At 38.3% G+C, this 57,671-nt stretch carries 44 protein-coding genes (1 of these 44 running past the window's edge); 30 read left to right on the forward strand and 14 right to left on the reverse strand.

Going from position 1 to position 57,671, the window contains the following annotated elements; genetic code table 11:
• Positions 1 to 678, forward strand: a 678-nt coding sequence (locus MM239_RS08490) for an IS256 family transposase (RefSeq protein ID WP_241347775.1), incomplete at its 5' end; no start/stop codon positions are given.
• A gap of 181 nt (positions 679 to 859) precedes the next feature.
• Here the strand turns inward: MM239_RS08490 and MM239_RS08495 are convergent.
• The 3 genes from MM239_RS08495 to MM239_RS08505 are packed head-to-tail and all read right to left on the reverse strand — an operon-like array spanning position 860 to position 2,927.
• Complete coding sequence (locus MM239_RS08495; RefSeq protein WP_241347776.1) at positions 860 to 2,269, reverse strand: MATE family efflux transporter; 1,410 nt, start codon at positions 2,267 to 2,269, stop codon at positions 860 to 862.
• Positions 2,262 to 2,672 carry an SRPBCC family protein gene (locus tag MM239_RS08500; protein WP_241347777.1) on the reverse strand — a complete coding sequence of 137 codons (411 nt, stop codon included), beginning with the start codon at positions 2,670 to 2,672 and terminating at the stop codon, positions 2,262 to 2,264. Before MM239_RS08500 ends, MM239_RS08495 begins: the two co-directional genes overlap by 8 nt.
• A gap of 36 nt (positions 2,673 to 2,708) precedes the next feature.
• Positions 2,709 to 2,927, reverse strand: coding sequence for a hypothetical protein (locus MM239_RS08505; protein WP_241347778.1), 219 nt, complete (start codon positions 2,925 to 2,927; stop codon positions 2,709 to 2,711).
• Positions 2,928 to 3,111: 184 nt separating this feature from the next.
• On the opposite strand from MM239_RS08505, the gene MM239_RS08510 reads away from it, so the two are divergent.
• Complete coding sequence (locus tag MM239_RS08510) at positions 3,112 to 4,089, forward strand: GlxA family transcriptional regulator (protein ID WP_241347779.1); 978 nt, start codon at positions 3,112 to 3,114, stop codon at positions 4,087 to 4,089.
• 90 nt (positions 4,090 to 4,179) lie between these two features.
• Positions 4,180 to 5,052 carry an SRPBCC family protein gene (locus MM239_RS08515; protein ID WP_241347780.1) on the forward strand — a complete coding sequence of 291 codons (873 nt, stop codon included), beginning with the start codon at positions 4,180 to 4,182 and terminating at the stop codon, positions 5,050 to 5,052.
• A 25-nt stretch (positions 5,053 to 5,077) separates the two neighbouring features.
• Here MM239_RS08515 and MM239_RS08520 read toward each other — a convergent pair whose 3' ends face one another.
• Positions 5,078 to 9,115, reverse strand: a complete 4,038-nt coding sequence (locus MM239_RS08520) for a hybrid sensor histidine kinase/response regulator transcription factor (RefSeq protein ID WP_241347781.1) — start codon at positions 9,113 to 9,115, stop codon at positions 5,078 to 5,080.
• 282 nt (positions 9,116 to 9,397) lie between these two features.
• On the opposite strand from MM239_RS08520, the gene MM239_RS08525 reads away from it, so the two are divergent.
• From MM239_RS08525 to MM239_RS08545, 5 genes are all read left to right on the forward strand, one after another.
• Positions 9,398 to 12,457, forward strand: a complete 3,060-nt coding sequence (locus MM239_RS08525; protein ID WP_241347782.1) for a SusC/RagA family TonB-linked outer membrane protein — start codon at positions 9,398 to 9,400, stop codon at positions 12,455 to 12,457.
• Positions 12,458 to 12,478: 21 nt separating this feature from the next.
• The gene (locus tag MM239_RS08530) at positions 12,479 to 14,008 is read left to right on the forward strand and encodes a RagB/SusD family nutrient uptake outer membrane protein (RefSeq protein ID WP_241347783.1); all 1,530 of its coding nucleotides are present in this window, start codon (positions 12,479 to 12,481) and stop codon (positions 14,006 to 14,008) included.
• A gap of 222 nt (positions 14,009 to 14,230) precedes the next feature.
• Positions 14,231 to 15,301 (forward strand): family 43 glycosylhydrolase, encoded by a 1,071-nt coding sequence (locus MM239_RS08535; RefSeq protein ID WP_241347784.1) that lies wholly within the window; start codon positions 14,231 to 14,233, stop codon positions 15,299 to 15,301.
• Positions 15,302 to 15,308: 7 nt separating this feature from the next.
• A complete protein-coding gene (locus tag MM239_RS08540; RefSeq protein ID WP_241347785.1) occupies positions 15,309 to 17,330 on the forward strand; it encodes a hypothetical protein in 2,022 nt (673 codons plus the stop codon).
• A gap of 120 nt (positions 17,331 to 17,450) precedes the next feature.
• Positions 17,451 to 17,636 (forward strand): hypothetical protein, encoded by a 186-nt coding sequence (locus MM239_RS08545; RefSeq protein WP_241347786.1) that lies wholly within the window; start codon positions 17,451 to 17,453, stop codon positions 17,634 to 17,636.
• 44 nt (positions 17,637 to 17,680) lie between these two features.
• On the opposite strand, the gene MM239_RS08550 is transcribed toward MM239_RS08545, so the two are convergent.
• The gene (locus MM239_RS08550) at positions 17,681 to 18,688 is read right to left on the reverse strand and encodes an LLM class flavin-dependent oxidoreductase (RefSeq protein WP_241347787.1); all 1,008 of its coding nucleotides are present in this window, start codon (positions 18,686 to 18,688) and stop codon (positions 17,681 to 17,683) included.
• 239 nt (positions 18,689 to 18,927) lie between these two features.
• On the opposite strand from MM239_RS08550, the gene MM239_RS08555 reads away from it, so the two are divergent.
• The gene (locus tag MM239_RS08555; RefSeq protein ID WP_241347788.1) at positions 18,928 to 19,557 is read left to right on the forward strand and encodes an alpha-ketoglutarate-dependent dioxygenase AlkB family protein; all 630 of its coding nucleotides are present in this window, start codon (positions 18,928 to 18,930) and stop codon (positions 19,555 to 19,557) included.
• Between the two features lie 349 nt (positions 19,558 to 19,906).
• On the opposite strand, the gene MM239_RS08560 is transcribed toward MM239_RS08555, so the two are convergent.
• Genes MM239_RS08560 through MM239_RS08575 form a run of 4 tightly spaced genes read right to left on the reverse strand, consistent with a single transcriptional unit; the run spans position 19,907 to position 21,744 of the window.
• Positions 19,907 to 20,554, reverse strand: a complete 648-nt coding sequence (locus MM239_RS08560) for a YdeI/OmpD-associated family protein (protein ID WP_241347789.1) — start codon at positions 20,552 to 20,554, stop codon at positions 19,907 to 19,909.
• On the reverse strand, positions 20,551 to 20,940 hold the full coding sequence (locus tag MM239_RS08565) for a DoxX family protein (protein ID WP_241347790.1): 390 nt from the start codon (positions 20,938 to 20,940) through the stop codon (positions 20,551 to 20,553). The genes MM239_RS08560 and MM239_RS08565 overlap by 4 nt, the downstream gene beginning before the upstream one ends.
• 11 nt (positions 20,941 to 20,951) lie before the next feature.
• A complete protein-coding gene (locus tag MM239_RS08570) occupies positions 20,952 to 21,416 on the reverse strand; it encodes an SRPBCC domain-containing protein (RefSeq protein WP_241347791.1) in 465 nt (154 codons plus the stop codon).
• 1 nt (position 21,417) lies between these two features.
• Positions 21,418 to 21,744, reverse strand: a complete 327-nt coding sequence (locus tag MM239_RS08575) for an ArsR/SmtB family transcription factor (RefSeq protein WP_241347792.1) — start codon at positions 21,742 to 21,744, stop codon at positions 21,418 to 21,420.
• A gap of 149 nt (positions 21,745 to 21,893) precedes the next feature.
• Between MM239_RS08575 and MM239_RS08580 the strand changes: the two genes are divergently transcribed.
• The 17 genes from MM239_RS08580 (at position 21,894) to MM239_RS08660 (ending at position 46,388) form a co-directional block, all read left to right on the forward strand.
• Positions 21,894 to 22,925: a LacI family DNA-binding transcriptional regulator gene (locus MM239_RS08580; protein ID WP_241347793.1), complete on the forward strand. Its 1,032-nt coding sequence runs from the start codon at positions 21,894 to 21,896 to the stop codon at positions 22,923 to 22,925.
• Between the two features lie 275 nt (positions 22,926 to 23,200).
• Positions 23,201 to 24,175, forward strand: coding sequence for a class II fructose-bisphosphate aldolase (locus MM239_RS08585; protein WP_241347794.1), 975 nt, complete (start codon positions 23,201 to 23,203; stop codon positions 24,173 to 24,175).
• On the forward strand, positions 24,172 to 25,059 hold the full coding sequence (iolB, locus tag MM239_RS08590; protein ID WP_241347795.1) for a 5-deoxy-glucuronate isomerase: 888 nt from the start codon (positions 24,172 to 24,174) through the stop codon (positions 25,057 to 25,059). Before MM239_RS08585 ends, iolB begins: the two co-directional genes overlap by 4 nt.
• Positions 25,052 to 26,080, forward strand: a complete 1,029-nt coding sequence (gene iolC, locus MM239_RS08595; RefSeq protein WP_241347796.1) for a 5-dehydro-2-deoxygluconokinase — start codon at positions 25,052 to 25,054, stop codon at positions 26,078 to 26,080. The genes iolB and iolC overlap by 8 nt, the downstream gene beginning before the upstream one ends.
• Positions 26,081 to 26,098: 18 nt before the next feature.
• Positions 26,099 to 27,964, forward strand: a complete 1,866-nt coding sequence (gene iolD, locus MM239_RS08600) for a 3D-(3,5/4)-trihydroxycyclohexane-1,2-dione acylhydrolase (decyclizing) (protein WP_241347797.1) — start codon at positions 26,099 to 26,101, stop codon at positions 27,962 to 27,964.
• 59 nt (positions 27,965 to 28,023) lie between these two features.
• Positions 28,024 to 29,607, forward strand: a complete 1,584-nt coding sequence (locus MM239_RS08605; protein WP_241347798.1) for a solute:sodium symporter family transporter — start codon at positions 28,024 to 28,026, stop codon at positions 29,605 to 29,607.
• A gap of 16 nt (positions 29,608 to 29,623) precedes the next feature.
• Positions 29,624 to 31,099, forward strand: a complete 1,476-nt coding sequence (locus tag MM239_RS08610) for a CoA-acylating methylmalonate-semialdehyde dehydrogenase (protein WP_241347799.1) — start codon at positions 29,624 to 29,626, stop codon at positions 31,097 to 31,099.
• 5 nt (positions 31,100 to 31,104) lie between these two features.
• Positions 31,105 to 32,010, forward strand: a complete 906-nt coding sequence (locus MM239_RS08615; RefSeq protein WP_241347800.1) for a sugar phosphate isomerase/epimerase family protein — start codon at positions 31,105 to 31,107, stop codon at positions 32,008 to 32,010.
• 196 nt (positions 32,011 to 32,206) lie between these two features.
• A complete protein-coding gene (gene iolG / locus MM239_RS08620) occupies positions 32,207 to 33,238 on the forward strand; it encodes an inositol 2-dehydrogenase (protein ID WP_241347801.1) in 1,032 nt (343 codons plus the stop codon).
• A 409-nt stretch (positions 33,239 to 33,647) separates the two neighbouring features.
• A complete protein-coding gene (locus MM239_RS08625; protein ID WP_241347802.1) occupies positions 33,648 to 36,770 on the forward strand; it encodes a SusC/RagA family TonB-linked outer membrane protein in 3,123 nt (1,040 codons plus the stop codon).
• A gap of 12 nt (positions 36,771 to 36,782) precedes the next feature.
• Complete coding sequence (locus tag MM239_RS08630; RefSeq protein ID WP_241347803.1) at positions 36,783 to 38,393, forward strand: RagB/SusD family nutrient uptake outer membrane protein; 1,611 nt, start codon at positions 36,783 to 36,785, stop codon at positions 38,391 to 38,393.
• A 100-nt stretch (positions 38,394 to 38,493) separates the two neighbouring features.
• Positions 38,494 to 39,492: a purple acid phosphatase family protein gene (locus MM239_RS08635; RefSeq protein WP_241347804.1), complete on the forward strand. Its 999-nt coding sequence runs from the start codon at positions 38,494 to 38,496 to the stop codon at positions 39,490 to 39,492.
• 93 nt (positions 39,493 to 39,585) lie between these two features.
• The gene (locus tag MM239_RS08640) at positions 39,586 to 41,370 is read left to right on the forward strand and encodes a hypothetical protein (protein WP_241347805.1); all 1,785 of its coding nucleotides are present in this window, start codon (positions 39,586 to 39,588) and stop codon (positions 41,368 to 41,370) included.
• A gap of 11 nt (positions 41,371 to 41,381) precedes the next feature.
• Positions 41,382 to 42,677, forward strand: coding sequence for a DUF4861 family protein (locus MM239_RS08645; protein WP_241347806.1), 1,296 nt, complete (start codon positions 41,382 to 41,384; stop codon positions 42,675 to 42,677).
• 10 nt (positions 42,678 to 42,687) lie between these two features.
• Entirely contained in the window at positions 42,688 to 44,031 is a 1,344-nt protein-coding gene (locus MM239_RS08650) for a glycoside hydrolase family 88/105 protein (protein ID WP_241347807.1), read from the forward strand.
• A gap of 170 nt (positions 44,032 to 44,201) precedes the next feature.
• On the forward strand, positions 44,202 to 45,443 hold the full coding sequence (locus MM239_RS08655; protein WP_241347808.1) for an MFS transporter: 1,242 nt from the start codon (positions 44,202 to 44,204) through the stop codon (positions 45,441 to 45,443).
• A 120-nt stretch (positions 45,444 to 45,563) separates the two neighbouring features.
• Complete coding sequence (locus tag MM239_RS08660) at positions 45,564 to 46,388, forward strand: endonuclease/exonuclease/phosphatase family protein (RefSeq protein ID WP_241347809.1); 825 nt, start codon at positions 45,564 to 45,566, stop codon at positions 46,386 to 46,388.
• A 294-nt stretch (positions 46,389 to 46,682) separates the two neighbouring features.
• On the opposite strand, the gene MM239_RS08665 is transcribed toward MM239_RS08660, so the two are convergent.
• The 5 genes from MM239_RS08665 to MM239_RS08685 all read right to left on the reverse strand — a co-directional run bounded on the left by MM239_RS08665 (position 46,683) and on the right by MM239_RS08685 (position 53,241).
• Positions 46,683 to 47,117 carry a hypothetical protein gene (locus tag MM239_RS08665; RefSeq protein ID WP_241297271.1) on the reverse strand — a complete coding sequence of 145 codons (435 nt, stop codon included), beginning with the start codon at positions 47,115 to 47,117 and terminating at the stop codon, positions 46,683 to 46,685.
• Between the two features lie 275 nt (positions 47,118 to 47,392).
• The gene (locus MM239_RS08670; protein WP_241347810.1) at positions 47,393 to 48,700 is read right to left on the reverse strand and encodes a mechanosensitive ion channel family protein; all 1,308 of its coding nucleotides are present in this window, start codon (positions 48,698 to 48,700) and stop codon (positions 47,393 to 47,395) included.
• Positions 48,701 to 48,788: 88 nt separating this feature from the next.
• Positions 48,789 to 49,976 carry a class I SAM-dependent rRNA methyltransferase gene (locus MM239_RS08675; RefSeq protein WP_241347811.1) on the reverse strand — a complete coding sequence of 396 codons (1,188 nt, stop codon included), beginning with the start codon at positions 49,974 to 49,976 and terminating at the stop codon, positions 48,789 to 48,791.
• Positions 49,976 to 51,358 (reverse strand): sodium:solute symporter family protein, encoded by a 1,383-nt coding sequence (locus MM239_RS08680; protein ID WP_241347812.1) that lies wholly within the window; start codon positions 51,356 to 51,358, stop codon positions 49,976 to 49,978. Before MM239_RS08680 ends, MM239_RS08675 begins: the two co-directional genes overlap by 1 nt.
• A gap of 269 nt (positions 51,359 to 51,627) precedes the next feature.
• Positions 51,628 to 53,241: an ABC-F family ATP-binding cassette domain-containing protein gene (locus MM239_RS08685; RefSeq protein ID WP_241347813.1), complete on the reverse strand. Its 1,614-nt coding sequence runs from the start codon at positions 53,239 to 53,241 to the stop codon at positions 51,628 to 51,630.
• Between the two features lie 439 nt (positions 53,242 to 53,680).
• Between MM239_RS08685 and MM239_RS08690 the strand changes: the two genes are divergently transcribed.
• From MM239_RS08690 to MM239_RS08705, 4 genes are all read left to right on the forward strand, one after another.
• Positions 53,681 to 54,262: a Crp/Fnr family transcriptional regulator gene (locus MM239_RS08690; RefSeq protein ID WP_241347814.1), complete on the forward strand. Its 582-nt coding sequence runs from the start codon at positions 53,681 to 53,683 to the stop codon at positions 54,260 to 54,262.
• 99 nt (positions 54,263 to 54,361) lie between these two features.
• On the forward strand, positions 54,362 to 55,639 hold the full coding sequence (locus MM239_RS08695; protein WP_241347815.1) for a helix-turn-helix domain-containing protein: 1,278 nt from the start codon (positions 54,362 to 54,364) through the stop codon (positions 55,637 to 55,639).
• Between the two features lie 771 nt (positions 55,640 to 56,410).
• Positions 56,411 to 57,358 carry a PorP/SprF family type IX secretion system membrane protein gene (locus MM239_RS08700; RefSeq protein ID WP_241347816.1) on the forward strand — a complete coding sequence of 316 codons (948 nt, stop codon included), beginning with the start codon at positions 56,411 to 56,413 and terminating at the stop codon, positions 57,356 to 57,358.
• Positions 57,359 to 57,558: 200 nt separating this feature from the next.
• Positions 57,559 to 57,671, forward strand: part of the annotated coding region (locus MM239_RS08705; protein ID WP_241347817.1) for a PKD-like domain-containing protein (this coding region is incomplete at its 3' end). The annotated region continues 13,796 nt past the right edge of the window; 113 of its 13,909 annotated nt are in view.

Consider the following 57,671-nt stretch of genomic DNA (forward strand, 5'->3'; position numbering starts at 1 on the left):
ACCAACAGCGCCTTCTATACGGTATATTCGGTGGATTGGGAAGGAAACAGGGACGTGCTGGGGCTTTATATCAATTCTGGTGGTGAAGGGGCTAAGAAATGGGGCTTGGTGATGGAAGACCTGAAAGTAAGAGGAGTAAGTGATATTCTGGTAGTTTGTACGGATGATTTGCAGGGTTTTTCCGATCAGATTCAGGAGGCTTTTCCTAGTTCAATTGTCCAGAAGTGTATAGTCCACCAAATGCGGAATTCACTAAAATATGTGGATGAAACTGATAAGAAAGCCGTAATTAAGGACCTGCGTCAAGTCTATACTTCCACCACCGAAGAGAGTGCGAAAACAGCGCTATCAGCTTTTGAAGCAGCTTGGGAGAAGAAGTACAAGTACATCGTCAAACAATGGAGGGAAAACTGGACTGAACTGATGGCTTTCCTTGATTTTCCATTACCTATGAGAAAAATGATCTATACGACCAATCCGGTAGAGGCACTCCATAGAATCATGAGAAAATTGATAAAAAGCAAAGCCGCATGGACATCGGAAACAGCACTGTTAAAACAGCTCTATTTATCGATTAGCCGAAATGAAAAATCATGGAGAAGAAAAGCTCACGGCTGGACTTCCATCCAGCGAGAAATCATGGAACTATACCCAGAGAGGGTACCGCAAAAAAACTAAATTTTCAGCCTACTGTCTTAGTTGCCTTAAGGCAACTAAGACAGTAGGCTGAAAGAAAGATTTAACCTTAGACACAGTTTAATGAACTATCCCCCAAATTCTTTATCCATTTTTATAAATGCAAATTTCATGACTTGTTAAACCTTGGAATAGATAAAGTCTTTGTTTCTAAAAAAAAAAACTAAACTTTCACTGTTTTCCATTTGCCACGGCTGAATAGCCACAGTGTAAATAACCCGACAGATGTTTCTGAGAAGAATATCGCCCAGAATACACCTGAGTGTCCCCAGTTCAGTTGAATTGAAAGGAGGTAGGCGAGTGGGATTTGAATCAGCCAGAAGAATACTACATTGATTTTTGTAGGCGTGATGGTGTCCCCTGAGCCATTGAATGCTTGTACAGAGACCATCCACCAACCATATACGAAGAACGAATAGGAGAGAATTCTAAGCCACTCTGAACCAATCTCAATTACAGATGTATCAGCTGTAAATATTGCCATCAATGATTTTGAGTAAATAAAGTAAAATATAGAGACAAAGACCAGAAAGATCATGTTGTAGCCTCCAGTTTTCCAGATGGCAGCTTCTGCGCGGTCTGGGTTAGAAGCACCGAGATTTTGTCCGACCAAAGTTGCCGCGGCATTGGAAAGACCCCATGCAGGCATCATGGTGAACAGCAAAACGCGCAAGGAGATAGTCGCCCCAGCTACAGCCTCGCTACTGATATCTGCCAGAATTCTCATGATAAAGATCCATGCACTCATGGCTATGATCATTTGACCAATACCGCCTAAAGATGTTTGGAATATGTTTTTCAATACTTTGCTGTCCCAAACTAAGTGAGCTCTTAGTACCTTGATGTGCTTACCACCATTGAAGAGAACCCAAAGTTGGATGATTACTCCGATACTACGTCCGATCGTGGTAGCAATAGCAGCTCCTTCGACTCCCATAGCGGGTATTGGCCCCCAGCCAAATATCAATAATGGATCAAGTAGCATGTTGATACCATTGGATATCCAAAGGACTCGCATGGCAATAGCTGCATCACCAGCCCCCCTAAAGATCGAATTGATAACAAAAAGTAACATGATAACCATGTTAGTCCCCAGCATCCACTGGGTATAGCCAAATCCGTATGTGATAGCCCACTCATCTGCACCCATGAGTGAGAGCATTTCTTTGGAATAAAAAATCCCAAGAATCATGAACGGCAGGGAAGCCAATATAGCCAAAATGATAGACTGGACGGCCGAAATGGCGGCTTGATCTTTTTGCTTTTCTCCTGTTCTTCTAGCGATAATCGCTGTCACAGCAGTAGCCAATCCCATGCCTATGGAATAAAGCAAGAAGAGATAAGTTTCTGTCAATCCTACTGTAGCTACAGCTGAAGATCCAAGTTTTCCTACAAAGAAAATGTCAACGACTGCAAAGGTTGATTCCATGAGTAATTCCAAAATCATCGGAACTGCCAACAGAAAGATGGCCTTTTTCATGTCTATTTGTGTGTAATCCTCCTCAGAACCTTTGATGGCGAGTAAAAGGTGATACCAAAGCCCACCCTTTTTCTTTTCTAGTTGTTCATTCATTTTGATGTATCGCTTCGCAGTGCATTTTTAGACTAAAAAGAAACATTGCCCAATTGTAACTACACCACCTTAAATAATCTGTTTTTGCTTTCCAGTCTGAGTGCTTTAAAAGAATCATTGTGGTGTTTCCCTTTTCTGAAAGTTCAAATATCACACGTGTACCTTTCCATTCAGCATCCGAAAATATGCATTCCCATTCAATCTTCCTATTATTTTGGAGCGCTATAATTTTCATTTTGGTGAGGTATTCTTCATCAAAGTCAAACTCATTGATGTACCCAACTTCATGCTTCACTTTGAGCTTTTTTGTCCAAATAGCACCCAAACCTTCTTGTGTGGTAAGTGTATTGTAAACTGTATGAATGGGTGCTTTGATGTAGTTTATTTGCTCTATACTTTCCATAAAATTTAAATCTAAATGCGTATCGAGTTCTTTTAATTACGAATCTTCCAATACCCTAATCACAATACTTAGTGATGAAGCAATTTCTGCTAAAGTGTGAGATTCTATCAAAGATTGATTCTCCACCCTCAAAATGCGGTCACAATCTTCTAGGTCGAAATTAACTATGTAAGTTGGAAATCTCTTTGCTATAGTAACCTCTAAAGACTTTGCTTGTCCTAAACTGTAAATGTTTGTAGCAAATACCTCTACCATAATTGAATCTTTAAAGTAACTGTAAAGATTACAAAGCTAAGGTTTAATTAATTATCTTGTACTGGTAAATACGACAATGTAAAAGGTTGATTGCGACAGTTATGTAGGTCAATTTTGCCATGTGATTCATTATAAACGTTGTCAAACCGGCTATTTTGAAAAGGATAATAAAGTCAGAGAATTTATGAAACATATATCAATTTTGCTTCTCAATCAAGTAAACCTGGGTAGCATGGAAAATGCTAGACTTGGACTACTTGAAGCCAATGAATACCTGAAATCATTAGGTAAAGCACCACTATTCGATGTACAGCTCATTGGAATGTCGGAAGTAGTGCAGCTCAATGGAGGGAAGTTTAGCCTGAAGCCAGATCAGACCATTAATCAAGTGAAGCATACGGATTTGATCATCGTTCCACCCGTACAATTTGATATTCGATCAGGAATAGCGTCTAATCAAGATTTTATACCATGGATTCGTTATCATTTCTGTAAAGGAACAGAAGTGGTTTCATTATGTCTTGGCGCATTTATTCTAGGAAGCACAGGCTTATTGGATGGAAAAAAATGTGTGACACACTGGAAAGCTGCTGATCAGTTTCAGAAACTATTTCCAAATGCAATTTATCAAGGTAGTGAATTGATAACAGATGATCATGGTGTTTACACAGGTGGGGGGGCATTTTCATCCGCTAATCTAATTCTTTATCTCATTGAGAAGTTTATCAATCGAGATGCTGCAATTTATTGCTCAAAAATTTTTCAAATAGACATAGGAAGAATTTCTCAATCAGAGTTTATCATTTTTGTGGGTCAAAAAGAACATGGTGATGAACCTATCATACAAATTCAGGAATTTGTAGAAAGAAACTTTCAAGAAAAGATTAGTGTGGATGCACTTTCAGATAAATTCAATTTGGTCAGAAGGACGCTTGAGAGGAGATTCAAATTTGCCACAGGCAATACCTTGCTTGAATATCTTCAGAAGGTTAGGGTAGAAGCAGCGAAGAGGCATTTAGAGAAATCTAAGAGGACAATCAACGAGGTAATGTATGATGTGGGATATTCCGATACCAAGGCGTTTAGGGATGTTTTTAAGAAATATACAGGGATCACTCCTGTTGCTTATAAACAAAAATACGGACTTGTTGAAGCCGTATAGGATGTCGCATCTGACCTTTTGTTTTGTCGTTTTTACACGATGTCTTAAGTATCTATTTATCCTAAATTTGATTTGAAAACTACAAGAAATATGAAAAACCCAATAGAAGTTCGCACAGCGATAAAGAGTAACCTAGAGCAAGTTTGGAATGCTTGGATTGATCCAAAACACATTGTCAATTGGAATTTTGCTAGTGATACCTGGCATTGCCCCGCTGCACAGCTTGAGCTTAAGAAAGGAGGTCGATTCACTTATACTATGGCTGCAAAGGATGGTAGTATGGCATTTGATTTTAGTGGTGTGTTTGAACAAGTCCAAGAAATGAAGATCTTGACATTTAAGCTTGATGATGGTAGAGCGGTAGAAGTGGAGTTTCAGCAAGATGGAGAAGAGGTTTTATTGATTGAGCGATTTGAACCCGAGCAACTGAATGATGTCGATTTACAGAAGTCAGGTTGGCAGGCGATAGTTGATAATTTCAGAATATATGTTCAAGGCTTATCAGAGGATGAGAAGGTCGAAATTTCAATTGAAACCCAAATTGATGCACCAAAGTCTACTGTTTTTGAGGTTATGCTGGCTGATAAGACTTATAGAGAGTGGGTAAGCGCATTTCATCCAGGATCTTATTTCATAGGAAGCTGGGATAAAGTAGGAGGTGAGCTGCTGTTTGTTGGGCCAAATGAGCAAGGGGAAGATTCAGGTATGATAGCTGAAGTATTGGAGTATGCTTATGGAGAAAAAGTAACCTTAATCTATACTGGGTTATTTAGCAAAGGAAAAAGGATATTTGAAGGTAAAGCTGTAGACACATGGAAGGGCGGCAAAGAGTCATATGCGTTAATTGAAATGAATGGCATTACCCACTTAACTGTCAAGTCAGAAATTCCTTCAGCATATGCAGCATCATTTGAGCAATCTTGGGAACAAGCTCTTGATATATTGAAGAGACTTTGTGAGTAGAATGTGTTTTGAAAAACATATCCTTTTACTTCTGATAATCTTTAGGCAACTCACCAAATTGTTTCTGGAAGCACTTTGCGAAATAACTTGGTGAGTTGAATCCTACTTTTACACATACTTCAGCAATGCTAAGAGAGCCAGAACTAAGTAATTCTGCGGCTTTTTTGAGTCTTACAAGTCGAATGTATTCGTTTGGTGTGAGTTTAGAAACTCCTTTGATTTTACGTAGTAGGCTAGATTGACTCATGTGGACTTTTTCAGCAAGCTCGTTTACACCAAACTGTTCATTTGATATTTCATCGGCTATGATCTGGTTGATTTCATGTAAAAATTTTTCATCAGCTTTGGTGTGAGCTATACTTACCGACAATACCTGTGGAGATTTGGCGAAATTATCCCTGACTTGATCCCTATATTTCAAGAGGTTTTTTACCTGAAGTATCAAGTATTCAACAGAAAAGGGCTTTTCAATATATACATCAGCACCGACTTCCAAGCCTTCTAACTTTGATTGGATGTTGTTTTTGGCTGTAAGAAGTATAATAGGGATATGAGAATAAAGCAAATCAGATTTCAATTTTCTACTGAACATGATGCCATCCATCACGGGCATCATGATGTCTGAAATGATGAGATCCACTTGCTGAACCGCTAAAAGTTGTAAGGCATCTTTGCCATTATTAGCTTTGAGTATTCGGAAGTCATTTTTGAGGTTTGATTCAATGAAAGTTTGCAACTCTCTGTTATCTTCCACCAATAAGATTACCGGGCTTTCAGAATTACTATCATTTTTTGAGTTTTCGAGATGTCTTTCAATTAAATTTACTTCCTCTTCTATTTCAAGATTATCAAGTTCAAAGCTATTGGTTTGATGTTTTGGAAGCTTGAGAATAAAGCTATTCAGTTCACCCAAATAGGTTGAAGAATATGATAAATCCCCACCATGAAGTTCTGCTAGAGATTTCGCTAGTGGAAGGCCCAGACCTGTACCTTGTCTTGGTTTATTTGTTTCATCAGGATCTATTTGAAAGAATGGCTCAAATATTTTCACCCTGTATGATTCATCTATTAGTTTCCCGTCATTCGAGACTATAATCTCAAAAGTTGACTCTTCAATAGTAACCAAAGTAATGCTGACTTGCCTTGCTGCATATTTGATTGCATTTGAAATCATGTTGCTGACGATTTTAATCAACTCTTCTTGATCTACATCAGCATAATATGCTGCTTGAGTACCTATGATCTCAAATATCAACTGATTGGGTTGGGCAAGGGGCTGAAATCGATAATGAAGTTCCTTTAGCAACCTTGAAATGTCTGTTTTGACAAAATTCAATTGAAAGCTTTGTTTTTCAGCTTTTCTAAAGTCTAGAAGTTGGTTGCTCAGGTGAATAAGTCTATCTGCATTTTTTTCCATGATCTTAAGGTTCTCTTTTGTATTTTCCTCAAGTTGATTTTCTTGTTTGAGGATTATTTCGAGTGGTCCTTTGATCAAAGTCAATGGCGTTCGGATTTCATGAGTGATGTTGGTGAAGAATTCGATTTTGGCATTGAAGATTTCTTTTTCCTTTTGGGCCTCCAAAGCATTTATATTCTTTTGGTGTCTCTTTTGCACTTTTTTTCTATAAGACAGAATGATGCTGACAATAAGTAATAAAAGTAGTAAAGCATAAAGGAAATATGCCAACGTTGAAAAGTAAAATGGAGGCTTAATTTCAATTATCAAGCTAGTCTCTTCTTGGCTAACTTCACCTTGTTCATTGATAGTTTTGACGATAAGTTTATAATTTCCTGGGGAGAGGTTTGGATAGCTTACTTCATTTGATTTTTCAAGTCGACTCCACTCTTTCTCAAAACCTTCAAGTTTAAATAAGTATTTCCAAGATTCAGGCTGTGTATATCCCAAGGCGGCAAAAGATAGACTCAGTGAAGATTGGTGATATGCAAGTGTGATTTTTTCTGTTAGGGCAATTGAAGTAGAAAGAATCCCATCATCAGCACCTACGATGATGTCTTTGTTGAAAAGCTTCAGGTTGGTGAAAGTGACTTTAGGCTCAAAGGATGATTTGGAGAAAGTCTTAGGGTCAAAAGTAATGAATCCATTGAGCGATCCGAAATAAAGCTTTCCATCGCTTGCTTTCAATCCTGATTTGTAATTGAATTGATCTGATAGTAAGCCGTTTGATTTAGTAAAGACTTCAATCTTTTGATTTTCAACAATATACTTTACTAAGCCTCTGTTGGTGCTGAACCAGAGTTGACCTAAATCATCTTCTATTATTTTATAAATGGTATTACTAGGAAGACCTTTTGTCACATCTAAGGTTTCAAAGCCATCATGTTCTGGCACATATCTCGCCAATCCATACCCTTCACTTCCTATCCATAAGTTTTGTTTACTATCTACATAAAGTGTAACGATTGCATTTCCGGGGAGGGATTTTACCTCTTCTGAGTTTGGTAAATAATGCTTGACTTTTTCTGATGTAGGATCGTAGTTGAATAGCCCATTATTGATCGTAGCAAACCAAATGATTCCATTACTATCTTCTACTATATCGTAATAAAAGCTAATGCTTAACTTATCAAAGAATTTTAATTGTTTCTCGCCAAAAGGCATGATATATACACCAGAGATAGTTCCAAACCATTTGTTACCTTTTGAATCTTTGTAAATGGAAAAAATATCTGTGTCAAAAAGTGGGTTTTGTAAGGTTGATTGATCTAGTCTATCGAAAATGCCGTTTTTTAAGTTCAATTTGTCCAGCTTTAACCCTTGGCTATGGCTTGATATCCACAAGTTATTTCCTTCAATAAGCAAACCATGTACATTATGATAACTCAAAGAGTTATTTGATTTTTCGGGCAAGTAGTTTTTAAATGATTTGGTATTGGGGTTGAACATGCTCATCCCTGCATCTTCGGTGCCTATCCAGATATTTCCATCTGTATCTTCCACCATTTCTCTGACTCTTTTTCCTTGGATAGAGTTTTGATTGATAATTGGATAGAATTTCTCAAAATTGGTAGGGATATTTGGTAGATAGTTTAGTCCACTGAAGTATGTCCCTATCCAAAATCCACCCTCTCTATCTTTATAGATAGAATAGGTGGCATTATCTGATAGGGTATAGGGGTCATTTGGGTTTTGGGAAAAATGCTTATAAGTGTTTTGACTGAAATCATACACATAAATCCCTTGCTCAGTACTTATCCAGATTTCCTGGCCTTCACTTTTGGCTATGTTACGTACAAAAAGATTGTTGCCTTCCTTATCTTCTTGGAGGATATTCTTGACTGAACCTGTCTCTTTATTAAGCAATTTCAACCCTTCATTTTTTGTCCCAACAAGCAAGTCATTTCCTCCAAGGTCGAAAATCTCTAGAATTAAGTCTCTCTTAAGAATTTGAGCTGATTTTTCATATTTCATAAAAGAATCATTGGCAGGGATGAACCTTTCTACATCTCCGCCAAGTATGCCAACCCATACAACACCCTTATCATCTACAGTCAAAGAAGAAACAGATCCAGACCCAAGGCTTGATGGGCGATTTGGGTCATGATTGAACCTTTTAAGGCTATTTTCCTTCGGCTGATACCGATAAAGGCCAGCAGTGCTTGAGGCCACCCAAATATTGCCAGAACCATCTTCCTTGATTTTTAATATTTGTCCCCATACTTGCTCTCCATTTTGATCTACTACATCCAATGATTTGAATTTTTCCACATGAGGATCATATATAGAAATTCCTGCATTGGTTCCTATCCAAAGCATTTTATTTCTATCCTCATAGAGTGATAAGATGTGATTATTTGTCAAAGAGCTCTCATCGCCTTGGATATTTTTGAAAACTTTAAAAACATGTCCGTCATACCTATTCAAACCATCTTTGGTACCAAACCACATGAACCCTTTGTGATCTTGGTAGATAGTAAATACGGTGTTGTGACTCAAACCATCCTCTACACCAAGGTGACGGAAGTAAGGTTTTTGAGTAAAGGCATAATGAGCGTTGCTAAATAATAGGACACAGATAAGGAGAAGTATTGCCCTGATTTGCATAATTGACTTCTGGAGTATTTTGGGTAGTAGAATTTAATTGATCATTGATTCCATGCAAGTAAATCAATTTAGGATACCAAGTAATGAAATAAATCAGTCACTTACTAAAACTCAAGCTTCATTTTGCTTCACTAGCTGGAATAGTTTTAATAGTTGCAGGAATAGTTTCAATGAATGATGCCTATTCAATCTACATTCAACCTGCCAAAGATGATGTCATATGAATTGACGCAATAATTGGTAAGCAAAAAAATCTCAATTAATTATTAACCCAAAATGTCCATGAAAGAAAAGCTACAAAAATCAGCTTTATGGCTACTATTTTTCCTCAGCTGTAACTATCTGCCTGCCTTGGCACAAAACGCTCCAACTGTGCGAGGTACTGTAGTCGACAAGTCTACAGGTGAAGTTTTCCCTGGTGCCACAGTTATCGAAAAAGGTACTTCTAATGGTACTGTATCTGATATCGATGGGAACTTTCAAATACAAGTATCAAGTCCTCAGAGTGTACTTGTAATCTCTTTTATAGGTTTCATTCAGCAAGAAATTCCACTAGCTGGCAGAACCAACATAACGATAGAACTGGAAGAAAATCTAAGTGATTTGGATGAAGTCGTAGTGATAGGCTATCAGACTGTGAAGAAAAAAGACCTTACTGGTGCTACAGCTGTAGTGAGTAGAGATAAGCAAAACAAAGTAACTGCAGCTTCGCTAGGGGAGTCTTTACAAGGTTTAGCTCCTGGGGTTTCTGTGAGAAATGGAGGAGGTCCAGGACAGAATGCTCAAGTCGAAATCAGAGGAGTTGCAAGTTTTATCAATTCCAGCCCATTGTACGTAATCGATGGAATGATCGCAGATGCTAACCCTACAATCAATACCAATGATATTGAAAGTATACAAATACTAAAGGATGCTTCTGCGGCAGCTATTTACGGATCTAGAGCGGCAAATGGTGTCATTATCATCACTACCAAACAAGGTGCAGAAGGTGCTCCTCGTGTAAGTGTGACCGCCAAGTACGGTATTCAGCAACTTCCTCAAGGTTATCAAATGATGAACAATGTGCAATTTGCAGAAATGCAAAGGACACAGTTTGCCAACTCGGGGCTTACAGCTCCAGCTAGCGTAAGTACAGCATTTGATCCTAGCATCAATACCAATTGGTATGATGAAGTAACTAGACTCGGAAATGCGCAAGATTACAATGTAACGCTTTCTGGAGGATCCAAAAACTCGAGTTATTTGATTTCAGGTTCTTATTTTGAAAATAAAGGTGTTCTCATTGGCCATGATTTTCAAAGAGCAGCCTTGAGAATCAATACCAAAAACACCAAAGGCAGAGTCACTTTTGGAGAAAACTTGATTTTCACAAACTCTATAACCAACTCACCAGGTACAGGCAATCCTTTCTACGACATGCCTCTTAACCTTCCAGTGATTCCAGTAAGGGATGATAGATTTATCAGTGCAGCCAATCCAGATGGATGGGGTAAAGGAACCACTGATGCCGTTACTTATGCTTGGAATCCAGTTGCGGTAAATGCAATCAATAGCTATAGAAGTAATTTTGCTAAAGTAGTGGGCAATGCCTACTTGGATGTAGATATCTTAGATGGACTTGTTTATAGATTCAATGCTGGTGCAGAATTGAGCTTCGACCACAACAAACGCATGCGTAGAGCAGGTGAGTGGCACTTTAATCAGCCTGCAGCACCTACCAACATTATCGAAGAGAGGTCGCTTTTCTCCAGCTTTTTATTGGAGCATACTTTGAATTATAATAAAGTTATAGATAAGCACAGCTTTTCTGGGGTAATCGGACATTCTCAGCAAATCACCAAAAGAGATGTGCTTTCAGCTGGCCGAACAGACCTTCAGTCATTTGATGGTAGGTATCTGAATACTGTCAGCTCAGCAACTGGTGACCCAATTGCAGACGGTTTTATTCCCGTACAATATACCATTTCGGGTTTTCTTGGTAGAGCAAACTATACCTATGATGATCGCTACTTGATTACTTTGACGGGTAGATATGATGCAGATTCGAGATTTGGAAGTGATAACAGGTCAAGGTTTTTCCCGTCTATTGCTGGTGGTTGGAGAATTTCTGAAGAGTCTTTTTTCAGTTCCCAGATTGTTTCTGATTTGAAGCTTAGAGCCTCATATGGTGAGTTAGGAATTGTAACTGTAGGTTCATGGGATTATATTGGATTTTTGAATTCTAACCCAAGAGCAATCTTCGGTCCAGATGAGCAAGCTTATGTAGGAGCTACACAAGCTAGACTTGCTAACCCAAACTTAGGTTGGGAAAGAAGAATTAGCCACAACTTAGGGTTTGACTTAGGTTTGTTTGATGATCAATTGATCCTTTCTGCAGAGTATTACAACTCACTTTCCAAGGATGTATTGGTAAACTTGCCTATAGCATGGTACTTAGGAAACCTTGGAGGCGAGCCAGCAGTCAATGCAGCATCTATCAGGAACAGGGGTATAGAAATGGCCGCTACTTATAGAAACATGAAACGTGAGCTTAAGTGGGATGTATCTGCCAATGTGACTACTATCAGGAATAGGGTAATGGATGTGGGTAATCTTGGTGAAGGCATAGATTATATTCAAACGGGTATCACACGTTCCCAAATCGGAAGACCTATGGGAGAGTGGTACGTACTCAAGACAGATGGGATTTTCCAAAGTGATGAAGAAATTAACAATCACACCAATGCAGACGGAAGGGTAATTCAGCCATTTGCAAGACCTGGAGATATCAGGTTTGTAGATGTCAATGGTGACGGAGAGATCAATCAAGAAGATAGAACTTTTGTGGGTTCTCCTTGGCCGACATTGCAGACTGGTGCTCAGTTCAATGCTACTTACAAAAACTTTACTTTCAACATGCAATGGATTGGGGTGTTTGGGCACACAATCATGAATGGTGTGAGAAGAGATATAGATAGCTATCAGAACACCAATTTTAGGGCTGATATCAGTCCATGGACGCCAACCAATACCAATACGAATGATCCAAGAATAGGTGTTTCTGTTGGAGACCCTGGACTTATTGACAATGCTAGACTAGAAAGTGACAGGTGGCTTGAGGACGGATCATACATTCGATTGAGAAATGTGGAAATAGGTTATAACTTGAACATGGCCAGACTTCAAAGATGGAATGTAAGCAACGCCCGCTTATTTATCAGTGGACAGAATTTACTGACTTTTACCAAATATTCAGGTCTTGATCCAGATGTCACCGGCAATGGAATACTAGAAAGAGGCTTTGACAATGGCAATTGGCCAGCGAGCAAGATTTATTCTCTTGGTTTACAGTTCGAATTTTAATTTTCCAAAAGCATTTAAATCATGAAAAAGATTTCAAAATATATATTAATGGCAGCTTCAGCAGTAGTGCTTAGTTGTAGCCCAGAATTGGACATTACCAATCCAAACCAACCGACAATGGAAGTGTTTTGGCAAAACGCCACAGATGCCGAGCAAGGTGTAAACGCTATCTATTCGACTTTTGCCCGTCCAGGAATGTCAAGGTGGATGCCTATTTTACACATTACCAGATCAGATGAAGGGTTCTCTGGAAGTCCATGGTCTGATTTGGCTAACGCCATGGGAGGGTTTATCCAGCCTGATTATAATTTCGGTCCAGTTATCGATGTATGGGTGGATTGTTATGTTGGGATTTTTCGTGCCAATCAAGTTATTGACAATGTACCAGCTATAGAAATGGACAATGCCTTAAAAAATAGACTGTTGGGAGAGGCTTATTTTCTGAGAGGGTATTTTTATTATAACCTGGCCTTACTATGGGGAAATGTCCCAATGATGTTAGAAGCTTCCAAGCCTACCGATTTGCCACCTACTACGCCTCAAGCACAAGTTTGGGCGCAAGTTGAGTTGGATCTTGGACGTGCTGTAGATGGGCTTCCAGCTGTTTATCCAAATAGCAGGGATTTAGGTAGAGTTACCAAAGGTGCCGCTCATGCCTTACTTGCGAAGGTATTTATGCAGCAAGGTAAATATGATCAGGCTGAAGCTCCACTCAATTGGCTAGTCAACGGTGAAGGTGCATCTGTTTACAACCTTATGCCAAACTACAGAGACAATTTTCTGATCACATCTGAAAACAATCAAGAGTCAATTTTTGAGTGGCAGTTCACAGTCAATGCTACAGAGGTTACAGATAATGATGTGAGTACACCAAACCATAATTACGGCACATCTATTCCTCAGTTTCTAGCCCCTCCGGGTATTGGTTGGGCGGATGCAGAGGCAAGAACCTGGGCCATTGCCGAATTCTTGGAAGAGCAAACGACTAATGGTGAAAGAGATCCAAGGTTAGCAGCATCCTATCTGTACGCATTCACAGATGAAAGGGGGCCTGATTTCAGTATGGTTTATGGCCAGTCCTTTACGCAGCGCTACGGTTCTGGAAATACAAGGGCATATTTTAGAAAATTCCTCAATGATCATTGGAAAAATGAAGAAGGATATAGGTCTCCCAACAACTATCGCGTGATTCGATATGCGGACGTTCTTCTCATGTATGCAGAAGTGCTTAACGCCACTGGCAGGACGAGCCAAGCTTATGCTCATGTGGATAGGGTAAGAGCTAGAGTAGGATTACCAGCGCTATCAACTGCACGTCCAGGACTTGGACAAGAAGCATTCTTGGAGCAGTTGAAGCATGAGCGCTTGCTTGAGCTTTCGGGTGAAGGACATCGCTGGTCTGACCTTGCCAGATGGGGTGATCTTGGAAGAGATCTAGCTCCTAGAGATCCAGGGTTCAACAACTTTGTGGTTGGTAGACATGAGTTTTTGCCAATACCACAAAGAGATCTTGATATCAATAGAAATCTCGTTCAGAATCCAGGTTGGTAATGATTTAGAAATGTAATTCAGGTTTGTTACCAGTTTTTATTAGGATCTGATACCAATTGATATAAAATGTTTAATCTGATTGGTCGCAGATTATTAAATGATCTGGAGCAAAAAGCTGGTCGTATGCTTACGAAAAATTATACATTTAATTGAGATTTTAACCTATTAAATCTAATTTGAAACAGGGGTTTTCCCTGTTTCTTTTAAACTTATAAATGTTTCATGATGAATTATTTAAGATTAAGTTTAGGGCTTGTTTCAGTACTCTTCTTGACTGCGGGAGGATGTGGAGACCCCGAAAATGAGAATCCAAGTCAAGGAGGCAATGAACCTGGAGAAGCTCAGACGACCTATGTCAACCCAGTTTTCAGACCAGTATTAGCAGATCCGTCAGTACTAGAGCATGAAGGAGTTTTCTATGCTTATGGCACAGAGGATAATTGGGGAAATGAAGGCGGACATAAATTGGTGCCAATCGTAAAGTCCGTTGACTTGGTCAATTGGGAATTGGTAGGCACGGCTTTTCCTGCTAAGCCAGCATGGAAAGATCAAGGAGGGCTTTGGGCTCCTGATGTAGTGAAAGTGGGGAATGAGTTTTTCATGTATTATTCTTACTCAACTTGGGGTGATCCTAATCCTGGGATAGGTTTAGCAATTGCAAGCAGACCAGAGGGGCCATTTATCGATCAAGGTAAGTTTTTTCTTTCGCAAGAGATCGGTGTGGCAAATTCTATAGATGCATTTTACATTGAGGATGATGGAAAAAAGTATCTCTTTTGGGGAAGTTTTCATGGGATTTATGTGGTGGAACTTGCCGATGATGGGAAAAGTGTCAAAGGGGAGAAAATTCACATTGGGTACAATCACCTAGAGGCAAGCTATGTCCACAAGAAGGATGGGAAATACTACTACTTCGGCTCAGAAGGATCATGTTGCGATGGCGCAAATAGTTCTTATAGGGTTAGGGTAGCAGTCTCGGATAACATTTTGGGACCCTATGTAGATAAGGCTGGAAATGATATCAAAACAGGGAACTATGGGGAGGTTATTTTGAGTGGCAATAGCGAAAATTATGGCTTCGCAGGTCCAGGGCATAATGGTCATATCATGTCAGATGATGCTGGCGATGATTGGCTTTTATATCATGCTATACCAAAAGGTAACCCTTTGTTACAGAATGGGGCTAGCAGAAGACCTTTGATGCTTGATAAGTTGATTTGGAGAGACGGTTGGCCGACAATCGAGCAAAGTGTACCAAGTTTGAGCAGTAGACCTGCACCAGTTTTCAATTGATATGGATATGAAAATGAAATTATCAATCCTTTCGTGGCTGATGTTTATCACTTCTGTCTCAAATCTTCATGCTTTCCAGTTTGCTGATGCTTCCTATGAGTTGAAATTGCTAAAACCAGGTAATCCAGCCGTAAACATTCCCATAAAGCTAGACGATAATGGTCGATACCAAGCTAATGAAGACGTACCATTAGAAATTCAAGTTCAAATCATTGAACAAGACAGTTATGCTGATGTTAAAGTTAACATTGTAGCAAGAGAAAAGGTCTATTTCAACTTTTCTTCAAAAATGCAGTTCAAAGATATGTCTTACCAACCCAGCATGTTGCTACTTCCTGGGTATTGGTATCGGAAGAACTTGAGATCACCTGACAATGCTCCTTCAGTCAGAGAGTCTACAGATTGGCTGATCAGGGAAGATAGAATGAGTACACCTTTGGTGAGTGTTTTTGATCCCAATCAGCAGTATGGTTACAGCTTGATGAGACTGGATGATATCAAAACAGCCGCCTTGACCACTCACGAATCTGGTGATGTAATACTTTCAGGGAAATCAGACTTGGGTGCCTTAGGATTTGGTAAATCTGAAGATCATACTTACCTAGAATATGCCTATCCACATGCAGAGCATCCTCACACCTATATTAGAAAACTCACATTGGCTTCACCAGTCACGGCATATTCTAAATTAGAAAAGGGTGAAGAGCAAACTTTGTCTTATAGAATTCAGAAGCATAAAAGCACGGATTATTCAGCATTTGTGGAGGCTATATGGCACCATAGTTATGGGCTATTGAAGCCAGAACCGCTTGTTGACCAAAAATTCACTGATCACCAGATCAAGCAAGAATTGGTGAAATACTTCAAGGCCTCCTATGTTGATTTTGAGACACTAAAGGGCTTTTCGGGAGTACATATCAAAACAACTACTTGTGAGTCAACTGGGATTTTGGAGATCGGCTTTATTGGAAGGGTGTTACTCAATGCTTTCAATGCGCTGGAGTTTGCAGAGGCAAATCAAGATCAAGAATTACTTGAGATGTCACAAGCGATCTTTGCAAGCTATGAAGCCAATGGTTTCAACGATGATGGATTGATCAGAGAGGTTGTAGATTTTGATAAAAAAACAGAGGCAAGTGTCTTTTCTATTCGTAGACAATCTGAGGGGCTTTATGCAATGTTATTTTACTTACAGTATGAGCGAAAAATGAAAAGAACTCATCCTGAATTAGAAAAGAAAGTGAAAGGCTTGTTTGATACTTTAATCAAGTTACAAATGTCAGATGGTAGCTTTCCGAGAAAGTTTGATGCCAAACTTCAAGTGATAGATGAGACAGGAGGTAGTACTCCGTCTATAGTCTTGCCTCTGGCGATGGCTTTTCAATATTTCAAAGAGAAAAAATACTTGGATATAGCGAGAAAAGTTGCCAAATATCAAGAAGAGGCAATTATTGGACCGTCGGATTATTTCTCATCTACCTTAGATGCAGATTGCGAGGACAAAGAAGCTTCCTTGTATGCAGCTACAGCTATGTACTATATGGCTCAAATCACCAAAGGAAAAGAAAGAGAACACTACGTCAATCTCGCTAAGAAAGCTGCATACTTTACGCTTTCATGGTATTACACTTGGGATGTGCCTTTTGCTCAAGGTCAAATGCTGGGAGATATAGGTCTCAAAAGTAGGGGATGGGGTAATGTTTCCGTAGAAAACAACCATATTGACGTATTTATATTTGAATTTGATGAAGTTTTAGACTGGTTGGCTGATGAGACCAGTGAAGGTGATTTTGCAGCATTTGCTCAAGTTATTAGAACTTCCATGCGGGAACAGTTACTTCCCCACCAAGGTAATCTTATGGGTATAGCCAAGCCAGGGTACTATCCTGAAGTCGTACAGCATACAGCATGGGATTATGGTAAAAACGGAAAGGGCTTTTACAATGATATCTTTGCTCCAGGTTGGACAGTAGCTTCTATTTGGGAATTGCTTATCATTGGAAGGACTTCAAGTTATTTTAAGCATTGATTTTAGATTAATTTGGGATAAAATACTATTTAAATTAGTAATATTTCTGGACATTAGTATTTCTAGCATGGCTTTTGTGACTTAGTAATTATCCATTAAGGACTAAAAAACCAACAAATTATGAAAAAACTATTTGCATGGATGCTTTTGGCCGGGATGGCTACATTAGCATCGTGTGGTAACAAAACCACAGAAGACACTCTTCTAGAACCTGAAGAACCAGAAGTGTACGAAGACACAACCTACACCAATGAGCCAATTGAAGAATTGGAAGAAATGGAAATGGAACGTGATACTTTGAACTAAAAGTAGATAATCAAAAAGGCCTGCATCATGCAGGCCTTTTTGATTTATTGGTTAATTTCTTGCATGATTTCAGCAAAATATTTAGCTGACTTCATCCTGTCTTCTAAATGATAGGTGTTCATTACAGCTATCAATTCATTAACCCTAGTGTCTTTCAAGAATTTCTTCACCTGCATTTTCACAGTCTCTTTACTCCCCACAAAAGCATATCTTAGCATTTGCTCGACAGAAGGATGCGAAAGTAGGCCTCGAAGCTCATCTGTTAACTCACTTGGTGGTTGCAGACCTTCTCGATAGCCAGATAGTACTCCCAAAAACATGCGAATAAGTGTAGTAAACTGCCTTTCAGCTTCTTCATCTGTATCAGCTATGATGATGTTTACACCAGCCATAGTGTAAGGGGCGCTAAGTTCGGCTGAAGGCTGAAATTCATTATGATAAATATTCAGGGCATTGAATAGGTGCGTGGTAGCAAAGTGGCTGGCAAAAGCATAAGGAAGTCCCTTTTTGGCAGCTAAGTGTGCGCTATCTGTGCTAGAACCCAAGATATAGATAGGGACATCAGTGCCTTCTGCAATGGTAGCACGTACTTTTGAGGATTTGTTATCCTTTGAAAAGTATTTTTGAATTTTTTCTAACTCTTCTGGAAATGCATATGCAGCTTTCATGAAATCTGACCTGATGGCTTGCGCGGTTTGCGTATCAGTACCAGGTGCCCGACCTATTCCCAAGTCGATTCGATTGGGATACAAATGAGCAAGTGTGCCAAATTGCTCGGCAATAATCAATGGAGAATGATTGGGAAGCATAATACCTCCTGATCCAACTTTAATCTTTGTCGTGTTTTCTGCAACATACCCAATCAGCAATGAAGTTGCACTACTTCCAATATTTTCAGAATTGTGGTGCTCGGCAAACCAAAACCTAGAGTAGCCCAAGTTTTCAGCATGTTTGGCAAAGGTGAGTGAATTATTTAAAGTCTTTTTGATGGAGTCACCTTGGGGTACAAGTGCAAGCTCAAGGATAGCATATGAAATGGTGTTTTTTGTCATAATTTGGGTCAATGAAGAGGTTTGGAAGACCTCTTATTGGGATTTAGAGAATTGATAATTTGTCCTTTTATTGATGAATTTTGTCTTCCAATTCAAAAAAGAAATCACATGAATAAAATGATTGAAAGGACATAAAAGTTCATTCATTTCAATTTTATTCTTTCCTCCATTTCAACAATTTGATCCTATATTTGCTTTGTATATAGGATGGTTTCATTCATAAAAAATGAGTATTTAAGATGGATTTATTTGAAGATCGAAGGGATGTTACTCGAAATTGCTTGCCAAAAGATGGGGAGGTTTTTTACTATGGAAAAATCTTTGACTTAGATGAATCCAAGGAATATTACGATGAATTGCTTCATAACATAGCATGGAGGAATGATGAGGCACTGATCTATGGCAAACGAATTATTACCAAGAGAAAAGTAGCTTGGTATGGTGATGAACCATTCGAATACACTTATTCAAAAATCACCAAGAGAGCCCTTCCTTGGACTGAGTCACTTTTGAAATTGAAGAAAACCATAGAAGAGATATCAGCAGAAACATACAATTCTTGTCTTTTGAACTTGTATCATAGTGGAGAGGAAGGTATGGCTTGGCACAGCGATGGAGAGAAGGATTTGAAAAAAAATGGAGCCATAGGATCAGTGAGTTTTGGTGCAGAGCGGAAATTTGCATTCAAACACAAAGATACCAAAGAAGTTGTCTCCATGATTTTAGAGCAGGGAAGCTTATTGGTAATGAAAGGAACCACCCAAAGTCACTGGCTACACCGGCTTCCACCAACCAAAACTGTTCGTAGTCCACGCATCAACCTTACCTTCAGAACTATTGTAAAAGATCAAATGGAAATAAACCCATAAGGAAAGTCTAATCTCTAGCCCTCATCTTGTTGCAAAAAAAAATTCACAAAAAACGACAAAGGATTAATCTGTTTGTCTAAATAAATATCATAAAAATCAGCCATCTGCACCTTTCTTTAGTTGAAAGTATGTTTTCTTTTAAAAAGTATATCAAGGTTTTCAAATGCTACGTTTAGGATGTGATGTTTATGAAGCTGAAACAAAGTATTATTATCCCTGATAACATTTTTTGTAAAATTAATTCTTCTAAGGTATTTGTTTATACCCATAAGTTGTTTCGTTATTTCGGGATATTCAGTCTGTTACATGGTAGTAATTGATTGTTAAAATCAATCTGCAATCCGAAATATCACTTCTTTTTATAATGGTCATGCAAGCCTATACCTTCTAGGATTTGGGTTTTGAATTTTTGAATTCGTGACATTCTTGTAGCGCTTTGTTTTGGTTGGGAAAAGTGGATTATATAGCCCCTTTGTCTTCCAAGTGTCAAGGACTTGAAAGCATTTTTGAAAAGTTCATCTTCTTCAAATGCCTGTGATAATTCTTCAGGAATGGGTTCAGGATTTTTTACAGTTTCTACCTTTTTTCCTTCTCTTTCTAATTTTATGGCTTCCAGAATGTATGTTTTGAGCTTGGGTTTAACCTTCTCGATTTCAGCTACATTAGTAAACTTTACAATTCTTGCTGCCTGAATATTACCTTGTTGCTCCAATATCTGAGCCTCATCTTTAAGAATGGCTCCTTTATAAAAGCCAATATTTGCAGTGTCTTTGAGGGCATTTACAGTGATGATATTTTTACCCTCATGGGTGTATACGGGTACTCCCCATTTGATCTCTTCCCTTAGCCCAGTTTCTAGTGCCAATTGTCGCAGTGTTTCTAACTCATTGGTCCACTTTAATACTTTGCATTGTGCTGTACCGCCATACTTACAACGCATACATCCATCTATCAAATACTTATCAACCAATGGGTTGATCTTTATTTCTTCTTTCATATTTGCGAGATTTTTCGGTCTTCAGGTCTAAAGTACCAAGATACTAGGGTCAAGACTAGCAACAAAATACCTGGGAAAATCTCTGACACTGGATCCGATACTGCCATATGAGAAATGATGGCTCCTGTAGAGACAAAGAAAAAGCCAGCATAAGCCCATTCTTTTAATATGGGGATCTTTGGTGAGAGTATTGCGATCACACCTAGCATTTTCCATGTTCCCAATAGGGTCAATAAATAGGAAGGGTAGCCAAGCTTATCGAACATGGTAACATTGTCATCCATTTGGATAAGTTGAACGATTCCACTTGATACCATTCCGAGCGAAAGCCATCCGGTTGATATCCAATAGATGATTCTTTTTGTTTTTGTGCTTTGGGTTTTCATAAGTATAAATTTTATAGTGGTTTGAGGATTTTTTGTAACCTGTTATGAGCTCCATTAATACCTTGGGCAAAGGGTAGCTTGAGTAGGTTATTCCTGTCTTCTACAGATTTGAATATGATTTTAATGTCAAGCTTGCTCTGGTTATTAGAGGTAGATTTGAAATCTAAGAATTCCAATTGAACTGGAAAGCCTGCATTTACCATTTGAAAAGTTCTTACGATTTGTGAGTTCTCTACGATGGAATGGATGCAACCTTGAGCGAGAAAAAGGATATTTCCATGCTCATCTTTGTTCTCAAACTGGTATGATCCAAATGCTTCATTGTTTAATTCTAGGACTTTGTTATTCATCCATTGCTCTATCAAAGAAGGTATAGTATGGGCTTTATATAACAGTTCTACGGGAAGATTAAAAGTTCTAGTGATTAGAATTTCTTGCAGACCTTCTGGTGCAGATACTTTTGTTTTTGGTTCCATTTTACTGATTGTTTGATTGGTAGTTTTTCATCACCTGCTCAAGTTTGTCAAATCTCTCCTCCCAAATTTTCCTGAAGGGTTCTATAAAGTCTTCTATTTCCTTCATTTTTTCAATATTGAGTTGGTAGTAGACCTCCCGACCTTTTTGCCTCTGGCTGAGAAGTTCACAAGAGGTTAGAATCTGAAGGTGCTTAGATACTGTAGGTCTGGCCGTTTCAAAATTTGCGGCTATGGATCCCGCTGAAAGTGATTGAGTTGCCAAAAGAAGCAAAATAGCTCTTCTCGTAGGATCTGCTATCGCCTGAAATATATCTCTTCGTAAGTTCATTGTGTAGTCATTTGACTACAAATATATATGAAGTTATTTAGCTACGCAATAGGGTTGTGGTAATATATTTTATTTTCGATAAAAAATACTTAAATAGCCTATCGAACAAGGTGTAGTGTCACCAAAAATGACTATTTGAAAGATAATAAATGAAAAAGGGGCAAGTTACGATAACTGATTTGGCAAAGGAACTTAATGTTTCGCCTTCCACTATTTCCAGAGCTTTGAATAATAGTCCATTCATTAGTGAAGAAAGAAAGAAAGTGATTATGGATTTGGCAAAAAAGATGAATTACAGTCCGAATCAGCTTGCATTGAGCCTTTTGAATAAGCGTACTAAGATCTTGGGGGTCGTGGTCCCGGAAATTACAAGTTATTATTTTTCTACTGCTATCAATGGGATTCAAGATAAAGTAGGTAGTAGTGGGTATAAGTTAATGATAAGCCAATCAAATGAATCTTTTGAAGAGGAAATCAGACTGATGGAAGCAATGGCCTTGGTTAGGGTAGATGGTTTTTTGATTTCTCCTTCCTCAAATACGACAACTTTTGATCACTTTGAGAAAATCAAAAGCTCTGGATTCCCGTTGGTTGTATTTGATCGGGATTGTTTAGGTTTTGAAGCAGATAAAGTAGTTGTAGATGATTACTCCGGAGCTTTTCAAGCAGTAGAATACCTTGTCAAGACAGGTTGTAAGCGAATAGCGCATATTGGTGGAGCAGCTAGTCTGTCTACTACCCAGCATAGAAAGATGGGTTATTTAGATGCACTTGCTAAAAATAATGTGTCAATTGTTGATGAATTGATAATAAATGGAGAAGATTCTAGTTCTGAAAGTGGGGTTACATGTATGCTTTCCTTGTTGAACTTAGAAGTGATTCCTGATGCTGTCTTTTGTTATAATGATGCCATAGCCATTGGCGCAATGTCAGTAATCAGGGAAAGAGGGATACAGATTCCTGAAGAGATTTCATTAGTTGGATTTGATGATGAGCCATACAGTTCTTATTTCAAACCTTCACTCACTTCAGTTTGGCAACCAATCTATGATTTAGGTTTGCTCTCCGCAAAAATACTACTTGATAATTTGATGGCAGACAATGAGTCTAGCAGCTATAGGTATGAGGTATTGAAGCCTGAGCTCATGATTAGAGAGTCTTCAAAAAAGCTTCCGATATAATTTTCACTTTTTGAAAAATCCTATGAACATTAAATTCAATTCTCACTTGGACGTTAAGTTTTGCACCATGTAGTTTTTAGTAGAGCTTGAATAAAGACGGTAATAGGTTGTTAAATATCATGTTTGTTACAAAATTAATATATCCTGAATATAGGATTTTATTTTGTAAAATTAAGTTTTGATTATGCAAACCTTTGCATAAGACTATTTGGTGTAATTCTTTCTTTTATGGAGTATTTCGTGTTGTATTGTAGTACAAAGAAATGCCCAAAATAATGAAATTATCTACCCAAAGACTGTTTGATGATTGCTATGGAAAGTATGCGATAGCTGCGGTAAATGTATTTACCATGGAGCAAGTATTGGGAGTTTTTGAGGCTGCGTCGGTTTCACGATCACCTGTTATCATCCAGACCACCCCAGTGGCAAGAGATTATGCAGGTGCGACCATGATCATAGCTATGATAGATGCAGCAGCAGAAATTTTTCCAGATGTAATTTACGCCCTTCACCTAGATCATGGTGTAGAAGCTCATATTGACTCCGCATTATCGTCAGGTAAATACTCTTCTGTGATGATAGATGCCTCTCATGAATCTTTTGAAGATAATGTGCAGAGGACTTCTGCTATAGTAAAAAAAGCTCACGCTCATGGTATTCCTGTAGAGGCTGAGCTCGGTGTGCTAAGTGGCGTGGAAGATGATATCGATGTATCAGATAGTCAGGCAAAATATACTAAACCTGAAGAAGTACTTGCGTTTGTAAGTCAAAGTCATTGTGATAGTTTGGCTATAGCTGTAGGAACTAGCCATGGAGCGTACAAGTTTGCAGGGAAGCAAGGAATAAGATTCGATATTTTAGCAATGATTCAAGAAATGCTTCCAAAGTTTCCATTGGTATTGCATGGTGGATCTGCAGTCAATCCTTATCATGTTACCCGAATAAATGGATTTGGTGGAAGCATGATGACTGGAAGTCGCGGGGTAAAGGATGAAGAGATTCAGAAGGCCATTCCTTTAGGTATTTGTAAAGTCAATATCGCCACAGACCTACGTATTCTTTGGACAGCTGTGCATAGAGAGCATTTTTATCTAAACCCATGCCTTTTTGACCCTATTGTACCAGGGAAGCAATATAGAAAAGAGTTGATCGAGATGCTTGTAAGTAAATTTGAGCTTCTTGGATCTAAAGGGAAGTCATGCAATTTCTTTGGACAATCAAATGAACACTTAAAACTGAGAAATCAATGAAAAAGGATCATAAATATCCACTTCTAGCCAAATCAATTGGAAGTGAAGGAATCTATCAATCAGTCACGAAAGTAGATGGCTCTTGGGAGTTTTTAAATTTTGAAGCCAGACTCATGCAGAAAGGTGAAGTATGGGAATGTAATACTGGTGATCATGAGTATGCTATTGTCTTACTTTCAGGGAATTTTTCAGTAAAGTCTGACAAAGGGGAATGGCAGACCATCAATGGTCGAAAGGATGTATTCTCTGGAATAGCGCATACCCTTTATCTTCCTAGGAATACACAGTTTGAATTAATTGCAAACTCAGAAATATTAGATATTGCTTATGGCTGGTGTGAGACTGACCAAGATTTTGAGCCATTTTTCAAAACTCCAGTGCAAGTAGAGATAGAAATTAGAGGAGGAGATAATGCTGCTAGGCAGATCAATAGCCTTGTAGGTCCTGGATCTTCATGCCATAGACTTGTAGCTGTTGAGGTATATACTCCTTCAGGAAATTGGAGTTCTTTTCCTGCCCACAAACATGACGAAAGAAAAGTAGATGAGAAAGGGGATGTTTTGGAGGCTAGGCTTGAGGAAACATATTTCTATAAGATTGATAAAAAACAAGGGTATGCCATACAGCAAGTGTATACAGCTGATAGAAGTTTGGATGAGATTGCCGTGGCAAGAAACAATGATGTAGTCTTGGTACCCAAGGGGTATCATCCCGTAGTGGCTGGGCATGGTTACAATGTCTACTATTTAAATTTCTTAACAGGCAGCGATCAGTCACTTGCCAATACACCTGACCCCGATCATACCTGGATTTTTGATTCTTGGAAGGGAAAAGACCCAAGAATTCCAATGGTAACTGCTCAAATGAATGATCATCATGAATAAAGAAATGGATGTAATTACTATAGGTCGCTCTTCTATCGATCTATACAGTCAGCAAGTCGGTGCTGATTTTGTGGATATCAAAGGTTTTGATGCTTTTGTAGGAGGTTCACCATTGAATATAGCCACTGGTTGTGCTCGCTTGGGGTTGAAATGCTCTTTGTTTACGGGAGTGGGGGAGGATAAAGTTGGCGATTTTATATTGAATTTTCTTCAGAATGAAAGCATAGATACCACTCATGTAGCAAGAATACCTGGAGCGAGAAGCAGTGCAGTTGTGCTGGGAATACAGCCTCCGGATAGATTCCCATTGGTGTACTATAGAGATAACTGTGCTGATATTCAGATTACTTTAGATCATGCATCACAAATTAACTTCAATGCTTACAAATTGGTGGAGATTTCAGCCACAGCTTTGAGCAAAGAGCCAAGTAGATCTACAGTGTTTTATGCTGTAGAAAAGGCAAATCAGGTAGCTGTGCCAGTGGTATTGGATATTGATTTCCGAGCAGATCAATGGCAAGATGTAAGATCCTTTGGTTTGACAGTAAGATCATTACTCTCAAAGGTCAAAATTGCGATAGGTACAGAAGAGGAGATTCTAGCGGCCATGCTTAAGGATCAAAGTCAAATCACCATAGAGCACCAGCAAATTTCTGCTCCAAAGATTACAGGTGATATTGAAGAGGCTATTGATTTGATCCTAAAAACTGGTGTTGAAATTTTGCTAGTTAAGAGAGGTTCGCAAGGAGTGACTGTGTATACAGCAGGTGGTGAAGTATTTAATGTGCCAGGCTTTCCCGTAGATCCTTTGAATGTACTTGGAGCAGGAGATGCATTTGCTTCGGGTTTCATTTACGGATACTTACAAGGCTGGTCATTGTACAAAGCATGCCGAATGGGTAACGCCAGTGGAGCACAGGTTGTATTGCAATCAGGTTGTGCCAACTTTATGCCTACGCTTGAAGAATCCTTAAGTTTCATAGGTTCTCAGGGAGGATTTCAAGTACCTGTTGAATCATAAATACCTAAACCCAAGATAATGAATACTATAAAATTGACAGTAGCCCAAGCGCTTATCAAATATTTGATCGCACAAAAAGTAGAAAGAGATGGAGTGGTTCAGCCGTTTTTTGCAGGTTGCTTTGGGATTTTTGGACATGGAAATGTAGGGGGTATTGGGCAGGCTTTACACCAGACACCTAGCTTTCGGTATTACCAAAGCAGAAATGAACAGGCTATGGTTCATACAGCTGCTGCTTATGCTAAGATGAAAAATAGGTTGTCTACATTGGTATGCACTTCATCCATAGGTCCAGGTGCGACCAATATGATAACTGCTGCAGCTGGTGCCACAATCAATAGGATTCCAGTTTTACTCTTACCAGGAGATATATTCGCCACAAGAAGGGTGGATCCTGTTCTTCAGCAATTAGAAGCCTCATATACACAAGATATCTCAGTAAATGATTGCTTTAAGCCGGTCTCAAAATTCTGGGACAGGATCAACAGACCTGAGCAACTTATTAATTCTCTGCCCTCAGCCCTGAGGGTACTCACTTCTCAAGAAGAAACAGGAGCTGTTACACTTTGTTTGCCTCAAGATGTGCAAGCAGAGTCATATGATTTTCCAGTTTCTATGTTTGATGAGAAGATTTGGTTTATACCTCGACCTTTACCTGATATAGAATTGGTCAATAGAGCAGTAGAATTGATTCGTAATGCAAAAAGACCAATGATCATCGCTGGGGGAGGTGTGATATATAGTGAAGCTACCGATGTGCTGGATGACTTTGCTTCTCAAACAGGAATACCCGTGGGAGAGACTTTTGCAGGCAAAGGATCATTACCCTACGATCATCCTATGAATATAGGAGCTACTGGAGCTACAGGTACCGAGGGCGCGAATGCTTTCAGTACAAAGGCGGACCTGATCATAGGTATAGGTACGCGATACAGTGATTTTACTACAGCCTCCAAGACTGCTTTTCAAAATCAAGATGTCAAGTTTATCAATATCAACATTGCAGCATTTGATGCTTTCAAACATGGTGCAATTCCACTCACTGGAGATGCTAAGGCTACTTTGACCTTGTTGTTGAGCCTGTTGGACGGATACAAAACTGACAATTCGTATACTCAGTTAGCGAAAGAATACAATCTAAGTTGGGATCAAAAAGTCTCAGAAGCTTATCAATCCATTGAGGGTAGTAGCGTTTTTCAGTCCGAAGTAATAGGTGCTGTCAATGAATTTTCAAACCCAGAAGATGTTGTGCTTTGTGCAGCGGGTAGTCTGCCAGGTGATCTGCATAAATTATGGAGGACGAGAGATCCAAAAGGTTTTCATCTTGAGTATGGCTACTCTTGCATGGGCTATGAGATCGCAGGTGGGCTAGGGGCAAAGATGGCGTGCCCTGAAAGAGAAATCTACGTGATGGTAGGAGATGGGAGTTATTTAATGATGAGCTCGGAAATAGTGACTTCCATTCAAGAAGGCTACAAGCTGACCATTATTCTGATCAATAACCATGGCTATGCCAGTATAGGTGGTCTTTCCAAATCCCTTGGAACAGAAGGTTTTGGTACTTCATACCAATACAGAAATTCATCAACAAATCAGCTTGATGGAGGGGTATTGCCTGTGGACTTGGCTGAAAATATCCGTAGCCTCGGAGCAGAACTTATCAAAGTAGCAAATGTGTCAAGTCTCAATGAAGCGCTTCTCGCAGCGAAAAAACTCACAAAAACTACTGTGATTTACATAGAAACTCAGCCAGAAAGAAAACTGGCAGGCTACGGCCATGCTTGGTGGGAAGTACCTGTATCAGAAGTGTCAGAAAGCATAGGGGTGCAAGAGGCCTATAAAAAAATGAGGAAGCAGCAAGAAAACCAGAAGTATTTCCATTAAGAACTTCTTATAAATCGATACTTCCATACCTAGATTTCACTAACCCAATTCAATAACCTATGACATTAACTGTCTTTAGCTTTGTAGGCTTTACACTGTTTGTAGCTGTCTATGCTTGGTATAAAACAAGAAGCGAGAATTTATCGACCAAAGAAGGGTATTTCCTTGGGGGAAAAAGTCTCACTGGAGTGGTCATAGCAGGTTCTATGATCATGACCAATATATCTACTGAGCATTTGGTTGGGATGAATGGTTCATCATATAAAAATGGCTTTATCATAGTAGCCTGGGAAGTGACATCTGCCTTAGCTCTGATTTTGGCTGCTTTGTATTTTGTACCGAAATACTTAAAAATGGGGCTCATGACAATTCCTCAATACCTAGAGGATAGGTTTGATGCAAGTACAAGATCGCTAGTGGCATTTTTCCTTTTGGTATCATTTGCTGTTACTTTATTACCTATAGTCTTGTACACAGGAGCGATCAACTTAGAAAGTTTGTTTGGAGTTTCTGAGATTTTGGAGGTTTCCAGACAAGAAGGGATTTGGTTTACAGTATTGTTCGTAGGGGTATTGGGTTCTATCTATGCGATTTTTGGAGGACTAAAGGCTGTGGCAGTATCTGATACGATCAATGGCTATGGTCTTATGATAGGAGGAATTCTTATACCACTTCTGGCTTTGGTTTACATTGGAGATGGAAACCCACTGAATGGAATCTTACAGGTTTTCGAACATGAACCACAGAAATTCAGTGTAATCGGAGATGCTGATTCAGTATTGCCATTCGAAACGCTTTTTACTGGCCTCATAATCAATCAAATATACTTTTGGTGCATGAATCAGACTATATTGCAGCGTGCTTTAGGTGCCAAAAATCTTATAGAAGCCCAAAAGGGACTGCTTTATACTGGAGTCCTGAAGTTATTTGTTCCCTTTATAATAGTACTGCCTGGTGTGATTGGGTTTTATTACTTTGGTGACTCCCTGATAAGTGAACAGGATTTAGTTTATCCTGCCTTGGTGAAAAAAGTACTGCCTGTGAGTTTGACTGGAATATTTGCAGCAGTCCTTATGGGAGCTGTGCTGAGTACATTCAATAGTGTTTTGAACAGTGCTTCCACCATTTTTAGCATTGATATTTACAAAAGAATAATTCACCCATCAGTCTCAGATAAGAACTTGGTAAGAGCAGGGAAAATCTCTGCAACTGTATTGGCAGTGATCTCCATTATAGTTGCTCCTTTGGTGTCAAATGCCCCAGAAGGATTGTTTCAATTGCTACAGCAGCTCAATGGAATATTCTTTATCCCCATAGCATCGATCATGTTAGCTGGATTTCTTACTGAAAGGATCACAGCGCTTGCAGCAAAAGTAGCATTGATAGTAGGTTTGGGTTTTTACATCATCGTCACATTTGTACTTCAATCGGACATTCACTTTGTACATGTATGGGGCATTGAATTCGTGATCAATAGTGTAGTCATGCTTCTAGTTTCTTTTTTATGGCCTAAGCATGCTGAAGATTCGAAGAAAATCAGACTTAGTAATATTCAATTATCACAATGGAAATATGCAAGATTGGTGTCTTTGGCTTTGGTGGTAATAACCATTGCAGTATACATCATATTTGGATCTATTTAAAACTTAGTAAAATTTAATGGAAAAGCTTAAAAATTTTATCAATGGTAACTGGGTGACAAGTTCAGAACCTAAGACTTCTTCAGTCATCAATCCAGCTACACAAGAAGTTTTGGCACAAGTCCCTTTTGGGCCAAGTACAGCGTCAGATTTAGATCAAGCGGTACAATGTGCTCATGCAGCATACTTGGAGTGGAGAAATGTCCCGGTCATGCAACGTGTGCAGCCTCTTTACAAACTCAAAGCCTTGCTGGAGGAGCATCATGAGGAGTTGTCACGAATCATCACTTTGGAATGTGGCAAAACTATCATAGAGTCTCGTGCTGAGCTTCAAAGAGCAATAGAGAATGTAGAGACAGCCTGCGCTACCCCAACACTGATTCAAAGTGAATTTTCCGAAAACATAGCCAGGGGAGTGGATGAATTTATGATTCGCCAAGCCTTAGGTGTTTGTGTGTGTATTGCACCATTTAATTTCCCAGGTATGATACCATTTTGGTTTTTACCTTATGCCATAGCCTGTGGCAATTCTTTTATTATCAAGCCCTCGGAAAAAGTACCCTTGACATTGATGAAGGTGTTTGAGTTGATACAAGAAATAGGTCTTCCTGATGGATTGGTAAATCTTGTACATGGAGGAAAGGAGACTGTAGACGCCATGTTGGAGCACCCTAAGGTAAAGGCTGTGAGTTTTGTAGGTTCCACAAATGTTGCCAGATACATTTACAGCAAAGGGGCAGCTAATGGTAAAAGAGTTCAGGCTCAGGGAGGTGCTAAGAATCCTGTTGTCGTACTACCTGATGCAGATTTAGAAGTTACTTCAAATATCATAGCAGATAGTGTGTATGGATGTGCTGGACAGCGTTGCTTGGCAGCCTCAAATATCATTGTAGTTGGAGATCATGGTGGTAAGGTCAAAGAGAGTATTTATGAAGCTGCGAAAAAGAAAATCACTGGGTTTGGATTGGATGAAAGCATTGAAATGGGCCCTGTGATTTCGAAAGAAAGCAAATCAAGAGTAGAGATGCTTATAGAAATGGGGAAAAGCGAAGGCGCTAATCTATTGCTCGATGGACGAGGATTTCAAGTAGATGGCTATAGCAAAGGTAATTTTATAGCTCCCACAATCTTGGATGGGGTTTCTTCTACTGGAAACTTGGTGAAGACGGAGATTTTTGGACCAGTGATGAGCCTTTTGGCAATGAAAGATCTTGATGAAGCCATTTCCTTTATCAATACCAATAGCTACGGAAATATGGCTTGCCTATTTACAAGTAGTGGTGCTAGTGCCAGAAAGTTCCGAAACCAAGCAGATGCTGGCAATATTGGGATTAATATTGGAGTAGCTGCACCTATGGCACAATTTCCTTTTAGTGGGTGGAATGATAGCTTTTTTGGGGACTTGCATGGTCAAGGAAGACATGGGATTGAGTTCTTTACACAGACCAAAGTAGTGATTGAACGCTGGCCAAGAGAATGGACCAGAAAATTTTAATGTATATGGAAAAGATAAAAATTGCAAATGCACCCTGTTCGTGGGGAGCCCTGGAGTTTGACCTTGAAGGAGATTCCAAAGGGTATAATGAAGTATTGGACGAAATGAAAACTTCAGGATATGTAGGTTCGGAGTTAGGAGATTTGGGTTTTATGCCATCTGAACCAGATGAACTTAAGAGCGTTATAAAAAACTTTGATTTTTGGATTCCTGGTGCTTTTGTGCCAGTAGCATTGGCAGACGAAGAGGAGCATGCAGCAGGGCTTGCCAAAGCTTTGAAAGTTGCCAAACTGCTCGTTGAAGCGGGATTCAATGATGCATTCATTGTATTAGCAGATGAAAATGGATCTGTACCAGAGAGGACACTTAACGCAGGAAGAATTAGTGAACATATGGGGTTGTCAGAGGAGGAATGGTTGGTGTTTGCTAAAGGTGCGGATCTTATTGCCCAAAAAGTTAAGGATACTTATGGCTTGAGAACGGTATTTCATCACCATTGCGCTGGATATATTGAGACATCCTCAGAGATAGACAGATTGATGAAATTGACTAATCCTGATGTTTTAGGATTATGTCTTGATATGGGGCATTGTATGTATGGTGGAGGTAATCCTGTAGATATATTAAATAAGCATTATGATAGGATATGGCATGTTCATTTCAAAGATTATAACCCAAGCATAGGAGAGCAAAGTAAGTTGCAGAATTGGGATTACTTTGATGCTGTCAAAGCAGGAGTGTTTTGCAAACTAGGTGAGGGAGCCGTGGATTTTGAAGAGATAGTTGGAATATTGAAAACCAAAGATTACAGTGGATGGATAGTAGTGGAGCAAGATGTCTTGCCAGGTATGGGAAGCCCACTGGCATGTGCTATTCATAATAGGGAATATATCAAAAAACTAGGCTTGTAAGTGATTAGAATCATCTGAAATTGTCTTAAGAATCCTTTTTGGGATTTAGTTTGTGATTGGTGCATACATAAGTCTGTGAGGACAAAGACCATGTAAATTTTTTATTGGTATATCAAATAGCATGTTCATACTGAATGTGTATTTGAATGTAAAGTAATGAGCGTTTAAGAAAGTCAAAGAATAAATAACATTTGCTATGAAAAAGGTTAAAGTAGGTGTGATCGGAATGGGTAGGATTGGAAAGATTCATTTCGGGAATTTAAAACACCAAATTAATGATGCAGAAGTAGTCGCTATTTCTGATCCATTTTATCAAGATCCAACTGAATTCCCAAACCTGAGCCCAGAGGAGCTGATTCAGCATCCAGAGATCGAGGCTGTTATCATTTGCTCACCGACAGATACACACGCAGCATATATTTCTATGTGTGCTGAAGCGGGCAAACATATCTTCTGTGAAAAGCCCCACGACCTGTCCATAAGTCGTGTTATAGAGACACTTAAAGAAGTGAATGCCGCTGGAGTTGAGTTAATGCTGGGTTTCAATAGAAGATTTGATCCAAATTTTCAAAAAATACGATCCTTAGTGCAAGAAGGAAAGATCGGTGATGTCCATTTACTTAAAATCACAAGTAGGGATCCTGCACCACCTTCATTAGCGTATTTAAAAAGTTCAGGAGGTATGTTTTTGGATATGACCATTCATGATTTTGACATGGCCAGGTATATCATGGGGAAAGAAGTCGTAGAAGTCTTTGCTAAAGCAGGGGCTTTCGTATCAGATGATGTGAAGGAAGCTGGGGATATCGATACAGCAGTGATTACTTTGAAGTTTGATGACGGATCTATGGCCGTGATAGACAATTGCAGAAAAGCTGTCTACGGATATGATCAAAGGTTGGAAGTATTCGGATCAAAAGGTATGGCTAAAGTTGATAATAATAAGCCTGATACACACATACTATATAACGATCTTGGAGCCCATGGAGCACTTCCATTAAACTTCTTTATGGAGCGATACACCATGTCATATCAAATAGAGCTAAATCGATTCATTGAAGCTGTTTTGCAAAAAAAACCAATGCCAGTAAGTGGTGTAGATGGGCTCAAAGCTATGATGATAGCACTTGCTGCAAAGCAGTCTGTAGTCATAAATCGTCCAGTTGCAATTGTGGAATTTTCAGAAGATAAAATTGATCAATTAATCCCTGAGCAAATAATCTCATAAAATTCCTTTATTAACAAACTTTTCATGTGATTGTTATTTGTGCAAACCTTTGCATAAATCTCTTTTGCTACAGCCGAAAATTGTTACTAATATAGCATAGAAAATATTCCGCATCACTAGAGAAAGGAGTTGTTTCGAGAGTATTGAAATTAAACCCTAAACCCACCCGGATAACTAAAATTGTATACTCTCATATAGGGTATCAAAATTAAGAAAAAGAAAACCTGCCATGTGCCCAAAAGATTGATAAATCTTAGGGCTAACAATCCAATTTAACAAACACTACTAAAAAATTAATTTGTTTGGCTGAATTTCAGCTACTTGAATTCCTATGTCCTAAAATTAATCCTATGAAAACTCAATTACAGGTCAACTTTAATTTATAAAAATAACAATAAACCAAAATCAAATGAAAAGAACCCTTACTCATTTAAAATGGATAACTTATTTTGATTTCAGAGATAAGATGAATCCAGCCCTAAAATTGATGAGCCTAGCTATAGGCTTATGGTTGCTGACAATAGCTTCGGCTAGTGCGCAGACGACAATCAAAGGTGTGGTAATATCTGGTGAAGATAACCTACCATTTCCAGGTGTCACTGTCATGGAAAAAGGAACAACAAATGGAGCTGTTACTGATATGGATGGAGCCTTCTCGATCAGCATCAATGATCCGTCAAGTTCAACTCTTGTATTTTCATTCATAGGTTTTTTGACCCAGGAAATACAAATCAATAATCGTAGCAATATCCAATTGACGTTAGAACCAGATGTTTCTCAGCTAGATGAAGTAGTCGTGATTGGCTATGGAGAAAGTAAACGTCGTGACCTAACTGGCTCGGTCGGGTCGATGAATTCAGAGAATATCAGGGAAACTAACAAAGTGAATGCCTTTCAGGCTCTGCAAGGTCAAGTTGCTGGTGTAAATATTCAAGCGACAGACAACAAACCAGGTGGAGGGTTCAATGTCAGAATCAGAGGTGCCAATACAATCAATGCGAACGAAACGGTTGACCAAGGAGGATTTAGTGCAGGTCAAAACCCATTGTTTATAGTAGATGGGATTTTTGTGAATGATATTACTTTCTTAAATCCATCTGATATTGAAAGGATGGATGTCCTCAAAGATGCCTCAGCTACAGCAATCTATGGTTCGAGAGGAACCAATGGTGTAGTAATCATTGAAACCAAAAAAGGAGCAAAGGGTAAATTGACGGTTTCTTATGATAATTATGTGGGAGTTAGACAGGCCTATAATGTGCCGAATATGTTGCAAGGAGAAGATTTTCTTCAATATTTTAGAGATGCAGTAGTAGGAAATCAGTGGGCAGGTGGCAATAGAGATTTTACAGTAAATGATGTAGTACTGAGTGATTTCATGAGACCTAATGAGTTGGCTAACGTTGCTGCTGGAAGATTTACCAACTGGCTAGACTTAGTGACAGAAACAGGAGCACAACAAAACCATACAGTCAACTTAAGTGGTGGAAATGACAATTCTATCTATGGTTTTGGGGTAGCTTATACAAAAGATGAAGGAACTTTTGCAGGAGAAGATTACGAGCGCTTCAATTTAAGAGCTAATGTAAATGCTAATCTTTCAAAATATGTTTCAGTCGGATTTAGTAATTATGCTTCATTCGCTACAAGAAATGAAGGAAGTAGAGAAGGATTAAGAAGTGCTTACAGATTGAGGCCTACTGGGTCACCGTTTGAGGAAGATGGCAGCCCTAAGTTTTTCCCTATAGAAGGAGAGACCTTCATAACCAATCCATTGTTTGAACCAGAGTCAATGACAATGGAGACACGTACTTTGAATTATCTAAGTAATCTTTCACTGTCTGTTAGTCCTACTAAAAGCTTAAAATTCACTTCTAATTTTTCTCCAAACATCGAATTTTTGAGATTTGGAGAGTATAGGGGTAGATTCAATAAATCTACAAATGGTATCATTCAAAACACCAGAGCCGATGTGACCAATGGTAATAGGATATCATATACTTGGGATAACATCGCAAATTATAATGCGGAATTTGGTAAAGATCATGTGATCAACGCAACTTTCGTATACTCAATGTTCATGGATAGGTATGAGAATTATAGAATGCAAAGAAGAGGTTTTTCTACTGATCAGTTTTTGTTTTATAACATGCAGGCAGGGCCAGATATCAGGGACGTTACCAGTGGGCTTTCCAAGCAGACTTTAGAGTCTTATACAGCTAGAGTAAATTATAATTTGAAAGATAAATATTTGTTTACTGTCACTGGTAGATACGATGGATCCTCAATCCTAGCTGATAACAATAAATGGGCATTTTTCCCCTCAGCAGCTTTTGCTTGGAGGATTTCAGATGAGTCATTTATGAAAGGACAAAAGCTTGTTGAAGACCTCAAAATGCGTGTCAGTTATGGTGAAACGGGAAATAATGGTGCAGGTGGTGGATTAGGACCTTTGGCAGCTCAATCCCTTGTAAATAATTCATCATTCGTGAATTTGGGAGGTCAACCTATAAGAACAGCTGCGATCACCAGTTTGATCAATAGAGATCTGACTTGGGAAAGAACCAAGGAAGTTAATTTAGGCTTGGACTTTGGTTTCTTTAAAAATAGAGTTTATGGTTCTGTTGATGTATATAATAGAAACAATACTGGAATAATATTCTTTAGACCTACACCTATTTTGACAGGTTACTCAGGAGTATTTGAAAACATTGGTAATGCTACAAACAGGGGTATCGAAGTATCATTGAATAGTGTGAATTTTGATAATGGCACCTTCAAATGGACTTCTTCTTTGAATTTTGCCGCAAATAGAAATAGAATAACCAAGTTGACAGGTCAGACAGATGAGATATTGTTTGGGGTACAAGGTGGTTCATATATTCACCGAGTGGGAGAGTCTATTGGTTCAATTTTCACTTGGGCCTTTGATGGTATTTGGCAGCTGGATGAGTTAGAACAAGCTCAGAGCTTCGGTCAGCTACCAGGTCAGGTACGAGTTAAAGACATCAACAATGATGGGGTGATTGATGCTGATGATAGAACCATCATTGGAAACAACCTTCCAGATTGGACTGGAGGAATTTCGAACACGTTCAATTATAAAAACTTTGACTTTACCTTCTTTGTACATACCCTCCAAGGTGCGATTTCAACGAGTTATTTCCACATGTCCCATGCTGGTTATTACAATGTACTGGCGAGGTTCAATAGCTTGAAGACAAATTACTGGACTCCAAACAATCCATCTAACGAATGGCATCAACCAAGTAATGATGGACCATTTGCAGAACCATTGATTTATAGAGATGTATCTTTTGTAAAGGTAGGTTACATCACATTAGGATATAACTTCAATGAAGCTATTAACAATGCTTTGAAAGTACAGAGTCTAAGACTATACTTTACCGCTCAAAATCCATTTACTTTCTCATCATTTGAAGGATGGGATCCTGAGACCGCCGCAAGAAACAGCTGGGGTTCTGCCAATTTATCCAGAATCTTGATGGGGGGTATCAATGTTAAATTTTAATCAATCAAAGCAATGAAAAATATCAATAAAAATCTATCTATACTTGGCTTGATTGTAATGTTACTTGTGACATTCAGTTGTAGTGATTTTCTTGAAGAAGAGAATAAATCACGCGAAACTGATGCAGTAGCCAATTTGAATCCAGAGTTTTTCCATCAGCTAGTAGCTGAGGTTTACAACAGAATGCGTGCGGTCACAAGTGCATATGATTTAGATTTCAATGGGACCGATATCTTTACCAGAGGAGATATTATAGCAGGTATCAATGAGCTAAATGACTATGTAAACCTCAGACCTGTGAATGGTTCAGTCTCTAATCATTGGTTTGTAAATTATAGAATGATATCCGCAGCAAATACAGCTATAGACAGATCTTCTGAGATAGTTGGTTTAACAGACCAAATAAGGACAGTTGGTATAGCAGAAGCAAAATTCTTCCGTGCTTATGGTTATTTCAGTTTAGTGGAGAATTTTGGAGGTGTGCCATTGGTTCTCAATGAACTGCGAAGTGCTTCTGTAGATTTCTCTAGAAATACTGAAGAGGAAGTGTATACTCAAATTATAGCAGATCTGAATGATGCGTTACAAGGAGTTCCAGATGCACCTTCACAGTACGGCAGAGTATCTAAGAATGCAGTACGCCATTTATTATCAAAAGTGCTTTTGACTAGAGGTTACAAGAATTTTGGAACCTCCCAAGATTTTACTCAAGCAGCTGCTCTGGCTGAAACAGTGATTGGTGCGCATCCTTTAGTAGGTGACTTTGCATCATTGGTATCGAGATCCAATCAAAGAAATAGTGAAGTTATTTTTGCAGTACTTTATGGTTCAGACCCAGTTTCCAGAGGAGTAGGAAATAGTAGACATTTGTTGTTCAAGTTTGTATATGATGTCTATCCCGGACAGACAAGATCCACGCTATACCACAGAGGACTTGGTCAGGCACCCACACCATACTTCTTCTCATTGTATCAAGATGGAGACCAAAGAGAGGCTGCAACGATCAGAAGGTTAATGCTGGCAGAGGTAAATGATGCAACAGCGAATATAAGTGTTGGAGATACTTCGATTTATTTTCCAAAAACGCCGTGGGCTCAATCGCAAATTCAGGGAAAAAGATATGTCGTAGTTAATCCAGCGAATTATTTTATTCCTAATGGTTTTACTCAAGTTCATTATCCAATGTTTAGAAAGTTTGATGATCCAGGTGTGCCATACACAAATCCAGGAATCAATCCAGACGGAGAGCGAGATGCGATCATTATGAGAGCAGGAGAGACCCGATTAATAGCAGCAGAGGCCTATTTGAACAGTAACAATACTTCAAAAGCAGCCGAGCATATCAATGCGATCCGATCTAGAGCCGGATTAAACACTCCGATAACAGCTAATCAAATTACCATTGATCTAATACTAGATGAAAGTGCTAGAGAACTTGCTGGAGAAGTAAGCCGATGGATGGACTTGAAGAGAACTGGAAAGTTAATAGAAAGGGTCTTGGCTCATAATCCACACGCAGCCTTGAATAATGCCATCAGACCTTTTCATTTATTGAGACCAATTCCTCAAGCTGAAATTGATGTTACTGGTGGTGCATTATCCCAAAACCCAGATTACAATTAAAATAAAATAGTTTTGATAAATTATTACTATATGTAGCATCTGGCAATTCACCAGAAGCTACATATAGTTGTTTTTTTAACCAAATACAAAAAATATAAATATGTTGGGATTTAAGAAGTTAGAGATATTACCTTTTATTTTAGATACAAACAAGAGACTGCTTTTTTTTGTAACATTTACAATTGCTTTCTCTCATGTTATTATTGCACAGCAGCATGGCATAGCTGACAGGATTTCATCAGATGCGCTGAATTTTATCGTGATTGGTGACTGGGGAAGGTATGGAGACGATCATCAAAAGCAAGTTGCAGATCAGATGGCAAAAACAGCTAAAGAAATCCACGCCCAGTTTTTTATTAGTGTAGGAGATAATTTTTATCCCAAGGGTGTTGCCAGTACACAAGATGCTCACTGGTTTTATTCATTCGAAGATATTTACAAAGACTATGCTCACCAAAAAGAATGGTATAGCATACTTGGCAACCATGATTATATGGGGAATCCAGATGCACAAGTTGCCTATACGCAGATCAGTCGTAGATGGATGATGCCAGGGAGATATTATACCAAAGACTTCAAACTGCGGGGAGACAAAGAGGATGTACTTCAATTGACTTTTATTGATACCAATCCACTGATTCCTGAGTTTTACAATAATTTGGAATATGGACCAAATGTGATAACACAAGACACAGTAGCTCAAATCGGCTGGATGAAAGAAGTCTTGTCTCGGGAAGATAAAAGATGGAAACTCGTTATAGGTCATCATCCCATGTTCACAGCAAGTGAAAAAAGAAGAGAGGGTTATGATACAAGGGCTATTAGAAGTAGCTTGAGGAATATTCTTGAATCCAATAAAGTTGATGCTTATATCGCTGGTCATGATCACAGTCTTCAGCATTTGTTGCCAGATGGAGGAGTTCATCATTTTATTTCAGGCTCAGCATCTGAGGCAACCGAGGTTGGAGAACTTCCGATTACGAAGTTTTCCAAGCAAGAATTTGGATTTCTAGTTTTCTCAGTCAATGTCGAAGAAGTAAGCGTTTTTGCAATAGCATATGATGGAACTTTACTTTATGAGACAAAAATTGTCAAATGATCTCTATTAAGAAGTTTCTTTCTCAGTACTAAGTTAACTTTCGACGATTTACCAGGTGAAATGAAAGCTTACCTCTCCCAAATATAAATACCTATGAAAAATATTTCGAGAAAAACATTTATAAAACAATCAATGAGCTTTGGCTTAATTACTTCCTTGATGCCTTTCCAATCGGTAGTATGGGCAAACCAGGTAAACAACAGGTCGGTTGATCAAAGGATTTTGTCTAAGCTGATCAAATCTAATGATGAGCTTGTTAGTAAATTACTTTTGCCAGAAAATAGTAATCCAAAAGTATATGTAAGACAGCTTGGTTATGACTTTGCGGTGCTTACTGCAAGTTTCTGCCATCCTGACTCATCCTATTTCCAAGATTCAAAAGTCCTAGGTCGTATGCAAGGGCTTGTGTTTTTTTTACTATCCCAACAGCGACCTGATGGTACCATGAATACTGGTAATTTGGAGTCTCCTCCGGACACGGCTTTTGTGATGGAGCCACTTTGTGCTGCTGCAAAGATTTTGAGAGATTCACAACATAAGGGTTTGCCTGAAGTCAAAGCAAAGCTTAAAGCGTTTGTGACCAATGCAGGTGAAGCTTTAGTGACAGGAGGTATACATACGCCCAATCACCGGTGGGTACTAAGTGCTGCTTTGGCCAAAATTCATCATGTTTACCCCGATCAGCGATACGTAGACCGTATAGAAGATTGGTTAGATGAAGGTATTTTTATCGATGAAGATGGACATTACCCAGAGCGTAGTATGAACTACTCTGCTGTCGAGAATGAAGCCTTTATCACCATGGCTAAACTACTCAATAAGGAAGAATTACTAGATCCAGTAAGGAAGAATCTAGAGATGTCCTACTACTATATGGAGCCAAATGGTGATTTGGTAACCTTTGACTCTAGACGCCAGGATCAGTACAGTCACAAAAGTATCGTCTCTCAATACCTGAGTTTTAGATATTTGGCAATTAAAGACAAAAACCAATTCTTTGCGGGTATTGCAAGACAAATTGAAGGTTTTGATGATTTTTATAAGGAAATTATAGTTGGTGGTCTTTACTATTTCATGGAACATGAAATTCTTCAAGAGGAAATGCCTCTTTCATCACCACTTCCAAGAGATTTTGCAAAAGTTTTCCCTACTTCAAGCTTGGCTAGGATCAGGAGAGGAGATACGGCAATGACTGTATTCGGCGGAGTAGATTGGCCTTTGATCATAGCGTCTGGTAGATCGGTTAGTCCCAACTTTTTCTCCTATCGTAAAGGAAAAGCCGTTCTTAAATACATGAGAATGTCTTCTGCATTTTTTAGTATGGGACATTTTAGAAGCGAAGGTCTTGAAGTAGATGGAAATAAGTATATTCTTTACAAAAAATTAGAAGCTCCATACTATCAACCGTTACCAAAGGATAAAAGAAATACAACTGGCGACTATAAGCTAGGACCAAGTGTGGATGGCCGATTTTGGAGTAAGATGTCTTTTGAAGACAGGCCAGTGAGCAATGTGAAAACCCTTGAAAGTAAAATCACAGTAGAAGAGAAAAATGGTCAGGCAGATCTGCATATTGAAGTGAGTGGGCTGGAGGGTGTTCTTATTACCGTTGAGCTTTGCTTTCAGCAGGGCGGTGAATTTCAAGGAGTAAGCTCTGTAGTTGATGATTTTGGGAATAGATTTTTGGAAGAGGGAATGGGTACATATCAGTTTGGTGAGGATGTTATCACCTTTGGTCCAGGGATCAAAAAGCACGAAAACATATACAGGTTAGATGGTGAAATGTACACTGTGCATTTTGGAACATTGCGCACATCAGGTAGTCATGTTTATCTGACAGGTGTGAGCCCTTTTATTCATACCATTACATTAAAATAACCTGAGAGCAAATGAAAAAATATAACTATAACTGGCTTTTTAGCTTTGCATTATTCATTGCTTTGACATCGTGTGATCAGCAAAGGGAATCTAGTAAATATGAAATTATACTTACAAATGAAGAGGCTTTTGATTTGGAAGAAAAGGCAATAACGATTCCTTTGGAAGATTTTTCTGATTTAGAATCATTAGAATTGTTTCCTGTGATTCTTACAGAAATGAATGATACCATTCCAGCTCTTTTTGGAGATAAAGATGATGATGGAAAGCCTGATGAGTTGTTCTTTCTGATTTCATTGAAGGCAGAAGAACGGCGTAAGGTGAGACTATTGCTTATAGATAATCAGCCAATATTTGAAAAAAGAGTAAATGTCCGCTTTGGAGTAAGGGCATCGGAGCAAGATATTGTGAAAGCTGCCACTTCTCATACATTCTATCCTGATATGCTACCAGGCGTCATGGGATATCAGCCGTATCAGACCGATGGCCCTTCTTGGGAAAATGACTGTGTTGGTTTTAGGCATTATCTAGATGGTAGAAATTCAAAAGATGTATTTGGTAAAAAAGTCAAATACATGTCTCCAGACAATGTAGGGATCAACGCAGAAGGAGTGACCGAAGACGATTATCATGTCATGGAGGAATGGGGTAGGGATATATTGTCTGTAGGTAACTCTGTGGGAATTGGTGGATTTGGTTTGAAAATAGGTGATAAGCTAGCAAGGTTAGGTGTAACAGAGCAAGACTCATTGAACAATGTAGCAGCCACTGATTATGCTGTACTTGAAAATGGTCCAATTAGAGGATTGATGAGGTTTGATTATCATGACTGGAAGCCAGAAGATACTAACAGAACCTATCAAGTGAAAGAATATACATCCATCTGGCCTGGCATGCATGGATACAAGAATACAATTAGCTTTGATGGATTGGAAGGTGATGAAGAATTATTGATCGGATTGGTAAATAGCAGAACAAGTAAACCGTTAGGTCAATTTGAAGTTGGAGAATTTCAAGTTTTGTATACACACGACCTTCAGACTTATGAAAAGGAATGGTACTTAGGTTTGGCATTGATACTGCCAAAACAAAACTATTTGGGATATTTTGATGCTCCCAAGCAAGGTTCATTATCAAATACATTTTTGGCAAAATTTGCATTGCAGAATGGTCAGACGTTGAGTTACTATGCAGTGGCAGCATGGGAGCTGGCTGACGAAAGATTTACAGACGAGGCCTATTTTAAGTCCTACTTAGAATCTCTAGCAATCAAACTTGGTGCAAAAGTGAAATATGAAGTAAAGTAAGATGAAGAAAATGAAGACTTTAATAGGACTTTTATTGACACTGATGATACCTCTGCAGCTGGTATATTCGCAGGCAGTAGTAACAGATTCTAATACGCCATTACATTTGTTACCCCCTGATTACCCGATACCATACGGTAAGACTAGTGTTACTGAGGTCTCAGAAGTTTTGGAAAGGGTCTTTGATTACCTTAATAAAGTAACTCCTGCTAAGCTTGTAGAATTGCAGTCTGGCAAGGAGGTGATAGATTTCACCAAAATCGGGTCAAATACCATTTTCCAAAAAGGCGACTATAGAATTACAAGCTATGAATGGGGAGTGACTTATGCAGGGATGCTACTTGCAAGCCAATCCACGGGAAGTAAGAATTATCAAAAGTATACTGAGCAAAGGCTAGACTTTTTAGCTAAGTTGTTTCCAAGTTCAATCAAGTTTTTTGAAGAAAATGCCAAAGAAACTTTTCCCATGAAATCAGTAGTAAGTCCACATGCTTTAGATGATGCGGGAGCTTTGTGTGCTGCAATGATCAAAACTAAAAGAATCACAGGTACGACAGCATATGATCTCATGATTCAGAATTTTATAAAATATATAAGTACCAAAGAATATAGGCTATCTGATGGGACCTTCGCAAGAATGAGACCACTGAAGAATACCCTTTGGCTCGATGATCTTTTTATGAGTGTTCCTGCATTGGCTCAATACGCAGATATTTCAGGAAACCAAAATCTTATGGATGATGCAGTGAATCAAGTGTTGTTGTTTTCTAAGCGGATGTTTAATGATCAATTGGGGATTTACCGACATGGATGGGTAGAGGGTGCTGGTCCAGCCCCTGGTTTTCACTGGGCAAGAGCAAACGGATGGGCTTTCATGGCCATGGTAGAGTTGCTATCCGTGTTACCAAAAGATCATCCTCATTATGAAGAAGTTTTAAAGTACTATCAAGCACATGCTGTTGGGTTATCATCTTTGCAGTCAGGTTCAGGTTTTTGGCATCAATTGTTAGACAAAAATGACTCATACTTAGAAACTTCGGCTACTGCAATTTTTACTTATGGTTTTGCGAAAGGTATCAATAGCGGATGGCTAGATTATAGGGTTTATGGTCCACTTACTCTTCTAGCATGGAATGCTGTAGCTAGTCAAGTCAATGCCATGGGTCAAGTTGAAGGAACTTGTGTGGGTACAGGAATGGGCTTTGATCCGGCATTTTATTATCACAGACCAGTAAATGTATTTGCAGCTCATAGCTATGGCCCAGTACTCTTAGCAGGTGCAGAAGTCATATTATTGCTTCAAAAACATCCATTTCATATCGATGAAACTGCTGTCCAATTTAAAGAAAATTGATCTGAAAGCTTAATTATTAATACGCACGAAAAGTATATCCAGATATCGAAATTATTGAAAATTATAGTTTTCGTTTTTTGGGTGTACTTTGTTTCAAATAAGACATAATGATGCCACTCATGAATTCGATCTAGGTGCTTGATGCTTTGAAAAATTTAATCAAACTGTATATGGCTAAAAAACATTTAATCCTCGCTTTAATCTTCCTGATATTTTTTGTAATCTCTTTATTGACCAATATACTGGGTCCAATCATTCCAGATATCATTGAAAGTTATTCCTTAAGTTTAGGTCTGGCGGGGTTTCTTCCTTTTTCTTTTTTTGTAGCTTATGGAGTGATGTCCATACCTGCAGGGTTATTGGTTGAAAAATACAGAGAGAAAAAAATCCTAATATTGGCATTTAGCCTTTCTGCAATAGGAGCACTCTTATTTGCTTTGTTGGCTAGTTTTGAAGCAGCATTTTTTTCTTTGTTTATAATTGGAGTAGGAATGGCAATGCTTCAGGTAGTAATTAACCCTTTGCTTCGAACAGCTGGTGGTGAAGTGAATTTTGCATTTTATTCAGTAATGGGGCAGTTGGCATTTGGTGTTGCATCTTTCCTAAGTCCACAATTGTACAGCTATCTTGTCCAGCATATTCACAAGGATGTAATCCATACAAACCACTTCATTATATGGATAGAAAACTTTGTTCCTAAGAACCTTACTTGGATATCTGTTTATTGGGTTTTTGCATTGGTTTCCATGGTGATGGTCATAATGATTATGTTTGTCAGGTTTCCACAAGTAGACTTAAAGGATGATGAAAAAGTTGAGTTAGGAGGCAGTTTGAAATCATTATTGAAGATGAAGATGGTTTGGTTTTATTTTTTTGGAATATTTTGTTATGTGGGTTGCGAGCAAGGTATTGCCAATTGGATATCTAAGTTTCTACAAGATTACCATGACTTGGCACCAGCTACAACTGGAGCTACTACAATATCATATTTTTGGGGCTTGTTGACTATAGGTTGCCTGTTAGGGTTGGTAATGTTGAAACTTTTGGATAGTAAATTAGTTTTGAAGATTTTCAGTTTAGGAGCTATGATTTCTTTATTTTTGGCTTTGGTCGGTACTCACCAAGTTGCTTTGATAGCGTTTCCTTTGGCAGGTTTCTTTTTGTCAGTCATGTGGTCGATAATAATTTCTCTTGCTTTGAATTCCGTCTCATTTGCTCATGGAACTTTTGCAGGAATCTTGTGTAGTGCTATCGTGGGTGGTGCAGTCTTTCCATTGATTGTAGGTAGTTTTGCAGATTTGATAGGCTTAAAAGCGGCGATGTTTATCCTGTTTTTACCACTGACTTACATTTTCTCTATTGGTGTCTGGGCTAAACCTTTAATTTCAAATGCCACCTTAAAGAAAGTGTAGGATTTATAGAGGCGAGGAGTCAAAATCATATAATTTTACTAGATTGTTAAATATCCATTTTTTAGCTGGTCATTTTATGAGTAATTTATAACTTCACGATTCAATCATAAAAAGTAATCAATGAAAACTACCACCCTAAGCATTTTAATTTGTCTTTTGCTGTTCAATGTGCCAGTGTACGCACAGCTAACAGTAAGTACCTTTAATATACGTTTTGATAATCCTGGTGATGGAGTACATCAATGGAGTAATAGAAAAGATCAAGTCCTCAATTTCATTCAAGTGGAGCAGGTCGATGTATTGGGTATGCAGGAAGCCCTTTACAATCAAATACAGTTTTTAGCTGACAACTTGGAGGATTATTCTTATCAAGGAGTTGGGCGTGACGATGGAGATAAGGCTGGTGAATTCTCACCTATTTTGTATAACCATAAGAAGTTTGAACTTTTGGATGGGGGAACTTTCTGGCTTTCTACAGACACTTCTAAGCCAAACAAAGCTTGGGATGCTGCGCTACCAAGAATTTGTACTTGGGTTCATTTGAAAGAAAAAGGTACTGAAGAGACTTATCTGATTCTCAATACGCATTTTGATCATGTAGGGAAAGTAGCAAGGGTGGAAAGTGTTGGCGTGATTTTAGAAAAAATGAAAGAATTTGACAATACGGACAAGGTTATCATTATGGGAGATTTTAATTTAGAGCCTGATAATGAGCCGATCAAAAGGGTAGTAGATGCGGGGTTCTCAGATTCATTTCATGAAGCAAAAATCAAAATAGGTCCTGTGGGTACATTCAATGCTTTCAAGATAGATACAAACTACGATAGAAGGATTGATTATGTTTTTTATCAAAACATGGATATCCAACTATACAAAAATTATAGCTTACGTATTGACGACACCTTTCTATCTGATCACTTTCCAGTAGTTGTTCAGTTCAAGTAATCGTTTTACATCTTAAAAACTATAGGTGAGTTTGGAAGTATTTTGAAGCTTTCAAACTCACCTTTTTTATTTTATTAAATTTTTTACCAAAAGGCATTTCTTTATTGATTCCAGTTAGATTCTAAAAGCTACAACCAATGTCTTTTAGTTAAGCTGGGAAGACCTGCTAGATTTGGCTTATGTATTGGGAAAGTGCAATTACTTTGCACATGCACTATTTGATGTCAAACCTAAAAGGTCTAAACTACTCGACATTGAATCTACAATCTATTCTGGATAGTTATCGGGACTACCTTACCCCAACCAACTAGACCATGGAATCCTACTTAGAATCAAAAGGAGGCCAATACCGTAAGTCATGTATATGGTTCTGAACCTGGCTTTGCTGTCGGTCATTTTCTTTGCTTTTGAATAGCCAATGGTAATGATTACGATTGCTATGATATTGATCACTGGGTGTTCTAGCGCTGTCAGTCTCGCTACTTTATCACCCATAGCTCCGCCTCCAGTCAGCAAGGAGAAGCCGATCGGGCTTACAAAATACAAGATCAACCCAACAAGTAATTGTATATGAGAAATGATAAACCCAATTAAGGCAATTTTTCTATGCTTTTCGGTAAATGTGGTACCACTCAATGCACCGATTAACGCGATGATCATGATGATGGCAAGTGCGCCTAAAGCCAAATAAGCGATTCCAGAGTGGGCATGCTGTAGTCCTGTATACATGTTGCTGAATTAAGTTTTTTACTGGTGAAAATTATTAAGTACGTATTTAAGCGCTGAACTTAGCTATTAAGTTTTGATAAGCGAGCTAAAATTAAGCATTCATTCCCAAATATTCTTTGTTCTGATCTCGATTTATAAATTTTAATTATTTATTAAAATCTGCAGACCTTTCAGGTTTTCATTGACTACCAATCAGTTATTAGAAAAAGTAGCGTAAAACCTGGAAGGTCTTTTGTTGCTATGAATCCGTCGATTACAACATTTTCTTGCAGATTTTAGATGTTCAGTGAGGGATTCTCTGACGATCTATAGGAATTGTACGCATTAGCAGCTTGTATAATGTCTTTTCCGCTAGGGACTTGAAATATTTCTAAGTCAAAATAGGCAGCAGCTGCTAGCAAATGATCAAATATGTCTGCCTGTATAGATTCATATTCCAACCATGCCGTGGTGTCTGTAAAGCAATAAATCTCGATAGGAATTCCTCGATCTTCTATGGCAAGTTGACGGACCATGATGGTCATGTTCTTTTTGATTTTTGGGTGATTTTGAAGATAAGATTCTACATATTTTCTAAAAACACCAATATTGGTCATCCTTCTTCCATTGATCAATATTGAGGTATCGATTTGATTGTCTTGGTTGTGCTTGTCAATTTCTTCTTGTCTCGACGAAACATAATTTGTCAACAGGTTGAACTTTTTGAATATTTCTCTCTTTTCTGGATCCACAAACTTGATGCTGTGTGAGTTGATGTGTATTGATCTTTTTATTCTTCTGCCACCACTTTCTACCATTCCTCTCCAGTTTTTGAAGCTATCTGTAATGAAGTAATAGGTAGGAATAGTCGTGATGGTTCTATCCCAGTTTTGCACTTTCACCGTGTTCAAATTGATCGCTACGACATCTCCGTCAGCATTGAATTTGGGCATTTCAACCCAATCACCCACACGAACCATGTCATTGGAAGACATCTGAACACTGGCTACAAGCCCAAGAATAGTATCTTTGAAAATCAACAATAGGATAGCTGTCATTGCTCCAAATGCGCTCAAAAAATAGAGTGGTGACTTTCCAAGCAAAATGGATAGCACAAAAATACCCGTACCAATGTATAGTATGATTCGGATAAGTTGAAAATAACTCGTCAGCGGCTTGTCTTTGAATGCTGGATGTCGAGTTAGTGCAAATTCTGCCACCTTGAGCAAGGCAAAAAACACAGTCATTCCCACAATAATCAAATATACATCCGTAAGTTTGATCACAAAGGGGAGTATGTCTGGGAAATCAGCGAAAATCGACGGAGCCAGCGACCTCACAAATAATGCTGGGACAAAATGAGCAACGTTGTTGAATACTTGATGGTCTGCCAAGATATCATCCCATGTGATCGGGGACTTCCTCACTAGCTTGTAGATGTAGTTTATGATTACCTTTTTGGTGACAAAAAATACTACAATGGCAATGATAGCTAATAATGTCAATGAAATCAGCAATTTCCAATATGCTAAACTTCCAGTGCTTACATTTGCTGATATTAAAATCTGTTCAATCCAGTTTTCCACCTGGTCAAATTCAGTCATAATTTTATATTCTTACTTTTCTTAATAGTTGATGCTTGTTTCAATCTGTTGAAATCAATCGTTTTATTGATATGATTAAAGATGATGATTATTCCACGTGCACCACGATCCCTTTCAGATAGGCTGTTTCTTGGTGGTAAATGTTGATGGGGTGATCAGGTGGTTGGGAGAGGAAGTGCAAAATCCTGATATTTCGACCACTTTCCATAGCTGCTGCTGTTATGGTGTTGGTGAATAGTTGCTTGTCTACTACTTGTGAGCAAGAGAATGTGAATAAAATCCCTCCAGGCTTGATTTGTTTGAATGCCTCAGCATTTAATCTCTTATATGCTTGAACAGCATTGTGTCGTGATTTCATGTTTTTAGCAAATGCAGGTGGATCGAGTACGATTACGTCATAGTCTTGCTCGATTTCTTTAATGTATTTTACCACATCAGCTACAATGGATTCGTGCTTTCCAGAGAATGATCCTGCATTCAAAGCTACATTTTTCTCTGTGAGTTCAATTGCCTTGGCAGAGATATCGATGGAGTGTACTTCCTTTGCTCCAGCTTTCAATGCGGAAACAGAAAAACCACCACTATAGCAAAATGTATTTAAGACTTTTTTGTCTTTACTGTAAAGACCAAAAAGGTGCCTATTGTCTCTTTGATCCACAAAAAATCCTGTTTTCTGACCTTTTTCCCAATCTATTTCATAAATACAGCCATTCTCTTTGACCACATTTGTTTTTGGTTCACCGAATATCAATCTGTTTTCTATGTTTGGTAAGTTTTTGGGCAATGTTTCAGCAGATTTGTCATACACCGCAGCTAATTGACTACCATATGCATTTTGCAATGCATTAGAGATATCTTCGACATGACGATGCATACCTATCGAATGTGCCTGTATCACAGCTGTACCATTGTAGAAATCAATGATCAAACCTGGAAGCCCATCACCTTCCCCGTGAATCAATCTGTAGACATTAGTGTATTCATGATCAATAAGCCCCACTTGATTTCTAACAGCTAGTGCCGATTGGATTTTTGCATTCCAAAAAATCTGATCTATAGGTTTTTCTTCAAAAGATATGATACGCACCATGATCGATCCATTTTGAAAGTGTCCGATTCCTAGAAAAGTATCCTTGGCACTGTAAACTTGAACAAGCTGCCCATTCTCGAGATCCTTGTCTCTTTTGGCTATTGCACCAGAAAAAATCCAGTGATGTTTTCTCAAAATTGAGATTTCTTTGTTCTTTGCTAAGCTAATTTTAGGATATTGAATCATTATGTTTTGTTTAATTTTGGGAAAGCCAATGTACCAATGATCATGAATATCAGACTGATCAAGAGCGCGGGTAAATGGGCGTAAATAGGCAGATCTATCGTTGATAAAATCAAGTATGCGAACATTCCGCCTATCAAGGATGCTAGGGCTCCAGCTTCGGAGGCTTTTTTCCAATACAATCCGGCCGTCAAAGGTACAAATAAACTTACCAACATTAGCATAGATGCTTCGGCAACGAGCTCATAGATGTTAGTTTTCCATTGTGCCATGAATGTAGCGACCAAAGCGACTAAGACGATGTTCACTCTCAAAATCCAAAGAAAATGCTTGTCATTGAGCCTTTTGCCAAAATAAGGTCTGATAAGATTCTCTGAAATAATCGCAGCTGGAGCAAGCAGCCCTGAACTAGTAGTACTCATGATAGCTGAAATCAAAGCACCAAAGAAAAGGATCTGCACATGAATGCCACCATGTCTTAAGACCATTTCGGGGAGTAGCAACTGTTTATTTTCAAGGTAAATTTCTGGATAGAGGTATTTGGCACCTAAAGCAATAAAAAGTGGTAAAAGTCCAATTGTTACGTAAAATCCTCCTGCGAGATAAGTTGACCGAATAGCAACTTTTTCAGACTTTGCTGACATTACCCTTTGATAGATGTCTTGACTAGGGATGCTTCCTAGACCTAAGATCATCCATGCTCCCAGGTAGTTCAGCCAAGCGGTAGGTTTAGCTTCTGGGAAAAACTGAAAGCTGCCTTCTGGTGCTGATTCCAAAATAGGTGTAATTCCTCCCGCTTGCTGAGAAACCATTACCGATACCCAGATAAGACCAACTACAATCAACGTAGTTTGTATAAAATCAGTTATAGAGATTGCCCACATACCTCCCAGAAAGGTGTAAAAGACTACGATTCCTGCGCTTATTACAATAGCAATGGCTATGGAAATATCAGCTATGGAGTTGAATATCAATGCCAGGGCTACCAATTGTGCTGCCACATAACCGAAGTATGCCGGGATCATAAATAATGATGCCATGAATTCAACTTTACTCCCAAAAATCCTTTTATAAACATCACCTATGGTAAGCACATTCATGCGGTACATGGGACGTAAATAGAACATGCCAAAAAGTACAAGGCAAAGCGCACCGCCAAATGGATCCTCTATCACCCCTTGCAACCCAGAATCTAAATATTCAGAAGAAGCTCCAAAGATAGTTTCTGAACCAAACCATGTAGCAAATAGGGCAGAGGCAGAAAGGAATAGTGGAAGTTGCCTTCCAGCAAGTACAAAGTCACTAGAGTTTTTGACCAGTTTGGAAGACCATGCACCGATAGCTACCGTAATGATTAGGTATATGATTATAGCTGTTAGTAGCAATTTTTTAACTCGTTTTTTAAAATGATGTCAATTTAAACCATGTGTTGTAACTGAGGTGGAGTCTCAATTTCAATTTAATATCACACCTTAATTTAACTTCTCTAGGGAGTAAAATTAACTTGAGAGGAGGTGATTCATATAGAAAATTGACCCTAGATTTCTTAAAACTCCTTTCATGATCCTTCCACTTCATTTTTCCCTTAGAAACACAAAATTCCCCAAGTAAATCACCTGGGGAATATAGTATACTAGGGTTTTATAACTAAATTTTAGGAATACATTTCTGTCCTAAGTGCTTTGATCTCCTCACTTTCAAGGTAATCGTCGTAAGGCATCCTTCTGTCGATAGTTCCTTTAGGTGTGAATTCAATGATCCTATTGGCAGTGGACTGTACGAAAGCGTGATCGTAAGAAGTCATCAGGACAGTCCCATTGAATTCGATGATGGCATTGTTGAATGCTGTGATTGATTCCAAATCTAAGTGATTGGTAGGCTCATCCATTACCAATAGATTTGGGTTTTGGAGCATCATCTTAGAAACCATACAACGTACTTTTTCACCTCCAGATAGGACAGAACATTTCTTCAATGATTCTTCACCTGTAAAAAGCATTCTTCCTAAGAAAGTCCTTACATGAGCCTCTTCTTGGTTTGAAGAATACTGTCTCAACCAATCAATCAGGCTAAGTTCAGACTGGAAATACTTAGCGTTATCATTAGGTAAATAAGCCTTATTGATAGTTACTCCCCATTTGAATGTGCCTTTTTGGGTTGGGATTTCTTCCATGATGGTTTGGAAAAACTTAGTAACAGCCTGTTTTGTCTTCGAGATGAAGGCAATTTTATCACCTTTGTCTACCATAAGATTGACATCAGTAAAATATACCGTATTGTCATCTTTTAATGCCAGACTTTCCGTCATGAATATTTGATCTCCCGCTTCTCTTTCTGGCTTGAAGATGATGCCTGGATATTTTCTTGTAGAGGGCTGAATATCATCTACATTCAGTTTTTCAAGCATCTTCTTTCTTGCTGTTGCCTGTTTTGATTTGGCAACGTTGGCAGAGAATCTAGCGATGAAATCCTGGAGTTCTTTTCTTTTCTCTTCTACTTTCTTGTTTTGATCAGACTTCTGCTTAGCTGCAAGTTGGGAAGACTCATACCAGAAGGTGTAGTTACCAGAGTAAATCTTGATTTTGCTAAAGTCAATGTCTACGATATGTGTAGAAACAGCATCTAGGAAATGTCTGTCGTGAGATACTACGATTACCAGGTTTCTGAAATTGACCAAAAAGTCTTCTAACCAATTGATAGTATCAGAATCAAGATCATTGGTAGGCTCATCGAGGATAAGGATATCTGGATTTCCAAATAGTGCTTGTGCAAGTAAAACCCTTACTTTTTGATTACCAGCCAATTCTTTCATTGGTAAATAATGCAAGTCTTCCGATATGCCCAATCCAGATAGCATAGATGCTGCATCAGATTCGGCATTCCAGCCGTCCATTTCAGCAAATTCTGCCTCAAGCTCTGATGCACGTATTCCATCTGCTTCAGTGAAGTCTTCCTTCATGTAAATGGCATCTTTCTCGGACATGATCTCATAGAGTTTTTTGTGACCCATGATTACTGTCTTCAATACTTCATGCTCATCAAACTCAAAGTGATTCTGCTTCAAAACAGCCATTCTTTGGCCTGGAGTAATATTGACCAGACCCGTGGTGCTGTCTATGTCACCAGCAAGAATTTTCAGAAAGGTGGACTTACCGGCACCATTGGCGCCGATTACACCATAGCAATTTCCAGGTGTGAATTTTAGATTTACGTCTTCAAAAAGGGTTCTCTTACCAAACTTGAGAGATAAATTATCTACAGATATCATTGAATTTCATTTTTTTCGAAGGTGCAAAGATAATACAATTATTGTGAAGGGGTAAATACATCGAGCTAATCTAGGTAGACCTTAAGTTATTTTTTCATTCTTTTACAAGATTATGATACTTTAAGAAGCCTGTTTGAACTTGGGTTGACTTTTGGGTGTCGTAAATGGCATTTGTGTTTTAATTGATTTCTTACTAATGATTTAGCCAGAGTTCCATTTTATTTATTTGACATAATATGTGATTGAAAAGTCAATTTATGTAATTTAAAGTGCATTTTTAATTCAATGCGGATATATTTGTTGGCTTAACCTATACTTACAGATTTAAAAGGAAAATACATGTTGATCGATCAAAAGTATCCATTACCTCAATTGTTTTATCGAAAATTTCGAGTTAAAGAAAAGACTTTAGTTAACACTCAAAAAAGAAGATAGGCATATGAAAATTCCAGCGTTCCTATTTTCTATCAAATTACTAGATTCTATTAGGCCTTTATCCGATGAATTGAAAGCATATTTACAGAAAGCAATGTATGTAAGGAACTTCAAAAAAGGAGAAACAATCAGTGAAGCAGGTACATATTGTAATCAAATGTATGTTATCAAGAGTGGATTGGTGAGAGGATATTTTGTGAGTAACAACAAGGAAATCACAACATGGATAAGTTGTGAAAATGAGCTTGTAACATCAATTTCTGGTTTTTTTCAAAACAAGCCATGTAGGGAAAATATAGAAACACTCGAAGAGGTCAAAGCTGAAGTACTTGATTTTTCTGATTTGAAATATTGTTTAAAGCATTTTCCTGAAATGATAGAAATCAACCGAATATTGCTTGAGCAATATTACATACATGCAGAAGAAAGGGCTTTTATAGCGAGGATACCAGGTGCAGTTGAACGCTATAATTACTTCGCTAAGTCAGGAAATAGGCACTTGCTTCAGCGTGTACCTCACAAGCATTTGGCATCTTTGCTAGGCATGAGACCAGAGACTTTTAGTAGGATCATCAAGTTAGCTTGACAAATGTCAATATTTTTTCAGTTTTTTAGTTGAATTAATCTTCCAATTCGGTAGACAGGTTACATTTACCTACCACTTACTTACAAATCTGGCTAGTTAATGATGATTCTTGTATTACTGTTGTGTGTGATTATATTGTCTGCGGGTACACTTAATAGTGTCTTGTTGATGGTCAAGCCTACCAATGGTGCCGTCGACAACAAGATGTTTGGAAGTACTTTGTTTTTTTATAACCTTTATTTATTGGTTTATTTCCTTTGGTTTGAATTAGAGTTTATCCTCAGTCAACCTCATATGTTTAGGACAGTCAGTCCTTTGATGTATTTTACTGGCCCTTTGTTCTATTTTTTCGTGAGGAATTCACTTCAGGGCACAGAAGGATTAAGAAAATACGATTGGATTCATTTTGTTCCGGCAGTTTTTCACTTTGTAGAATTGATGCCGCTTTTCTTTGAATCTTCTTCTCAAAAGTTAGAAGTTCTTCAAGTGATTTTGAGAGATAAGTCCCAATTGAGATGGCTTGGAGGTGGACTTATTCCTATTGGATTTCATTACCTCTTCAGAACCTTGCTGCTTGCAGGATACTTTAGCCATAGTGTTGTCCTATTTTACAGGTCTAGGAAACAGCATTCACAAAGACTTAATGTTCATTTATTTTCAAATTGGTTTTTGATGGCGATGATTTTGGTGGGCTGGGTAGTTTTTTCCAATCTTATTTATGATGTATTAGGTAGTTTGGTTTTTATCAATGTTCATGGATTTTCAGAATATAGCCAAATTTTTTCCTTTGTAGCCTTGCTAGGGATTTTATTGTTGAATCTGTATATCAACTTCTATCCTGAATTGGTGTTTGATGCATCAGGCTCAAAGGATAGATATCCAACATATTTCACAAGTCAACCTATGGAGCTTCAAACTCTTAGTTCCTTTAGATTTGAATTTCAAGGAATAGATGATTCATTAGGACAAAGTTTGGAATATATCCCGAAAAACAAGGCTTTAAGCAAAGATGAGGAGTTGATTGATGTCGAAGAAATTTTAACTTTCAAAAACCGTATAGTCGATTTGATACAAAAAGATAAGATTTTCAGAAATTCAAATTTGACTTTATCAGAATTTTCAAAACAGGTTGGACTCTCTCCCAAATTGGTTTCATATGGTATCAAGCAATGTTTTGATAAGGGATTCAATGAGTTTATCAATTATCATCGGGTTCAAGATGCCATTGCCTTAATTGAAGAGGGGTTTTTAGATGATTATACAATGAATGGTTTGTGCGAAAGTGTAGGTTTCAATTCAAGATCTACATTCTTCAATTCATTCAAAAAAGAAATGTCCTGCAGCCCTGGAGAATATTGGAAAAACTTTCAAGGATAAGCATTTGAATTGATGTATTTTAATTGTTTGAGAATAAGCTTTTTTACCCCTTTTGATAACTAGAAAAGCAATCGTAACATGATGTAACTTTTTTTATTACCTCAAATTATACCTCATATTTTGAATTTACTGGATTTCTAACCTCTACCTCTATTTGGTACAGACTAAAATCATATAACCTTCTAAAGATCAATTAGACCAAACCTATCATTTTGTTTGAATAAGAAAGAGATTGAACTTAGCGTGTGATGAAGGTTTTTACCTGAAAATTAGGTGTTATTTTTTAGAGATTGGTAATTCAATGTTGTTAAGTTTAGACCCATTAAGTGTTCTATTAAACAGAACATATCTATAATCATTGCCTGTGATTAATACGCTGTACAAATCTGGTAAGTCTTCTTATCATAACTAAACGTATTTATAGGAAAGTCAAATATCTTGATTTGTTTATTATTATTATTATTTCCCTAACTAATTCTTACACTTTACAGGATGTTTTGATAAGATTTTTATATAGAATAATTGGTCTTCTGACATTTTGATTTGAAATCAAATTTAGCCTTTGAAGTATTATCAAGTGAAAAGTGCAAGGTTTTGCATGATTTTGAACATAAAAAAGGATTAAATAAAAATGTATTTTGAATATAGAATTAGTTTTTTGATGCAGCAATGTGTCTGATATACCGATTTTGAAACGTCTACTTTTTGAAAAAAATACACTTTAAATGGACATTAGCAGCTGATTGATCCACATAACTAAATGTATTTTCAATGATGAAAAAGAAGTTTCTGATTAGTGTGTTCATAGTGCTTTTGACTATGCAATCTGGATTGTTTGCACAGTCCAGAAAGTACTTTAGTCAGTTTAGCCATTTGCAAGGTTATTACAATCCTTCACTGATAGGATATGAAGGTTCTATGCTTCGAGGTTTTGTAAGAAACCAATGGGCAGGTTGGGAAGGTGCACCAAAGACATTTTTTATATCAGCTGAATTAGACTTTTCTCAATTTGGATCACAAGCTACCACCTCGGAACTGGGGAAAAATGCAACAGGCATCAATGTCTTATATGATCAGTATGGAGCTTTTATAGAAACAGAGGTGATAACATCCTATGCAGCTAGAATCCAACTCAATGATAACATCAACTTAAGGCTTGGTGCAGGATTCAATTTCAACAATGTGAGATTGGATGGCAATAGCCTTACCGCAGAGCAAGCTAATGATCCGATCCTTAGTCAGTATCTCAATGGGTTTGCAGATATGCAAGTTCTTGATTTCAATCTTGGAATGGCTATCACTCATGCAAAGTATTATTTATCCTATGCAGTAAGCAATGTCAATCAAGGTGCATTCAGTAGAGGAGATATTTTCATGGAAAGAAAACCTAGAGTGGGAGTAGCCATGGCGGGGTTCAGGTCTCCAGTTGGAAACAGCCTCAACCTTGCGACCAATGCGCTATATAGGCATCAGAATGATCTTCCAGATAATATTGAACTCAATTTTAAGGTGCTTATCAAGGAAAAGTTATGGCTTGGTGGAGGACATAGGATCAATTATTCCAACTCTTATCAATTTGGCTTATTGTTCGACTCATTCCGGGTCGGATATATTTATGAAATGCCAATGCTAAAAAGCTACTTACTTCCCAATGTTACCCATGAGTTTATGCTGACTTATGCGCTTTCTAGGAGAAATGCTAACAATTTGATTTGGTAAGTCAGTCAAAAAAATAGAATTATCATTTACCGAATAAAGTATTATCACCCAAGTATTTTATAATAAAATCTTCAGCTAAAACTCAATAATCAATAACCTGATCATCTAATACAAAAGATGTCAGGTTAACTGACTTTAAGTCATAAGCTGGGGGTTTGAAGATGTAAAAGGCAAAGCCTATCACCCTTAATAGTATCACTATGAGTAGAATTTTACAACTTAACCTATTGTTAATTATTGGATTGGCTTTGGGAGCCGTCGTTCCTGTATGTGCAGGAGATGTGATGAAATCGAGCCACGGATCCAATCTTCT

It is taken from the genome of Belliella filtrata (genome assembly GCF_022549775.1).
Lineage (GTDB): Bacteria > Bacteroidota > Bacteroidia > Cytophagales > Cyclobacteriaceae > Belliella > Belliella filtrata.

Coding starts and splice junctions, on each gene's coding strand:
- MM239_RS08530 (WP_241347783.1), top strand. CDS start 12,479: ATGAAAAAGATTTCAAAATATATATTAATGGCAGCTTCAGCAGTAGTG.
- MM239_RS08575 (WP_241347792.1), bottom strand. CDS start 21,744: ATGAACTTACGAAGAGATATATTTCAGGCGATAGCAGATCCTACGAGA.
- MM239_RS08630 (WP_241347803.1), top strand. CDS start 36,783: ATGAAAAATATCAATAAAAATCTATCTATACTTGGCTTGATTGTAATG.
- iolD (WP_241347797.1), top strand. CDS start 26,099: ATGAATACTATAAAATTGACAGTAGCCCAAGCGCTTATCAAATATTTG.
- MM239_RS08560 (WP_241347789.1), bottom strand. CDS start 20,554: ATGAAAGAAGAAATAAAGATCAACCCATTGGTTGATAAGTATTTGATA.
- MM239_RS08540 (WP_241347785.1), top strand. CDS start 15,309: ATGAAAATGAAATTATCAATCCTTTCGTGGCTGATGTTTATCACTTCT.
- iolG (WP_241347801.1), top strand. CDS start 32,207: ATGAAAAAGGTTAAAGTAGGTGTGATCGGAATGGGTAGGATTGGAAAG.
- MM239_RS08520 (WP_241347781.1), bottom strand. CDS start 9,115: ATGCAAATCAGGGCAATACTTCTCCTTATCTGTGTCCTATTATTTAGC.
- MM239_RS08650 (WP_241347807.1), top strand. CDS start 42,688: ATGAAGACTTTAATAGGACTTTTATTGACACTGATGATACCTCTGCAG.
- MM239_RS08625 (WP_241347802.1), top strand. CDS start 33,648: ATGAAAAGAACCCTTACTCATTTAAAATGGATAACTTATTTTGATTTC.
- MM239_RS08565 (WP_241347790.1), bottom strand. CDS start 20,940: ATGAAAACCCAAAGCACAAAAACAAAAAGAATCATCTATTGGATATCA.
- MM239_RS08505 (WP_241347778.1), bottom strand. CDS start 2,927: ATGGTAGAGGTATTTGCTACAAACATTTACAGTTTAGGACAAGCAAAG.
- MM239_RS08675 (WP_241347811.1), bottom strand. CDS start 49,976: ATGATTCAATATCCTAAAATTAGCTTAGCAAAGAACAAAGAAATCTCA.
- MM239_RS08690 (WP_241347814.1), top strand. CDS start 53,681: ATGAAAATTCCAGCGTTCCTATTTTCTATCAAATTACTAGATTCTATT.
- MM239_RS08655 (WP_241347808.1), top strand. CDS start 44,202: ATGGCTAAAAAACATTTAATCCTCGCTTTAATCTTCCTGATATTTTTT.
- MM239_RS08495 (WP_241347776.1), bottom strand. CDS start 2,269: ATGAATGAACAACTAGAAAAGAAAAAGGGTGGGCTTTGGTATCACCTT.
- MM239_RS08605 (WP_241347798.1), top strand. CDS start 28,024: ATGACATTAACTGTCTTTAGCTTTGTAGGCTTTACACTGTTTGTAGCT.
- MM239_RS08550 (WP_241347787.1), bottom strand. CDS start 18,688: ATGACAAAAAACACCATTTCATATGCTATCCTTGAGCTTGCACTTGTA.
- MM239_RS08570 (WP_241347791.1), bottom strand. CDS start 21,416: ATGGAACCAAAAACAAAAGTATCTGCACCAGAAGGTCTGCAAGAAATT.
- MM239_RS08515 (WP_241347780.1), top strand. CDS start 4,180: ATGAAAAACCCAATAGAAGTTCGCACAGCGATAAAGAGTAACCTAGAG.
- MM239_RS08645 (WP_241347806.1), top strand. CDS start 41,382: ATGAAAAAATATAACTATAACTGGCTTTTTAGCTTTGCATTATTCATT.
- MM239_RS08580 (WP_241347793.1), top strand. CDS start 21,894: ATGAAAAAGGGGCAAGTTACGATAACTGATTTGGCAAAGGAACTTAAT.
- MM239_RS08685 (WP_241347813.1), bottom strand. CDS start 53,241: ATGATATCTGTAGATAATTTATCTCTCAAGTTTGGTAAGAGAACCCTT.
- MM239_RS08660 (WP_241347809.1), top strand. CDS start 45,564: ATGAAAACTACCACCCTAAGCATTTTAATTTGTCTTTTGCTGTTCAAT.
- MM239_RS08585 (WP_241347794.1), top strand. CDS start 23,201: ATGAAATTATCTACCCAAAGACTGTTTGATGATTGCTATGGAAAGTAT.
- MM239_RS08695 (WP_241347815.1), top strand. CDS start 54,362: ATGATGATTCTTGTATTACTGTTGTGTGTGATTATATTGTCTGCGGGT.
- MM239_RS08545 (WP_241347786.1), top strand. CDS start 17,451: ATGAAAAAACTATTTGCATGGATGCTTTTGGCCGGGATGGCTACATTA.
- MM239_RS08500 (WP_241347777.1), bottom strand. CDS start 2,672: ATGGAAAGTATAGAGCAAATAAACTACATCAAAGCACCCATTCATACA.
- MM239_RS08510 (WP_241347779.1), top strand. CDS start 3,112: ATGAAACATATATCAATTTTGCTTCTCAATCAAGTAAACCTGGGTAGC.
- MM239_RS08615 (WP_241347800.1), top strand. CDS start 31,105: ATGGAAAAGATAAAAATTGCAAATGCACCCTGTTCGTGGGGAGCCCTG.
- MM239_RS08640 (WP_241347805.1), top strand. CDS start 39,586: ATGAAAAATATTTCGAGAAAAACATTTATAAAACAATCAATGAGCTTT.
- MM239_RS08535 (WP_241347784.1), top strand. CDS start 14,231: ATGATGAATTATTTAAGATTAAGTTTAGGGCTTGTTTCAGTACTCTTC.
- MM239_RS08610 (WP_241347799.1), top strand. CDS start 29,624: ATGGAAAAGCTTAAAAATTTTATCAATGGTAACTGGGTGACAAGTTCA.
- MM239_RS08555 (WP_241347788.1), top strand. CDS start 18,928: ATGGATTTATTTGAAGATCGAAGGGATGTTACTCGAAATTGCTTGCCA.
- MM239_RS08670 (WP_241347810.1), bottom strand. CDS start 48,700: ATGACTGAATTTGACCAGGTGGAAAACTGGATTGAACAGATTTTAATA.
- iolC (WP_241347796.1), top strand. CDS start 25,052: ATGAATAAAGAAATGGATGTAATTACTATAGGTCGCTCTTCTATCGAT.
- MM239_RS08665 (WP_241297271.1), bottom strand. CDS start 47,117: ATGTATACAGGACTACAGCATGCCCACTCTGGAATCGCTTATTTGGCT.
- iolB (WP_241347795.1), top strand. CDS start 24,172: ATGAAAAAGGATCATAAATATCCACTTCTAGCCAAATCAATTGGAAGT.
- MM239_RS08635 (WP_241347804.1), top strand. CDS start 38,494: ATGTTGGGATTTAAGAAGTTAGAGATATTACCTTTTATTTTAGATACA.
- MM239_RS08525 (WP_241347782.1), top strand. CDS start 9,398: ATGAAAGAAAAGCTACAAAAATCAGCTTTATGGCTACTATTTTTCCTC.
- MM239_RS08700 (WP_241347816.1), top strand. CDS start 56,411: ATGATGAAAAAGAAGTTTCTGATTAGTGTGTTCATAGTGCTTTTGACT.